A 57671-nucleotide genomic window follows, 5' to 3' on the forward strand; every position below is an offset into this window, starting at 1 on the left:
CATCAAGAGCCCGGATATAAGCACGCAATCACACTAATAATGCTAAAAGTGGCTTGTACAATTGGAGGAGTCCATATAAGGTGCTTTACCCGCCGATGGCTTGATTTCCTTTTGATGACAGTGAAGAACGTACATGTACATCAAAACCAGTTTCAGCAATGTGATGGTTTTTTGCTGTTTGGGATATAGAAAACCTCGCGAGGTAAACTCGCTCCTACCATATACACATTGCTAGGGTTTGAAAAAACTCCAGGCGATAAAACGGCTTGACTTATTACCTTGTTCCATCTCGATCACTTTCACTTGCTCGGCAGCGACCTGTTTAAGTTGTTGTTTTAGTGGTTTGACGTTGTCTTTATTCGATATAAGGGAAGTAAACCAGTAAACTTGCTCTTTGAAAGTGACACTCTCAGAGATCATATCCAGTATAAAGCGCTTTTCTCCACCTTCACACCATAACTCTTGAGCTTGGCCACCAAAGTTTAGCGAGGCTTGTGGTGCTCTGTTTAGGTTTGTCCACTTTCTTTGCGTACCCTTGTTTGCATCTGTTTCACTGGCATGGAAGGGCGGGTTACACATTGAAAAATGATAAAACTGGTTTGCTTTTATTATCGTTTTAAAAAAGTGATTAGGCTGCTTTTGTTGCATCACTTTTACCGGCAACTTATTTAGTTCTGCAATGGTTTTGGCACACTTCACAGCAAGAGGATTGATATCAGAGGCCACAAAGCGCCAGTTATACTCTCTTGATCCTAAGATGGGATAGATCAAATTGGCACCAGTACCAATATCTACGCCTTGCACCTTATCGGGCAAGTTACTTTCATCTAACAGATCTTTCAGCGCATGGATATAATCTGCTCTGCCTGGAACCGGGGGGCATAAAAATTGTGCGGGGATATCCCAAACTTGTATATCGTAGTCTGACTTAAGCAGTGCTTTATTCAACAGTTTTACGGCATCTGGATTGGTGAAGTCGATGCTTTTTATGCCATCAGCTCGGTTGTAAGTAAAATTCTTTAAAGCGGGTTCAATCGCTATAAGCTTGTCTAGATCATAGCCTGAATTATGCTTGTTTCTTGGGTGCACAGGATTCTTCGAATAAATAAAAAGGATTATAACACTTTTAATCGAACGCTTAAGTCTTGAATACTGGCTTTATCTTAAAAGCATATCAACCCTTTATTTGCCCAGTTTAAAAGTTTACTTATCAATCAGTCAACTGGTACGATGAGGCTAGTGTTCAAAGAATAAAAACAAAGAAATGATAGCGCAAAAATCACTATTAGTAGATATAGCAGATGGACATAAACTCCACCTCAGATATATAGCGAAACCGGATAGTAGCGGCCCCGTTGTGTTTTTTATGCATGGTGCGGTTGAAAATGGCAAAATTTTTTATACTGAAAGCAATAAAGGGCTAGCGCCTTTTTTAGCTGAGCACGGCTATCGCTGTTTTGTTGGCGATCTTCGTGGGCGAGGAGAGAGTATACCTAAAATCGACGCTGAAGCGGATTATGGTCAAACTGAATCAATCTTGCACGAAATCCCTGAAATGCTGAATTCTATCGAACGATATACCGGATCTAGAGCACAATATTGGATTGCGCATTCTTGGGGAGGTGTATTGATGAATAGTGTTTTTGCACGCTTTCCTGAAGAAATCCAGCATGTTAATGCATGTGTCTATTTTGGTTCTAAGCGTAGTTTACATAACAATCACCCGAGCAAATTACTTAAAGCAAACCTAATATGGTTTAACGTTGCGCACTATTATTCGAAAAAGCATGGATACTTACCTGCAAAAAGACTTGGTTGGGGGAGTGATGATGAGTCTTTAAAATCACATGCTCAAAGCGCTGACTGGGCACAGAAGCACCCATGGGTTGACTCCGATGACGGTTTTAATTATGCCGCAGTATTAAAAGACATGACGTTACCTCCAATCTTGCACATTGCGGGTATTAAAGATAAAGCACTAGCACAACCTGTCGATATTCAAGCATTTATTCGTGAATCGGGAAAGGGGATACAAGAACTCAGAATTTATGGAAAAAAGCACGGCCATCGGCACAATTATGGGCACATAGACATGTTAACCCATAAACATGCACGTGATGATCAGTTTAAAGATTTGCTGGCGTGGTTTGATCGCTTTGCGGTTGAGCAATCATCTTCTCAATAAACGCTTCATAGCGCTGCCACTTTTCAAGTGGCTGCGTGCTGATTGGTTTTCTGACCTGCGCCTTACTTAAGGTATGCACCGGCTTTTTAGATTTGTGAAACTCCAAGCATTCTGGTTCGTATTTCTGATATAAAAAGCTCAAGCATTGTTTGAGGGACTTTTCAGGCTCTGCGATAAGTTGTTCGTAACTGAGCGTAAAAATATCTCTTTTCATAAATTGGTTAAAATGTGACATCAAGTCGCTTTGCGCTTGCGCATACAAGGCAAATTCACTTAAAGAGCAAAAGTAGGGCTCGCTTTCGGCGAAATGATTACTATAGACCGACCAGGCTGTAGCATTGAGGTTACGAGTTAAATGAATAATTCGTGCCTCAGGAAAGAGCTTGTGGATTAAGCCCAGATTTTGAAAATTAGCTGGAAGTTTATTGATCACCACTTCTTCCGGCACTCGATGCCGCTTGATCTCGTCGACATAGAGTATGCGGCAATGATCTAACATAGAGTTACTTAGTTGGTCTAAACAAGCAGGGAACTCTGCATTATTGCGCTTACTGAGGTAAGGGACAATTTTATCGCTGATCACGGTATTCTCGCCTAGTGTACCAACATGTGAATGTTGCACTAGCATTTGTTCTAGGAGAGTCGAACCAGTTCTTGGCAAACCAACAATAAAAACAGGCGTAAATGTTGTCTTAACCCTATCACTAGGTTTATCAAAAAACGTTTTGTCGCAATGCTGTTTGATTGATTCAAAAAATGGCAGCATGTCTACAGTACGAAACTCGCTCATCAGCAGCTGTGTATCATTCGCTAAAGCATAGTTATCTTGAGCTGCATTAAAGTTACCTAATTGTTCATGACACTTAGCAAGAGCATAGTGGACCACGGTTTTTAGTCTCGGTGCTTCAAACTCATTTTCCAACTTTTCTAAAATCGTTAAGTATGCAGGTAATTCTTTGGCTGAGGACAGCTGTACCAGTTCGTACAGCATAAAGGCAGTTACTGTACTATGAGGACAATCTAACCCCGCTTTAAAGACATTTTTAGCTTGTTCAATAAAGCCATAGTCCAGATAAAATTGACCAAGTTGGTAATGGGCTTGGGCATTATGTTTTGCCACGCTTAAGGTGTATTCAAGTACGGTTTTTGCGTCAACCGGTGAACCAACGGCTAAAAACGCATCGGCCAATGCGAAAAGCGGCTCGAGCATTTTTGGTAAATGTTCGCAGGCTCTTTTTAAATAGTAGATTGCGTTATCATACTGCTCTAAACGCATGCAAATGCGGCCTAAACCAAATAGAGCAGGACCGTTGTTAGGTGACTGTTTAAGTACAGACTTGTACATAAACTCAGCTTCTCTAAGCTTATTTTCGGCCAATAATTCGTTGGCTCGCTTTAATAACAGCATTTTTTTATTCAGAGTTAACTACTTTGCTATATAGGATAAAAATAAAAAGGCGAAATAGCTAATGCTAGTTCGCCTTTGTTTCTGGGTTACAGTAAAAGTTAGAACGTATAGGTTGCTTTCACATAGTAGAAACCACCATTAATACCATATGGTGAAGTTTCATAGTATTTGCCACCCCAGTTGTTATTTGGGATGCCTGTAGCGTCAAAGAAGTCTAGTTCTTCAGCATCTTGGTCAAAGATATTATTTGCACCAACAGATAGACTGATTGAATCTGTTGCAAAGTAGGTAAGCTCTGCATCAAATGTGATTGTCGCGTCCGCTGTTTTTGCCGTTGCATCATAATCTACGTGAACGCCTTGGTATTCACCAAAGTAGTTCATACGAACAAAACCTGAGAAGTTATCCCACTGCTGAGCCCAAGTTAACGTTCCTCTGTGCTTCGGTAAGTCATTTTCTAAACGAGATACCTTGAAATCACCTGTAATAAGAGAGAAACGATCAACTTCTGTTTCATTCCAGTTGTATGCTGCACTGAATGTCGCATAACCTCCAAGCATATCCATAGAGTAGTTACCAACTAAGTCGATACCTTGAGTCGTGGTATCGAAGTCGTTAGTGAAGAAGCTCACCTGCGCCAAGTTATCAACGTTAGGAACACCCGCCGCTTTAAGGGCTTCTTTGTCATCTTGGTCCAACTCTATCTTTTCTGACTGACTTAAGCGATCTGTTACCTCAATATTGTAGTAATCAAGGGTGATGAACAAATCACCAGAGCGATAAACTGCGCCTAATGTGTAACTTTCGGATTCCTCTGGCTGAAGCTCAGAGCCACCTAGTTGTAATGAAATTGGGTTTGTTGGTGGGAGTAGCGCAGAGTCTACCAATACACCACTACTTAGGTTTGTTTGTACGTTAGATACGTTAGCTTGACCTACCGTTGGCGCGCGGAAACCGGTACTGATTGAACCACGTACCGAGAAGTCTTCAGTTACATGATATTGACCGGTGATCTTAAAGTTTGTAGTCGAGCCAAAAGTATCGTAATCTTCGAAACGAAGGGCCCAGCCCATCATAAAGTCTTCAGTAAACGGCGTTTCAATATCAACATAGGCAGCATAGTTACGTCGAGTGTATTCTCCTGCTGCAGAGGGTTTAAATCCAGGGAAACCGTTTGAACCAATACCGAAGTCCTGTTCTGTAAGTGGGCCTGCAATGAATGATGCCTCGTCACCAGCAAGAACTTCGAATGTTTCTTCATGCCACTCAAGACCTGCAGCAACATTTACATCATACGCTAAATCAAAATCATAGCCCTTTGATACATCAAAGTTAAAGTTCTTTTCTAGCTGAATATATTTACCTGGACTGAAGTCCATTGGAGTATCTGGGCCTAACGATGCATTCACGGTATTAGTAATAAAATATCTAGATTCGTTGCGACCAACAGAGCCACTCAAATCCCAATAGGCTCCCTCTAATAAGCCATCTTTAAATTCACCTCTCACACCCATGGTTAACGACGTATCCGTTATATTACCACCGAAGTTTGGTGTAAACCCTGCTGGGAGTATTTGGTTGAAGGCAAAGCAGTTGGCTGCATCTAACTGACCCAATGCTGCTTCATCTGGCAATCCATTCGCTTGAAGTTCAACTACAGGACAGTCTAATTGTGCATCGCGGCCACCATCCAACGCACCTACCAACACCGTTGGAGTTGCTGCATCCCACAATTTTTGCTGTGCCTCGTCTGTTGGACTTCTTCTCATCGGCACGCCATTAACGAGCCTGATTGTACCGCCATAAACACCTGGGCGAGTGGTTGGGTTACGATAATAAAACCCACCTTTTACATCTCGTTCTGAGTAGTTACCAAACATGTAAAAGTGGGCATTATCTGTAACGTCTACACCAACATTACCAAAAATACTGATATCGTCTTTGATTTCGGGTGCACCCCAAATTTGTGCTGGATCTGCAACACCTTCTAAGCCAGCCCCTGCAAATGCTGCTGCGTCAGGACGTTGAACACTGCGGCTGGTCGCATCCGCTTCTTTGTACTGAAAGCTTAGGTTAGCAAATCCATCGTCCGTAAATGGCAGACCTACGTTACCTTCGATCACCGTCGTATCACCGTCACCTTCGTAATATTCACCTTGACGAATAGAGAAAGATCCCCCTTCGCTTGCGTCTTTGAGCACAAAGTTCATTACACCAGCGATTGCATCTGAACCGTACTGTGCTGCTGCACCATCACGAAGTACTTCAACTTGTTTCAGTGCGATACTAGGGATCACTGAAATATCAGGACCTTGAGCACCATCGTTAATACCACCACCTAAAAAGGCAATAACCGATGAACGATGGCGACGCTTACCATTTAACAAAATCAGCGTACTGTCAGCAGGTAATCCGCGTAAGTTAGCTGGCCTTACTAAAGTCGCTGCATCGCTGATAGGGTTTGCGTGTACGTTCAAAGACGGTACTGATCCTTTCAGTAACTCGAGCATGTCAGAACCTGCCGCCTTTGACATATCTTCTGCACCGATGATGTCGATAGGTACCGGTGACTCGCCCACAGAGCGAGGCGCCGCCCGAGAACCTACAACGGCGATTTTTTCGACTTTCTCATCTGCTTTAGCTTTTGTTTGACTGGCTTCTTCAGCCATTACGGTAGTGGTAAGAAGTGAAGTAGTTGCTGCTGAAGCGAGCGCGAAGCGAATTGCACGGCGCAGCGTGTTACTTTTTAGTTTCATCCTGTTTCCCCAGTTGATTGTTGTTGTCATACCAATAAAAAAGGTCATTTATAATATTTTTACCTTTAATACACATATAATTTAATTTGCTATGTGTTGGCAAGCGCTTTTTTAAAATTAGCAGTGATTTCTGAAACTGCAACTTTCTTAATAACTTTTTGTTTAGGCTAAGAAGAATTACAAAATCCGCATGGTAAGTTATTGTTGAAAATGAACTTTTGAGTACTTTAGCTGCTTTTCTAGATAAACACCCAGCAGCTTAAAATTTGTTGTTACAAAATTTGACGAGTTTACTGAAATTTCATTATTCAGTTTTTGTAGATTAATTGAACAGTGCTGAACGCTAGTCTTTGTGTGAGTGATTATTGTACAGTTTTGTGTGGTAATTGAGGTTGATTTTGTTCTAGTTCGTTGTTTTGCACACTTTACGTATAACTTTACTCGCTAGAATAGGTAATTTGTACCAATGGCTAATAGCTAAAGTGCTAAAAATTTTGATAGACTCTGGACAACACTATCTTTGAGTTTATTAATGAAACTGATCAAAGTTGTCCATAAAGCACCGATGCGCGTTGCTCGGATCAGTAAACGCAGACAGCAAATAAGATTGCGCAGAGCAATGATTGCGCTCAAATGCGCACTAGAACAAGAGAAACAAGAAACGAAAGAAATGCTTGAGATATACAAGCGATATACTTTGGGGCGAGCGCATAAGGCTGAACTAAAAACAGCAAACGCCCAACTTGTAGATATTCTCAAAGGGTTAGGACTGGGTGTGTTTGCTGTTTTACCTTTTGCCCCCATTACCATTCCGATAATCGTAAAGGTTGGTCAATTAGTGGGCGTGGATGTTTTGCCTAGTTCATTCAATTTGAAAAAAAAGCCAACAAAAACCAAGGAACAGTGAATTTTCTTTTTAGCCTTGGTAATCTAAGTACGAACATAATAAATTTGAGGCCTACATGAACAACCTACTCGTTCACTCTGCTATGGGTACACCCATTTCTATCTTCTCCGCTGCAGAATTAGCGTCATGGCAAGCGCAGCAGTCAAGTACGACACAGCTTTTCGTAAAAACCGCACAACTTCAGTTGCAAAAAACCATTCTTATTCCGAATGCTGATTCTGGAGAAGTGGAGCGAGTTATTGTTATTGCTGAAGACAATGATTTTTGGCTATTGGGCGATCTTGCAAAGCAGTTACCAAAAGGCACTTACTTTATTGATATCGCTTCTGAGCAAGTTGAGAGTCATGCTATTGCGTTTTTACTGGGGGCGTATCAATTTTCTGCTTATAAAGAATTGCCTGCGATTGTCGCAAAGCTTGCTATCGAAGATGCCAATATACATGCCAAAGTAAAAGCGGCTGTCGAGTCTATTTATCTTGCAAGAGATCTTGTAAACACACCAGCGGCCGACATGATGCCTCAGCACATGGCTGAAGTAATGGAAGAACTCGCCGAGCAATATGGTGCATCATTTGAACAAATCATTGGTGATGAGTTGTTAGAGCAAAACTACCCAACGATCCACATGGTGGGCCGTGCGAGTGATAATGCTCCGCGTTTGCTTGATTTACGTTGGGGTGATGAAGACCATGCAAAACTTACTTTAGTTGGTAAAGGCGTATGTTTTGACTCCGGTGGTCTGGACTTAAAACCAGCGTCTGGAATGCGTAATATGAAAAAAGACATGGGCGGAGCGGCTCATGTTATCGCGTTGGCCAATATGATTATGGCGGCAAAACTGCCTGTTAGATTACGCGTACTTATCCCTGCGGTAGAAAATGCAGTGTCTCGCAACGCCTTTAGGCCAGGTGATGTGATCAAAACACGTAAAGGTATTACGGTTGAAATTGATAATACCGATGCCGAAGGACGCTTGGTTTTATGTGACGCATTGGCTGAAGCGCAAACAGAAGCGCCAGCGCTATTGATAGATTTTGCCACCTTGACTGGTGCGTGTCGCATCGCTCTTGGCACTGAACTGCCTGGTTTTTATTCTACAGATCAAGCGATTGCTTCTGAGCTAATGGAAATTGGTCTGGGTAATGCGGATCCTATCTGGCAACTGCCTTTGTTTGATCAATATAAGGCGCTGTTCAAGAGTGATATTGCAGACATTGCTAACTGTGGTTCGACACCGTTTGGTGGTTCAATTACAGCTGCACTGTATCTAAAAGAATTTGTTGAGCCAGCCACGACACCTTGGCTACATTTTGATGTGATGGCATGGAACGTAAGAGCGTTGCCGGGTAGACCTGTTGGTGGTGAAGCATTGGGTCTTAGAACTATGTTTAGTTATCTTGAGAAAAAGTTTAGCTAATAGTAGAGATTTGAAATCTACAAAAAGCCCAGCTATGTCAGCTGGGCTTTTTGTTTAATTAAAACAACATGATTTCAGGGTAATCATACCAATTTACTTAGGGCCTGTTGATCTTTCAAGTTTGTTTTTGCAGCAGTTTGATTGGTATTTATACAAGGCAGAGCCAGCGTAGCATAGTCATTCTATGTAAGTCTGGCGATAACACAGTAGAAATGCTAATCAAGCGCTGCCCTTTGGGTTCATCTGAGTGCGCTTTGTTCATTGTTGCTCAACTTTTGCCTAGATTACTAGGCGGCAAGTCGAGCGTCGCGACCAAAACACACTCAGAAGAACAAAAATCAAACAGCAAAGGTCAACAGGCCCTAGTTAAGTGGTTTATTTTGAGGCAAGAAAATCTTGTCGATAGCCCGGCAAAAATTTTGCTATTTAGTTGTTCTAAATGATAAATTTTTAACACAGCTAGCGTCAGATTTACTCCCTCAAATTGAGCAAGTATTAAGTCAAATTGGTATTAGTTTTGGATTAATTTTACTGTTTTTCAGGAATGTTTTCTAAAATCCCTTTCATTTGCTGCCAATATAGACCAACGCTTGAAATTTCTACCTTTTCCTCAGGAGAGTGTGGAAATTTGATGGTTGGACCAAAAGAAATCATATCCATGTTCGGGTAAGGCTCTTTGAACAAACCACATTCAAGACCAGCATGAATAACCATTATATGTGGCTTTTCACCGTAGATTGATTCATACATATCACGGAAAATAGCTAATACTTCTGAGCTTGGATCAGGTTTCCAGCCTGGGTAAGCACCACTAAATTCAATATCAGCTTGTGTCAGCTCAGCCAGTGAACGCAACATACCCTCGACATCACTGCGACCAGAATCAATTAATGAACGGATCAAACATAGGACTTCTAGACTGTTATCTGTAGTAGAAATTACGCCCATATTAAGTGAGGTTTCAACAACACCTGGAATATCGTCGCTCATGCGTATAACACCATTAGGGCAAGCATTGAGAAGCGCTAGTACTTTGCTTTTAGAAGCTTCGCTCATTGGCAATGAGTTACTCGTTGAAGTGCTGAGCGCAAATGTGATCCCGGTTTCTATGGCACATAATTCTTGCTTAATGATGGTTTCATAAGCTTCAATCAGCGCTTGGAACTCGCTTATTTTCGCTTCATCAAAACTAATGACAGCGTATGCTTCGCGCGGAATTGCATTGCGTAGGGAGCCACCTCTGACTTCGATAAGTCTTAGGTCAAAGTCTGCGATATGATGCTTTAAGAATCTTGCAAGCAATTTATTGGCGTTGGCACGGCCGGTGTGAATGTCGACACCAGAGTGTCCGCCGCGTAAGCCTTTTAGAGACAGCTCAAAGATTTGATGGTGTTTAGGTAACGCTTCTCGCGCGAGTTGTAGAGTTAAGGATGCATCTACACCACCTGCGCAACCCATGTAGATTTCACCTTCCTGCTCTGAATCGGTGTTAAGTAGGATTTCACCTTCTAACCAGCCAGATTGCAAACCAAACGCGCCGCTCATGCCAGCTTCTTCATCAACGGTTAGTAAGACTTCAAGTGGGCCATGTTTGATATCGTCAGCGTCTAATACGGCTAAACATGAGGCCATACCGATACCATTGTCTGCACCTAGCGTCGTGCCAGTTGCAGTTACCCAGCCATTATCAACATATGGCTTGATTGGATCGGTAACGAAGTCGTGTGCTGTATCGTCATTTTTTTGTGGCACCATATCAATGTGCGCTTGCAATACAACAGGCTTACGATTTTCCATGCCACTTGTCGCAGGCTTTTTGATGAATACATTACCAGTTTCATCACGACGTACGTCTAAATTTTTGCTTTGAGCCCAGTCAACAATAAAGCTTGCTAGTGCTTCTTCGTGTTTTGAAGGATGGGGAATGGCACAAATTTGGTCAAAAAACTTCCAAATTGCTTGTGGTTCTAATTGACTGATCTCGGTATGCGCTTTGAGCACAGTAAACTCCTTGGATGAGAGGTAATAATATTTCAATATTACCACCCACCCAAGGGCAAGATCGAGCAATTAACCCTAACTCGGGAGAATAGGTTAGTTATTGAGCTTGACTTGCGGCTACTGCTGGTGCGATCAATTCAAGGCCTGTTTTATCGCAATCAGGTAAACGTGCATCCGACAACGCAATTGGGGTCGTTCTTTCTCCCCATTTCAAATAGCTAGCAGCCCAGGTTAATCCTGCGCCAAATGCCGCAGACATAATATTAGCCTGTGGTTTAATAAGGCCATTTTCCACGGCTTCACACAGTGCAATTGCAATTGTTGCAGCTGAGGTATTACCATACTTGTCGATATTAACCATGACTTTATCATCTGCAATTTCCAAGCGATTTTGGATAGCTTGAATGATACGAAGGTTAGCTTGATGCGGGATAAGCACATCTATATCGTCTAATGAGAGTTGTGCTTGGTTGAGTACATCGTCACATGCTTCACTCATACCTTTTACAGCCCGCTTGAAGATTTCACGTCCCTCAAAAGAGAGATCAGAAGGTCCGGTGCCTGCACAGCGATCCATATCCGTACCATAGTTTGGAATGTGTAATATACTTCTATCTGTGCTATCACAGCCAGTCTTGGTGCCTAATAGCCCGGTTGGTTCGTCACTTGCTTCAAGCACGACAGCACCTGCACCGTCGCCAAATAATACTGCGCTGTCACGCTTTGCCCAGTTTACATACCAAGTCATACGCTCAGCTGCAACAACGACTGCTCTTTTAATCATACCGGCTTGGATCTGTGCGGTGGCATTTTGTAATGCATACAAAAAGCCCGAACAGGCAGCATTGGTATCACATGCTGCAGCACCAACAGCGCCAATATTTTTTTGTACTAAAGAAGCTGTATTTGCCACCATAGTTGACGGTGTGCAGGTAGCAAGTAGCACAAGATCGATATCTTTACCTTCAAGCCCTGCACATGCCAAAGCGTGTTGACTGGCCACCGTTGCAAGTTCAGCAGTGCTAACATGGCTAACGCGTCTGGATTTGATACCTGTTCTCGTACTTATCCATTCATCATTGGTGTCAACGATAGTGCTAATTTCATCATTACTGATGCTAGCTGGTGGAATACACTTTCCCCAGCCCGTGATTTTTGCATAAACCATAGTGTCTCTTAATCTAATCCGACCAGTTGGCCAATTTTTTATTTATACCAAATCCTTCACGGTATTGCCATAAAAGCGTCGCAGAGGTTCGTATTAGCGCGATATAACTGACCTCGATCACACCTATTTTTGTTAGATTAGGTATAATTCTTTTATCTTAGCTTAGCTTCTTACATTTTCATGAAAATTGCGTTTTCGCCCAACTCTGCATTGGGCCAACTGTTGCTGTTGCGGTCAGTGGCAATCGTTATCCAAATTGTGATGCTAGCGATAGCGGCTGTCGTTTTTGGTAAACAATTTGATTTTGTTTCTGTGGCTGCGGTGGTGGCTGCGGAGTCGGTATTTCAGCTATTAAGTATTTACGCCTACCGTAACACAAAAGAAGCAGCGCCCATTGGCATGACAATGCAATTGTTGGCGGATATCTTGTTTCTTACTATTTTGTTGGATCTGACCGGCGGAGCAACCAATGCATTCGTGTCCTTGTTGGTACTGCCAACGGTTATTGCAGCAGTAACGATCCCAACTATCAATATGTTGATGGTGTCGGCTGGGGCGATTGGTGCTTATCTCTATCTTTATATAAAAATGTCTCATGAACATGTCCACCATATGGATATGAGCACTCACTTGCTTGGGATGTTAGTTAACTTTACTTTCACTATCATAGTCGTTGTTACCGTGGTGAGCATATTGGTAAAGCAAAATCGAAAAAAAGAGCGGGCTATTGCTTTGTTACGGGAGCAGCAGCTACAGCAAGAGCAATTAATCGCATTAGGTAGTGCGGCCGCACAAGCGACCCATCAACTCGCCACGCCAATCGCACATTTGGCGCTATTACACGAAGAGCTGGAGGAGTCGTATCCAAAAGAGGCATGTGTTCAAGAAATGTCAGAACCTCTTGGGAAATGTAAGGAGCAGCTTAATGTCTTTAGAGAATTCACTGAGTATTTAAAGTCAGCGTCTAAACAAATGATAACTGTAGAGCATCTTGCTGAGCAGTTAAAAGAATTAACGAATTTACAATATCCACAGCAGCATTTTCGATTCGATATCACTAATGTTCAGGGGACACTGTGCGATGATCCTATGTTGATGCCTTCGATTTTAAATCTTATTAGTAACAGCGTGCGAGCAAATGAACAAGCAAAACAGACTGACATCGACGTGATATTTACCTCAGAGTCGACTGAACATGTGATCACCATACTTGATAGAGGTGAGGGAATTGCAGAAGAAAGGCTAGCGCAGTTAGGACACTATGTAGTGAATAGTGAATCAGGACTTGGCATGGCAGTACTACTTAGTCATGCGACAATTGAACGGCTTGGTGGACGTCTGCTGATTGAAAGCGACCTTACTTATGGCACAAAATGTACAGTTAAACTACCAAGGGTGAGTGATGAAGTTACTGCTTGTTGAAGATGATGTGCCTTATGCGCAGACATTAATACGGCGCTTGGAAAAACAAGGTTTTAGTGTTGAACATGTTACTTCCATTGAAGATATGCAGGTGGCTTGTAAACAAGAGGTTTTCGGCTACATATTATTGGATATGAAACTTGGTGAGGCCAACTCGATAAATTTCATAACACAAATAAAGCAGCTCAATGCAAATGCTCGCATTGTCTTACTAACGGGTTATGCCAGCATTGCGACAGCGGTTGAGGCGATAAAATTGGGCGCTGACGACTACTTAACTAAACCTGCAAGTACCAGCTTGATAGTACAAACGCTATTGGGAGAGAAAGGCCAAGAAATTGTGGAAGAAGTCATGTCTCCAGAACGACTAGAGTGGGAACATATTCAGCAAGTTTTAAAGGCAAATGAAGGTAATATCTCTGAAACTGCGCGGCAACTTAACATGCACAGAAGAACGCTGCAGAGGAAATTACAAAAGAAACCTGTTTATAAGTAGGTTTTCACTTATACTCATTATTAAATAAAATGAAATATGCTGAGTTAGTCGATGATACTCTCATTTGAAGCATTAAACCTTTGGGCAATTATTCTCGCCGCTTTGTCTTCCTTTATGTTAGGTGGTATTTGGTATTCGCCTATGCTGTTTCAAAAAGCTTGGATGGAGGGGTGTGGACTGACAGAGCTTGATTTACAAACGAGCGATCCCAAGATGACTTTTGGCGTCGCATTTTTGTTGTCTTTGTTATCTGCTGTGTTTATGGCAGTAATGCTTGATCTATCGCTCTCTTTGCTAGCGGCTACTGGAGTTGGGCTTGGTGTGGGAGTCTTTTTCGTCGCCTGTTCACTAGGAATAAGCTATATATTTGAGCAGCGCCCGATGAAACTGTTTTTAGTCAACGGTGGCTATCATGTGTTACAGTTTACGCTCATTGCATTTGTACTCAGGATTATGAGTTAATTCGGTATGGCAAAACCCAATAAAAAAGGCCCTGTTAGAACTGTCGATATTTATTGTGCTGGATGCCGTCAGCAGCTATTTAAGTATCGTAAGGGAGGCAAGGGCAGCCTAGTTAAATGTTTTAAAGAACGGATCACCCAAGATTTTACCGCCAACCAAATAAACTGCCCTCATTGTGAGCAAGAGTTTGCCCGCGATACATTAGTGAGAGGTGCGCCAGCACTGAAAATAATTGGTGGCAAGGTCACCTTCAAGTAGTCATTACTTCAATTTTCATTGCTCACTTTTTGTTGTTATCAGACAAATGTCCTGTCTTGAGTTTTCCAATTTGTTACTATCTCGCCGTTTGGCTTTGCTGTTTCAATGAATGAAAATGACCCTTCCCATGGAACTGGGCCAGCCTCTTGGGTCTTGCTAAATGGAAAAAACATGATCGATTTAATGTTCGATATCATCGGTATGACAGGCACTTTCTTGGTTGTTGGTGCATTCTTTATGCTACAGCTGGAAAAGGCATCTCCCGATAGTTTAACGTATAACTTAATGAATTTAAGTGGTGCGATCCTACTACTGATTAGTCTTTGTTATAACTTTAACCTTGCAAGCTTTGTGATTGAGCTATTTTGGATTGCAGCCTCTCTAATTGGTTTATTTAAATATTTCAAAGCGAGAAAGTTGGCATCTGCTTAGAGTCTAAAAGAAAAGGCTAATCAAAAACTTGCGTAGTGGCTAGGAGCAAGTATTATTAAGTTAATCATATGCTGCTACGTAGGTTAGAGTAATCTAACACTACGAGTGAAGTGTGGGAACATAGAGCTCGTATAATATGAAAAACTTAAGCGCTTTAATTAAAGTCACACCATTATTACTTCCTTTTGCGGTAGTCGCTGAACCAGAAGCTACGGACTCCGACCTTTATCAGCTTTCATTTGAAGAGCTGTTGAATGTAAATGTGTCTATCGCAACCAAAACCGACGAAACGAGAGCATCGGTTCCCTCTAGTATTACTGTTTTTAATTCAGAACAAATAAATAGCCTAGGTGTCGACAGTGTTTATGATTTGATGAACTTTGTACCTGGCTTTCAATCTACTCGAGGTGATTGGGTAGGGGCTGTGCCCAAAGAGCATACCCGCGGTGTGTACTTGGATACTGGACATGTGTTAGTGATGATTGACGGCCAAAGGCTCAATGAGTCCTCATTTGGTAAAGCATCAGTCTACACACCTTACATTCCGATTGAGATTATCAATAAAGTTGAATTTATCCGAGGTCCCGGTTCCGCCCTATATGGTAGTAACGCCTTTCTTGGCGTGATGAATATTATTACCAAAAAACGTAATAATCAGCTTTCTGTTGGTTATGGTGAACACGGCAGTGCGCAAGCAGCGTTGAATTTTTCGAGGCAAGTGTCGGATGAAACACGGCTCTATGCCAATTTAGCATTTAATAAACGCTCAGGGGATAGCTATTTTGGAGGTGCTGTAAAAGACCCGTTAGAATCACTTTTTGTTGTATTTGGAGGTAGCCATCAAGCGTTAACATGGCAAGTAAGGTTTAACCGTACTCAACTTGATGAGTTTTTCAATCTTTCCCGTTATTCCCCTGAAAACGAGCATAAAAGTGAGAACTATGCAGCAACATTTGAGTATCATTGGCAAGCTACTGAGCAACTTGAGTTAACGCATAAGCTGAGCTTTATTAAGCATAATATAGAAAGTGCAGGACTCATCGTTACAGCAGCAGAAATTGGTATCACGCAAGGAGGGGACTTCTTAGTTGGTCCAGCTTGGCAATCCAGAGACTTAACTTATAACCTAGATGGTGGTTATAAACAAAACGACCGGTTACAGTGGAATTTTGGCGTTGAGCTATCAAAAGAAGAACAAAGTAAAGCTGGCGTTAGAACCTCATATTACGATCAAAGTGCCGGTGATATCATCATCTATAACCACACTTATTTAGGTGGTATTCAAACCATATCTGATTACGCCCCTTTTTATCCGTTGCGACAAGACTTTGATTCATATGCTGGATACGTTCAAGCAAAGTATCGGTTTAGCGAGCAACTGAGTATGTTCGCGGGTGCACGATATGACGAAGTGAAAGACATAGATGATAAATTATCGCCTAGGCTCGCGTTCGTTTATGGTTACGATGAGGCAAACACTTTTAAGTTGCAATATGGTGAGTCTTTTCGTACCCCTGTGAGCAACGAACTTAATTCAAACGATGATGTTACATCAGGTAATTCGGAGTTAACTTCAGAATATGTAAAAACCACAGAGCTTGTTTGGCACTATCAAGATGAGTCTAAACAGTTTGATGTTGTGTTATTTGATAATGAGCTGGAGGATTTCATTAATCTAGTACCAATAGATGATGAACAAGCTGAGTTTACATTTGATAACGTCTTTGAGACGAGCATGCAGGGTATTGAAGTTAATGCTAATTTTAATCTGAGTGGCACAACTTGGATACAAGGTGCATACACCCAGTTATTTGACGAGCCATTAAATGGCAGTTTTAAAAAGTTTGCTGCACTTGCCTTTACTCATAAAAGAGAGGCGGTAGAAGTAACTTTAAATGCAATTTGGCGAGACACAACATTTATACCTGCTCCCCCTGAGTCAATTGTTGATGATTTCGAGCAGTCAAGTTACTACCTCATCGGCGGCACCGTTTCTTTCAATTTGGATAATAACGCTAAAATTCAACTGAAAGCTGAAAATCTTTTTGATAAAAAATACACCGTATTTGATCCAAGATTGATTGACGGTCATGTGCCACAACAGGGCAGAAATTTAGTGATTCAGTATATTAAGAATTTTAATTAGCTGATGGGGTAGGTGTTTCTAGAATGGATGTGCCACCTACACGGTGGCACATTTTTTATCACTTAAAAGAACGTATAATCAACACGTAGGCTGATTGTGCGGCCATTTAGGTAGTTAATATACTCTTGAGCTGCTGAATTATTGGCGTTTCTAGAGCGAGCACGCATATAGGTAGCAGTTTCTTTATCAAATAGGTTATTAACGAATACACTTAGTTTTAGACTATCACTTAGCTGAATACGTCCTGATAAATTAAAGACACTATATGCTGGTGTTTTGTCTTCATCACGAACATTAAAGTGTGTTTTATATTCATCATAGAAAGAGTATTCGCCTCGGATGTAAGCATCTTTACCGAACAATTGAATATTTTGATCAAGCGCTAGGTATGCATTCCATTCTGGTACCATAGTCATCTTATCACCAGCACTTGCGGAGATAGAATCATTGTCTTCTGTGATCTCTGAGCTTGTATACGACGTGTTGAATGACATCGTTAAGTCGTCAGTTAAACGAGCCGTTGACTCAAACTCAAAACCTTCAGACTTAGCTTCACCGCCGTTAGCTGTATATGAGAAACCACACGTGTCCATGTATACTGAAGTTTTAATATCAGTCCAATCGATGCGATAGATAGCGGCTGAGAAATCAACCTTTCTGTCAAGTACGCTTGCTTTCAAGCCTAACTCGTAGTTTTCGATAGCATCAGACGTGTAACGGTCTTTACGGTTTTTAGCAAGTGGATCGGCCTCACATGAAGCTGCTAATGGACCATTGTTACCACCTGGTCGATATCCTTCTGAATATAAACCATATACAGACATTTCTTCACTTGGACGGTAAGAAACACTGAACTTATAGCGGTTACCTGATTCTTCACCACTTAGATTATCTTCAGAGGTTGCCCAAATACCTTCTTGCGTGTAGTGAGAACCATCTTTAAGTTCAAAGCGGCGTACACCACCATTCACTTCAAGGCTACCGGAATCACCTAAATCAAATTCGTATGCAACATCCGCGAAGAAAGCGAGTTCTTCTGAGTAATCACGAATGTTGGTAAGGTTCCAGTTGTTTTGCGGGTTGCCAAATGTATCTTTACCAATTTGTGTCGCATCCGCACCCCACCAATTAAGTGCTAACGCAGATACTTTGTCACCTTTTTCATGATATTGGTTTTGGTAGTCTGGATCGTAGCCGTACTCAACTTCGTCATAGTAAGCGCCGATAGTCCAAGATAGAGGCGAGTTTACATCAATATTTTGGAAACGCAGTTGGTGAGTCACGCGCTCATATTTACGATGGTCAATGATCCAAGTACGGAACATATCTGACGCATCTAAGCGACTCCATGCAGTTTGAATGCTGTCTTCTTCATAAGTACGGTGAGAGCCTGCGTAAGTTAAAGACGCAATATCTAGGAAGTTATCATCCTGAATATTTAAAGTGAAAAGGTCATTAGTGGCATCAGACCATGGGTCCATTAAGTCCCACACTTGGTATTTTTGTGGTACGCCCTTGTTAGCGATTGGCGCGTTACCCGCGTTACATTGAGGTCGCTCTGCAGTTTCAGGGCAAGAAACTTTAAAGAAGTCGACATCATACCCGTAAGCCGCTTCCTCATTGGCAGTTAAGCTGTAGTCCCAATAATAACCTGGTGTAGAACGGTCACCTGTTGTTGTACCCGTGTCGCTGAATGTCGTATGTGCGTAGCCGAGAGTAACTGAAGTTTCTGGGTCCACTTGCCATAATAGTTGGCTGCGGATAAAGCCTCGATCTGCGTTACCCTGAACACCTGTGTTCATGTTAACCATTTGGTAACGTTCATGTTCTGTATTACCACTTACACGTAGTGCTAATGTATCATCAACAAGTGGAATGTTAACACCCATTGAAATATTACGATGTAGACCATCTACATCTTTTTCACTTCCAATCTGTGTAGATGCGAAAAATTCAAACTCATCAAGTACAGGCTTCTTAGTGATGATCCTCACCGTACCACCGATAGCATTGGAACCATAAAGTGTACCTTGTGGTCCTCGTAAAACCTCAACTCGCTCTACGTCGTTTAAGTTTTCAAAAGTGAAAGGAACATCATCGACAAAAACACTGGTTGTATCTGGAAATGCTGTGTTACCTCCACTCAGCCCACGCAAAATAAGTTGACCTCTGGGAGAAGCTGCCCCTGCAAGTGTTCTATAAAAGTCTTCTGCTGATACTAAGTTACGATCAGCAATGTCCATAGCTGAGATAGTAGAAACCTGCATTGGGATTTCTATGATGGTTTCTTCTTTACGACGAGAGGTAACGGTAATTTTTTCAATTTGTTCTTTAGCACCGTCTTCTGGTTGCTCTTCCGCGGTTGCGTAAAAGCTTGCTGATGCAGCCAGCATGCTAAGGCAGAGAGTACTCTTAGCAAATGGTATCTTCCCCAGTGGTTTCATTGTGATTTCCTTTATTGTTTTTGTGTGAAAAATGCAATAGTACCTATATTGGCACTATTGCTTATGTATCAATGAAGGGTAAAAATAATTTATTAATGTAAATTATTCAAGTTTAATGTAACTTTATTTTTGTTGTGGTGTTTTTGTTTTACTTAAGTCTATACTAATCATAAGGTTACTAATCTGAAAAATAATGCATAGAAATATGGAATTAGCCAAAAGTCTAATAAGGTTTGGAATATTTAATTCTAAGAAAACACTCGTTATCGGGGTTTCTGGCGTTCAGGGCTCTGGTAAATCAACACTAAGCTATTCTCTTTGTAAACAACTTAGGGAAGTTGGCATTACCTGTAAGTGTGTGTCTCTTGATGATTTTTATTTAGATCCAGAAGAGCGGGCAGTGCTTGCTTCAAAGTTTCATCCGCTGTTTCAACAAAGAGGCTTGCCTGGTACTCATGATCTGCAACTATTACAAGATGTTATAGACAGGTTTAAACGCGGCGAAGCATTAACTTTACCTGTATTTGATAAATCAATAGATAGGAAGTTGCCAAAATCAAAATGGCGAAAAGTTGATGCGGGTTTACAGGTACTTATTATCGAGGGATGGTGTATGGGAGTGGCGCCGCAGCCTAGCGATGCGTTAGCATCTCCCGTTAATCAATTTGAGCAAGAGTTTGATAAAGACGGTTCGTTTCGCTTACAAGTGAATCAAATTTTATGTGAAGAGTATCAAGCTATTTTTTCACAATTAGATAGTCTCATTTATTTAAATGGAATGAGCTTCGACAGAGTATATCAGTGGCGCCTGCAACAAGAGCATATGCTCAAAGCATCGACTGGAAAGGGGATGAGTGATGAGCAAGTTAGACAATTCATCCAGCCATTTCAACGCCTTTCGGTATGGGGGATGCAAAGCTTACCAAACATCGCAGATATTGAAGTGTGTTTGGGTGAGGATAGAGCAGTGCTGCAAATAAACACTCAACTTGGTGAATAAACAAGTTGAGTGTAATTTTTACTAAAGTTGATGAATTAGGCCGCTAGCTCTTCAACACCAACGATTAACCAAGGGGCATCCCCCGTCGTTTTACGCTCTAAGTGCCATATTTCGTGGATAGGTTCTTCTTGCATGTCGCCGAGGTCACGATATTTGCCAGTAAACTTAATGCTAACTTCCCAAACGTCAGGGCGTGTATCTGCACGGACTAACTCAGCATCAACAAACATCACTTCAGTGTTAACGTCGCCTTGCTGCTCTCGCTCACGTTTGAACTCTTCAACCAACTCTGGACTCAAGTATTCAGAAACCGTCGAAAAGTCGTTGTTATTCCAAGCGGTTTGAATGGTTTGATAATGCTGCCTTGCGCCTTGTAAAAAGCCGTTGATATCAAAATCTCTAGGCAGGTTCATAGGCACGCTACTTGCGCCAAAACCACCGCCAATTGGTCCTTGGTTTTGAAATTGTTGTGGTGGTGGCGTATTGTTGTAGCCACCCATATGCGGCGCACCGGCATAACTTGGCTGCTGTTTTTTTGCAAGCATGCCTTTAACCAATTTGAAGATTAAAAAGGCAGCAGCGGCAAGCAAAATCATTTCAAGGAATTGAAATCCTTCAAAATCATCGCCAAGCATTGCGGCAATTAGACCACCGGCTAGTAATCCGCCAAGTACACCGGCCATAATGCCTTTTTTACTCGACTTAGGTGTCGTAGTCGATTTTGCATTTAATGCTTGTGTATCAGTTTGCTGCTTTTGCTGGGTTGTTTGTGTTTGCTGGGTTTTTCCTGAGCTCTTACTACCAAACTTCTTTCTTGCTTCAGCATTAAAACTGGCTGTAAATAAAAAAGAAACAAGGGAAAGTAACACAATGAAATGTTTCATAAAGTTCCTATATACCAAAATAACTGCCGCCATTGTAAAGAACTAACATGGCTATTTAAATAGGTATGTACCTCAATTAAATTTGTATTTTGAGAGGTTTAGTAAGGATATTGAGACACCGCCCCAAAGAGTGGGGCGGTGGCGTTATAACCAGCGTAGTGAGCTTGTCACTTCTGATTGGAAGGTTTCAATCGGCGTACCTCGGTTTGCCACCAGTATGGTGTTGGCTTTACCATCATGAGCAATTAAGCCTTCAAAGCGGCTATCTCCAAAACTATCTTTGCCGTCAATCGTGCTTTGTTGACCAGCTGGCACGACAAAAACCGTGAGTGGACCAAACTCGGATTGCATAACCAAGTGAAGGCTTTTTTGGCCTTTAAAGTTACAAAATGTCGCGTAAACCACTTTACCCGGTAAGTTGTCGAACTTACCCCCAAACATCGCGAGCTTCTCGTTCACGGTTTGCAGTGACACTGTTTCTTGCTTTTGCAGTGCATTTTCTTCGTAATACACATGAGCAAGCGCATGTTCACCGGTATCGACAGGGTGTCCAAAACCGCCAAAGTAAAAGACCACGGCGGCAAAAAATACACTGGCGGCAATCGCAAATGGTGCAGTAGCGCGTCTAAACCAAGACATTTTCACTACTTTGTATTCTTCCGTTTCAAGCTCCTTTTGCTTTGCAATTATCTTATCAGCCAACCCCTCAGGCACATCAATATCGAGTGATTTTCCCAAGAAATCGTCGAAAGCTTGCATTTCTTCGACCAGTGCTTGCAACTCAGGTTGCTGTTCGGCCTGTTTCTTGACCTCTTCATCATGAGGATCAGCAACGAGGCGGCGTCGAAATTCGAGTTCATCCATCAGTTTGATGCCCCCTTTATTGGTTCATATTCAGTCGTTAAAGCGTCTTTTAGCTGGTTGCGAGCACGGTATAACCTTGTCATCACCGTGTTTTTATTCAGCTCAAGTATATCGGCGATTTCATCCCCAGAGCATCCCATCACCACTTGCAGTAGCAGTGGTTCACGATATTCTGGTGCTAAGTTGGCTATTTGTCGTTGCACAACGGTTTGCTCCATTGCATCATCCAAAGCCGAACTGGTATCGTCGACCAGCGTATCTTGTTCAACCTCCGCATAGTCAAATTGCTTGCGCTCAAAACGACGTGCATTCTCTCGTCTTAAAATAGTTAATAACCAAGGCTTTGCTGCATTTTCATCTTGTAATGAATCGAGTGCGCGCCAAGCCCGCAAAAAAGTTTCTTGTACTAAGTCTTCTGCTATTGTCGGATCGCCAGACAACCAATAAGCGAACTTATATAGCTCTTTGTGGTACATCCGAACCAGTGACTCGTAGTGATGTTGTTTACTGGCCATATCTATGAGACCTATCTTTTTGCAGGTTTATTTCAACAAAAACTTATTTTATTTTAGTTGATTTTGGGAGTGTATCTCACACCAAGCATAATGGATCTGTTAATTATTTACTAACAAATCTAGTTCGTCTTGCAATAAAAAAGCGCCCTGAGGCGCTTATTGATATAGATTGCCTAAATTCTGGCTTTTATTTGTGTGAACCGTGCTTTTTACACTGGTTTTAATTTCATCATATAGTTGAGACAAGTCTACTTTTGCGCTATTGCCTCCATACAGCGAGCTTTGTAGCGTTTGTACTTGTGCTCGCAATGAGCTGGGCTGAAGTGCTAGCCATTGTGTCATGGTGATATTTTGTTGTTTGGTGTAGCGCAGTAGCGCTTGATAAAAGCCCGCTGGGTTATCTTGCTTAACCGCTTTTTCAAACGAAATAAAAGGTGCTGGATTTTCATCAGTGACCGTATTGACTAGTGGGTTTGAGGCAGGTTTTGCTCTTAGGCGCCATATTAGTAATGTTATTAGCCATAATACGTATCCGAAAGCGGCGAGTCCCCACATCCATAGCGGGATAACTTGCTCTGTGATCACGTTGGTTTGCGTAGCCGTTGATGGATTTACGTTTGGACTTGAAAGCGGCTGCGGGATTGGAGCAGCCTGTGGTAAGGCAGGCTGATTTGGGTCATGAATCACGCTGACAGACTTACTTGGCAATGTCGCAAACTCTTCACGTTTAGTGATGGTGTTAAACCAAGGTAGTTTTACTTCGGGCAGAGTAAAATCACCGGCAAGTTGCGGTAGGTAAGCAAAAGAAATGGTTAACTGTGAGATGACTTTTCCATCTCGGGTAATTTGCTTACGCTCTGACGCGTCGGGATAAATTCTAAACCCATTAACGTCTTCGAGCTGAATGTCAGGAAGCTGCTCTTTAGTAACACCCACTGCAGTGAGTGTTAGTGTTCGCGTGATAGGCGTCCCAACCATAAACTCGGTATCTTTGGGCTGCCATTCTTCAGAAAAATTCAAATATTCACTGGGTAGCCAGTTATCAGCAGCGTTAGTTGGGATTGGAGATACCGAAAAGTCAATGGTATTGCCAACCGCAGAAGTCGCCATTCTACGATAGCCATCTCTGATCTGGCCGTTGAAGATCGGCGGCTCTATGCTGAAATCACCACTTTTTTGTGGTTGGATCATATATTCGCGAGTGAGCACCATGTAGCGTCGGCCGTCAATAACTTCGTATTCTTCATTGGCTTTGCCCAATTGTGTGAAATTAGCGCCATCTGAGATTGGGGCACTCAGTTGACCATCTAGTAGTTCTTTTCCTACATAGAGCTTAACGGTATAAAGCGCAGCCTGTTGAACATAGAGATTTTTTGTCTTGAGTTCGGTTTTTACGAATATATCTTCACTTTGCTGCTCATCATCACGAGCGACAACTTTTATTTCGATCGGCTGGGTCGTTTCACCATCTACTTCTAACGCAGGAATGGTGTAAGTACCCGGAGTGCGAGCAACGAGCTGCATTTGCCAGGTAGTGGAGCTTGAAACGCTACCATTAATGATACTGGTTCTTGAACTGGTATTCACCGGGCTGGTGATAAAGTCGTTACTAAGCACAGAAACATCAGGAATGGTGCCTTTGACTTTGCCCTCAGCGATAATCGACAACGTGAAATATTCACCTGCGAGCACTGGGTTTTTGTCTACGCTGGCTGTGAGATTTTCCAATGCCAACGTGGCGTGGCTTAATATCAACAAAGACAGACAAAATAGAATGCGTTTTACCATGATTTTTCAGCTCCTCTTGGTAGACGTCTTTGTTTACGTTGTTGTGCTTCTAGTTGCATTTTATTTCTCAATAATATGGCCGGATCATCAGGTACTTTTCTAAGCAGTTGATTAAGCTGTTGCGCTTTCTCAATTTCTTCAGGGGTAAGTGGCCGACTATCTTGCATCATTGCAGCCTGTGCCTTTTCTTCATCCTGCGGTGACTGCTTGGGATCGGGCGTAGGTGCGGCTTGTGCTTGCTGTTGTTTTTGCTCTTGAGTTTGTTCGTCAGCTGCTTGCTGGTCTTGGCGGGCAGCATCTAGCTCTGGCTCGTTGTTGTTTTGTTCTGACTCACTTCCTGCTTGTGAATTCTGTTGGTCTTGCTGACCTTGTTGGTCTTGCTGACTTTGTTGGTCTTGCTGACTTTGTTGGTCCTGCTGACCTTGTTGGTCCTGCTGACCTTGTTGGTTCTGCTGACCTTGTTGGTCTTGCTGACCTTGTTGGTCCTGCTGACCTTGTTGCTCTTGCTGACCTTGTTGGTCCTGCTGACCTTGTTGGTCTTGCTGACCTTGTTGGTCTTGCTGACCTTGTTGGTCTTGCTGACCTTGTTGGTCTTGCTGACCTTGTTGGTCCTGCTGATTTTGCTGCTCTTGCTGATCCTTTAACGCTTCGACTAACGCTTTATTATCCTTCGCTTGCGTAAAATCAGGATCTAGGGATAAGGCTTTTTCGTAGGCAGAAATTGCGTCGTCTAATTTACCAAGCCGTGCTAGCGTATTGCCCAAATTGTATTGGCCTTCTACTGAGCTTGTTTGTTCGAGTGTTTTTACCGCTCCTTCGTAATCTCCAGCTTTATATAGGGCTGCACCTTTTAGTACCGGATTATCGGCAAGAGCAGCTTCATCGAACGCTTCATTTTGGTAGGCCTGCAGCGCGTTTTGGTCGCTATTTTTAAACCACTGTGTCCATTCATTCGCCAGCGCTTTTTGCTGTGGCAACATCGCAAAAACAACCAAAGCACTTAGCATAACTGCGTGATTTCGAACCAATAGCAGTGCGAGTGGAATAAGTACAATCAGCAGATATATTCCCGCATCTACTCGCCACTTAGCACTTTCTTGGTCGCGTTTAAGCACCGATGTATTTGCACCCAAATTTGGCTTAAATGTCTCTATGTCACTGCTGTCAGCAGTATAGCTGGCAAATTTTCCACCCTTAACTCTAGCCAGTTTTTCAAGTCGAGTCGGGAATAACTTTGGTACGACTATCTGACCATATTGGTCTTTTAAAAAGCCGCCTTCAGGTAATTTGATTGGTGCGCCTTGCGCCGTACCTAAGGCATAGATACTTAACTTAAATGGGCTGTCAGAAAGAAGCTTTTGTACATCTTCTGCGTCTTCTTGTTCAAGTCCATCGGTTACCAAAATAATGTCACCATAGGTTGCACTTGCACCTGTTAACAAGCTAACGGCTTCTTCGATACCTGCATATACGTTAGAGCCTTTTGAGGGCATGATCTCTGGACGAAGGCTCGGGATCAAGTTCTCAAGAGTAGTGACATCAGTTGTGAGTGGCGATACAGTAAAAGCATCGCCTGCATAGGCAACTAAACCTGTTTCGCCTTCTTTAAATTGCTTTAGCATGTCTAAAGTTTTAAATCTCGCTTGCGTTAAGCGGTTTGGCGTGAGATCGGTTGAGTACATAGAATAAGACATATCCAGCACTAACACTCTAGGTGCCTGAGTTTTAAAAACCGGTACTTCTTGTTTTTCGATACTTGGCCCTGCAACCGCAATAATGGCCAACAAAAAGAACACAATTCCAAGCCAAGAGTTACTTTGTTTTTGGTGTTTTTGACCATCGGCTCCCATCACCACCTTCATCAGGTGCGGTGCGATAAGTTGCGCTGATTTTTGATTGGACTTTTTAGACCATTGCAATGCACTGTATACCACCCAAGGAATAAGCAACCAAAGCAGGTGTGGGCGAATAAATTCAAATTCCATAATATATTTACCCTCTTAATTTTGTTCTTAGTACGAGACTTAGCTGAGCCACAAAAAGCAAGCCGAGTATCGCGAGGAGAGGAATATAAAACAGTGAAATCTTAGGACGGAAAGTCTGTGTTTCATCACTTATCGGTTCTAGCTCATCGAGCATTGCGTAGATCTGTTGTAGGCCCTCCACGTCTTTTGCGCGAAAATATTGCCCACCAGTTTCTTTGGCGATATGTTGCAACGTTTTCTCGTCGATACTACTACCGGCCATAGAATTAAAACCAAATAAACCAAAACCGCGTCGACCATCAGAGCCAACACCAACGGTATAAATTTTTATGCCTTCTTCTCGGGCTAAGATCAGTGCTTCTTCTGGTTTAAGGTTGCCCGAGGTGTTTTGACCATCGGTCAGCAAAATCAAGATTTTGTTACTTTGTTCACGTTCACCAAAACGCTTTACCGACAAACCAATAGCATCGCCAATCGCTGTGGCGCGTCCAACTAAACCAATTTGTGCCTCACTAAGCATTTGGCTAACCGTCGCTAAATCTCGGGTGAGTGGCGTTTGCAAAAACGCGGTGTCACCAAAAAGAATAAGTCCCAGACGATCTCCTTGGCGCGCTTCGATAAAGTCGCTAACAACGGCTTTGACGACAGACAATCTGTCCACTAAGCGACCTTGGTATTCCATATCTTGCTCTGTCATTGAAGCCGACAAGTCAACGGCAAGCATAATATCGCGTCCCTCATTTGGCACAACGATTGGGTCGTCAAGCCAAGTCGGGTTTGCCGCTGCGGTTACCAGTAATAGCCAGATGAGAGTTTCCACTAGGCTTACTTTTGCGCGCTTATTGAGTTGATTTGTGCTCGCGAGTTGTAACTTTGCGGCACTTGGCATACGAATATTGATGTTGGTCTGCGCGATACTCGGTTTAAACTTCGCAATTAGCCAAGGCAGAGGTAACAATAAAAAGGCAAGGGGCCAACTAAACTCAAACATCGAGACGCTCCTTCACTTTGAAGGTATTAATCGCACGACATAGTTTATCGCAGAGTGCGGGGTCTTGAGTCGGCGCATATAACGAGTCGAGCTCTTGCTGAGTGAGTTCAACGCGTGTGAGTCTTGCTTGCAGCGTTAACCATTCTTGGCCCGATCTACTCGCAGCGGTATCACCGTAATAATGTTTTACTAAACGTTTGAGTATGGTGTGTAATGCTTGGGCATTAGCATGCAAATGACTCAGTTTTACGGCTTCCTTTTTTGCCTTTAAAAATTGCTGGCGACGATATAATAGCCAACACATAACCCCAAATATTGTGAGTAGAATACAAATAGCTCCCCACATTGGATAAGAGAGTGGCCACCAGCTCACGCTTTGAGGGATGACCACATCATTAAGCTGGTCGAGTGGATTGACTTGCATTTAACCCCTCATGATTTGTAATTCGATTGGTAATGACGCGTCGTACTTTTGTAACGACATACCAGAGCGCTTAAGTAGCGCTAATCTTCGATTGAAAAAGTCAGACGCATTTTGCGAGAATTTGTCTCTAAATTGCTTGTCCATCAAGGGCAATGTCCAGTTTTGTTCACCAGCTGAGACCTCAATCGCTTGACTGTATTCAGGCAGATGATGCTCAAAAGGATCACTCACCATACAACCAATGACTTCGTTATGGCGAGTGGCACGCTCTAGTAATTTAAAGCTTTCATCATTCAACTCCGTAAAGTCCGAAATGAGATAAATCAGGCTGCCGGGCTTAGCCAGATGCACAAGTCGTTTTAAATTCTCATTGAAACGATCCCCCGAGGGGTGAGTCTCTTTTTGAATTAATGCTTGTTCGTGTAGGGCACAAAACTGATGAGCTAGCGCAAGCACTCCACGGTCGCGAGCAATCGGTTTTAGCTCGTGGTGATTGCTGTCATTAAATACCACACCACCAACACGGTCGCCGCGTTGGCATGCAGCCCAAGACACCAAAATGCCTAAGTGCGCCGCAAGCACCGACTTAAGTAACAGCTTTGAACCAAATAGCATGCTTGAGGAAAAGTCACAAAATACAAAAACGGGGCGTTCCTTCTCTTCTTGAAAGAGTTTCGTGTGTGCTTCACCGGTACGCGCGGTAACTCGCCAGTCAATCGCACGAATATCATCACCATATTGGTATTGTCTGACTTCAGCGAACTCCATACCCCGACCTTTATGCGGTGCAAGGTATTGCCCTGATTGAGCACTTTTCACTTTTCCTCTCGGTTTGAGCGAAAGTAAATGCGCTTTGGACTTATAAAAAAGTAGCTCTTTCAGGCCGAGTTCGACACCATTACTGTGGCTTTCATTAAACCAGCTGGCTGAATTAAACTGCTTGATGTCGTTCATAGTATTATGGAACAGCAACCAATTCTAAAATCTTACTGATCACCTGATCTTTGGTGATCCCATCCGCCTGTGCTTCATAACTCAGCACGATACGGTGGCGTAGCACGTTATGTACCACAGCTTGAATATCTTCTGGGGTGACAAAGTCTCTGCCTTGTAGCCACGCATGAGCACGAGAACATTTATCAAGCGCAATTGTAGCTCGAGGGCTCGCACCATAATCAATCCAACTTGCAAGCGTTGCATCAAAGCGTTGTGGCTGTCTGGTCGCAATAATTAATTGCACAAGATATTGCTCCAGAGGCTCAGCAAGATGCATGCTTAGTACGGTTTTACGGGCCTCAAATAGGGTTGCTTGACTAATAGGTGTGAAGGTCGCTTGGTACTCCTCCAACGCCTCGCCACGAGTGAGGCGCAAAATATCTACCTCGGTTTCTGCATCCGGATAATCGATATTCAGATGGAGTAAAAAGCGGTCAAGCTGCGCTTCCGGTAGCGGGTATGTACCTTCTTGTTCAAGCGGGTTTTGCGTTGCCATTACCATAAATAGCTCAGGTAACGGATACGTTGTTTTGCCAACGGTTATTTGGCGCTCGGCCATTGCTTCTAGTAGCGCTGATTGCACTTTGGCTGGCGCTCGGTTGATTTCGTCAGCCAAAATCAAATGATGAAAAAGCGGGCCTTTCTCAAATACAAATTCATTGGTTTGTTGGCGATAGATATCTGTACCAGTTACATCAGAAGGCAATAAGTCAGGGGTAAATTGGACGCGTTGAAAGCTCCCTTCAATGCCTTTAGCCAGCGCATTTACGGCACGGGTCTTAGCTAGACCAGGGGGGCCTTCAACCAATAAATGACCATCTGCTAAAAGCGCGATAAGCAAGGATTCGGTCAGTGCACTTTGCCCTAAAATTTGGGTATCTAAATATTCTTTTAGTTGAGAAAACTCGTTTACTGCCATGAGACTGCCTTTTAAGCCGACAAAAATAAAAATAGTTATATGGACGCGGAATGAATAATCAAGTTGATTAGACCCATAATTTTAGAAAAGTTCATAAATTTTAAATAACAATTTCAAATACTTTGAGATTGCTTGAAAAAGCATCTAAAGTTGGTTTTCACGGTTTAAAAAGCAGTCATTTCGTGCTTTGCTATTGGCAACTTCGATTTGGTTGTTTAGAATCGGAGGAAATTAACAGGTCAGACCTGTCAGCGGGAGAGCAAAATTCATGTCTGAACAAAACATACTAAAAACATCAAAAGGCGACCGAATCGCTATCGTGAGCGGCCTGCGTACGCCATTCGCAAAGCAAGCTACCGCTTTTCACCACGTTCCAGCCCTAGATTTAGGTAAAATCGTCGTCAACGAAATGCTTGAGCGTTTGAACTTCGATCGTAAAGAAATCGACCAACTGGTATTCGGCCAAGTTGTACAAATGCCGGAAGCACCAAACATTGCGCGTGAAATCGTGCTTGGCACTGGCATGCCAGTTTCTGTTGACGCTTACTCTGTATCACGTGCATGCGCAACCAGTTTCCAAGCGATTGCTAACGTTGCAGAGAGCATTATTTCAGGTCAAGTGAGTGTCGGTGTTGCTGGTGGTGCGGATTCTTCATCAGTGCTACCGATCGGCGTGAGCAAAAAGCTTGCAGGTAGCCTTGTTGACTTGAACAAAGCACGTACGCTTAAGCAGCGTTTACAGATTTTCTCAAAGCTAAGACTCAAAGACTTACTGCCAGTGCCACCGGCAGTTGCAGAATATTCAACTGGCTTATCAATGGGGCAAACGGCTGAACAAATGGCTAAGACTCACGGGATCAGCCGTGCAGATCAAGATGCGATGGCGCACCGCTCACATACCTTAGCTGCAAAAGCGTGGTCGGAAGGCTTATTAAACAATGAAGTAATGGCTGCCCATGTTGAGCCATACAAAAGCTTTATTGACAAAGATAATAACATCCGTGAAAACTCCTCATTGGAAAGCTACGCCAAGTTAAAGCCTGTATTTGACAGACAGCACGGCTCAGTAACTGCAGCAAATGCAACGCCACTGACCGATGGTGCGGCGGCAGTATTAATGATGAGCGAAAGCAAAGCCAAAGCGCTTGGTTATGACATCTTAGGTTATGTGCGTAGTTTCGCCTTCTCTGCAATCGGCGTACACGAAGATATGTTGATGGGTCCTGCACATTCAACGCCTGTAGCTCTTGACCGTGCGGGTATTACCCTTGCTGATCTTGACCTGATAGAAATGCATGAAGCTTTCGCAGCGCAAGCGCTGTCCAATATGAAAATGTTTGGCTCAGACAAATTCGCGCAAGAAAAACTTGGTCGCAGTAAAGCAATTGGCGAAATCGACATGGATAAGTTTAATGTGCTTGGTGGTTCACTTGCATATGGTCACCCATTCGCAGCAACCGGCGCACGCTTGATCACGCAAAGCCTACATGAGCTTAAGCGCCGCGGCGGTGGTCTAGCATTGACAACTGCCTGTGCTGCAGGTGGTCTTGGAGCAGCATTCGTATTGGAGAGCGCATAATGTCAGTATTTTCTTATGAATTAAACGACCATAAAGTCGCCATCGTCACCATCGACGTGCCGGGCGAAAAAATGAACACCCTACGTGATACATTTGCTGATGAATTATTAGAGATCATCGCAAAGAGTAAGCAAGACGACGTAACGGGTATGGTTTTTATCAGTGGTAAAGACGATAATTTTATCGCGGGTGCAGACATTAAAATGCTAGACAGCGCGAAAACCCGTGAAGATGCGTTAGCGATTTCGGAAATGTGTCATAAAACCTTCTTTAAATTGGCTGATTTACCATTCCCGACCGTTGCTGCGATCCACGGTGTAGCACTGGGTGGCGGCTTGGAGTTTGCGCTGGCTTGTGATTACCGTGTATGTACTGAAGACAGCAAGACTAAACTGGGTCTTCCAGAAGTACAGCTTGGTCTATTGCCAGGTGGTGGCGGTACACAGCGTCTACCGAAATTAGTTGGTATTCAAAAAGCACTTGAATGGATGCTAACTGGTAAACAAGTTCGACCTAAGCAAGCGAAAAAAGCGGGCCTAGTTGACGATTCCGTGCCGCACAGTATTTTACTCGACGTAGCGGTGAAGCTTGCCAGAAAAGGTAAGCCTAAGCTTCGCAAACCGAATTTAGACAAAATTAGTCAGTTGCTAGAATCTAACCCGTTCGGACGCAATATCATTTTCAAAAAAGCACAAGAAAATGTTGAGAAGAAAACGGGCGGTCACTATCCTGCGCCGCTCGCTATCATCAAAGCGGTACGTGCATCTGTAGAGCTGGACAAGCTTAAAGGTTATAAAACCGAAGCCGAGGGTTTTGCTGATTTAGTGATGTCTGAAGTATCGCGCTCGCTACGTGGGATTTTCTTTGCGACAACGGAAATGAAAAAGGATTTCCAAGGTGAAGATCTTGCTCCTGTGAAACGTGTTGCAGTGCTAGGTGGTGGCTTAATGGGCGCAGGTATTACCCATGTTAGTGCGGTTAAAGCAGGCACTCCGGTACGTATTAAAGATGTTGCGCATCAGGGCATTAGCAACGCATTAAATTACAGCTATAAGATCCTAACGCAACGCCAAAAGCGTCGTATTATTTCAAAGGCAGAGATGCAGTCAACTTTGAATATGATCACGGGGACAACAGATTACTCTGGTTTTAAACACACAGACATGGTGATTGAAGCCGTATTTGAAGACTTAGACCTTAAACAGTCGATGGTGGCGGATATTGAACGCGAATGTAGTGAGAGCACGATATTTGCAAGTAATACGTCATCATTACCAATCGGCCAAATCGCGGCAAAAGCGACGCGTCCTGAAAACGTAATTGGTTTGCATTATTTCTCACCTGTAGAAAAAATGCCGCTGGTGGAGATCATTCCGCACGAGACCACCAGTGATGAGGTTATTGCGCGCACTGTGGCTTTTGCTCGTAAGCAAGGGAAAACACCAATCGTCGTAAAAGACAAAGCTGGTTTTTACGTAAACCGTATTCTGGCGCCTTATGTCAACGAAGCGGCAAATCTTTTGCTTGCCGGTGAGCCGATAGAGAAAATCGATCAAGCCTTGGTTGAGTTTGGTTTCCCAGTTGGTCCTCTTGCGCTTCTTGATGAAGTAGGTGTAGACATTGGTTCTAAGATAGCGCCAATCCTAGAAAAAGAATTAGGTGCTCGCTTTAAGGCGCCGGATGCTTTTGCACGTATGATAGATAGCAAACGTCTAGGTCGCAAATCTGGTCGTGGTTTCTATACCTATGAAGGTAAAAAAGGCAAGCAAGTGGACGAGTCAGTTTATGAGTTACTCGGTGTCACGCCTTCTCCTAAGTTGAATAAACAAGAAATTGCGAACCGCTGCGTTGCACAGATGCTCAATGAGGCTGCGCGCTGTCTTGATGAAGGTATTATTCGTAATGCAAGAGATGGTGATATTGGTGCTATTTTTGGCATTGGTTTCCCTCCATTCTTGGGCGGCCCATTTAGTTATATGGACAAAAAAGGCGCCAATAAGGTGTGTTCAGAGCTATCAACATACGCTGCTGATAACCCTGTATTTACACCTGCGGAGCCGCTACTCGCAATGGCCGAAGAAGGCAAAGCTTATTACGAGTAACGATACCAATTTATCTAGGGCCTGTTGACCTTCGCTGTTTGATTTTTGTTCTTCTGAGTGTGTTTTGGTAGCGACGCTCGACTTGCCGCCTAGTAATCTAGGCAAAAGTTGAGCAACAATGAACAAAGCGCACTCAGGTGAACCCAAAGGGCAGCGCTTGACTGGCATTTTCTCTGTGTTGCCCCACAAGGATGTGGGGTAAGGTGACTTTGCAGGAGCACTAAGTCTTTATCGCCAGGCTTACATAGAATGACTATGCTACGCAGGCTTTGCCTTGTATAAATACCAGTCAAACTGCTGCAAAAACAAACTTGAAAGATCAACAGGCCCTAATACTCGCTTAAAAATATCCTATCTGTAAGCCGCTGTAATGCGGCTTTTTTCGTTCTCTGGTCTAGACTTAGTAGCTGTAATGGTATGTAACTTTTGTACCATCGACATGGATTCTACAGCACCTAGACGGCCTCTAATTTCTTCTTTTGCTTACTGCGTTCTAGGATTTGCTGAATTTGGACAGCAGAGTATATGAATAAACGTATCTTTTTGCAGATCAGCGGGTTAGTTATTTTTACTATTTTGGTGAGTGGTGGTCTATTTTATTGGTCCACTTTGTTAAACCACGCCATTTCTTCATTTCATCAGTCATGGCAATCAGAAACGGAAGTTGCAATTAAACGTGCTGAGCTGCTAGCTGAGCTGGAGCGTAGCTTTGGTTATAACGGCTTTATTCATCACTTCAAAAATTATGTACTACGCCAAGACGAGGTTTATTACGAACAGGCTTTGGCTGATGTTGAAGCGACCAAAGCGACAATCCTAAAATTGCAAAGTACGGCGCTAAGCAGCCAAGAGACAAAGGCATTAGCCGTTATTCAACACACCTTTGATGAATATACACAAATGCTTGCGCTTGCTAAGTCAAAATTCACATCGAGAAGGCTGAGCTCTGAGGCTGTGGATCGTTTAGTAAAAGTAGATGACACGGACGCAGAAGCTGCATTTAATTATTTGCGTAAGTCGATTGGAAAGAAATTTGAGTTTGCAAAGCAAAACCAATCGATAAAGCTTGCTCAAACCCAAGAGTTGAGTAACACCGGTGTATTGTTGCTGCTACCAATAGTCTTGTTGTTTGCTTGCTTAAACATTTTTACGCTTATTTTTGTGGTTAAACTTATCAACGAAAAGCGAAAGTTATTCAACTCTACTCCTGATGCCATTTTATATTGTGATAAAGACGGTAGGCTTACAGAGGTCAATAAGGCCTGTACAGATTTATTTGGATATCAGCCTCAAGAGCTATTAGGTATGCAGGTTGAAGACCTCATTCCAGAGCGGTATACCGGTAAACATGTCGTGGACAGAGAGAAGTTCCAGGGCACTTCTACCATGCGTAGGGTGACGCATGATGGTCTAAAAATTGTAGGGCGGCACCAATCAGGTGTAGAGATCCCAGTAGATATCGCGTTATCCACGGTGTCCGTCTCTAAAAATGATGTTTTTATTGCGGTGATCCGAGATTTACGTCAAGAACAAGAATTGAAGAACCGAGCTGAACTGGATTTCTTAACTCAGGTTATGAATCGCAGAAAGATTGAAGCGCTGCTGAAAGAAGAAGTGCAGCGGGCCATACGTTATCATCGAGCGCTATCGCTACTGGTAATCGACGTTGATCATTTTAAACAGCTTAATGACACCGCAGGACATCAAGATGGTGATAATGCATTGAAGGAAGTTGGGCAGTTTCTAAGGGAGCAAGCACGCCCAAGCGATCATATTGGACGATGGGGCGGTGATGAATTTGTGATTATATGCCCTGAAACTCGGCCTGATGCTGCGCTTAATTTTGCACAACGACTGGTGCATGAATTTACTCGCTTCACCAGTTTTGGACTGACATTCAGCATTGGCGTGGCAGGATATGAGCTTATTGGTGAAAGCTTTAATCACAAACGATGTTTTGAAGAAGCTGACTTAGCCCTCTATGAGTCGAAAAAGTCAGGTCGAGATCGTGCTTCGCTTTATATCGCGCCACGCAGCTCTTTGGACAAAAAGGCATAGTCTAAAACGAGATCTTTTACTTTAGCCGCTAAAAACCTTACAATTTGCGCCCAGTTTAGACTTGTGGCGGATGTTGATGCATAAAATAGAAGACCTCATTGCTGTTTTTAATGGGTTATTCCTGCACACGCTCAACACTGAGCTGGTAGTGGGCGACGACGAACCTATCTATTTACCTGCAAATGAATCACACCCTCATCACCGCATTATTTTTGCTCATGGCTTTTATGCTAGTGCTTTGCATGAAGTTGCGCACTGGCTTGTTGCGGGCGAAGAACGTCGGCAACTCGAAGATTACGGCTACTGGTATTGTCCCGATGGACGAGATAAAGCGCAGCAGCTCGAATTTGAAAAAGTGGAAGTGAAACCACAAGCGATTGAGTGGGCGTTAAGCGTTGCAGCTGGTTTTTCATTTAATGTTTCCGTTGATAACCTCAACGGTGAACAAACTTGCCGTTTCAGCTTTCAACAACGGGTGCATCAGCAAGTGCTAGTTTTATTAGAAAGCGGATTTAATACCAGAACGACTCAACTACTCAACGCATTAAGCAATTTTTATAATACACCTTGGCCTTTACGCCAGCAGCAATTTAACTGGGATATCCCGACAGAGCTAAGCATGGAGTTTGACGATGCAATTTAAGCTTGGACTTATCATCAATCCTTTAGCTGGGCTTGGTGGGAGCGTTGCACTAAAAGGTAGCGATGGTGCAGAAACAGCTCAACAAGCATTGGCGTTAGGTGCAGAGCCTCGCGCTAATCAGCGAGCAAAAACGGCTTTAACACAATTACTTCCACATCAACAAAACATCGAAATATTTACTGTTAACGGTGAGATGGGGGAGCGTACGGCAAAAGAGCTAGGTTTTAACACCCAAGTGATTTATCAAACTCAAAGCACGGTAACTCGTCCTGAAGATACCGAGACCGCAGCGCAAATGATGCAACAGCTCGGTGTCGATTTGATTTTGTTTGCTGGTGGCGATGGCACTGCTCGCAACATTTGCCACGCGGTGGGTGATTCATGTCCTGTACTTGGGATCCCAGCTGGGTGCAAAATTCATAGCGGCGTATACGCGATAACGCCAAAAGCAGCTGGTAGAGTTGTTGAACTTTTGGTTACCGGAGAGCTTGTCTCTATTGGCGAAGCCGATGTGATGGACATTGATGAAGCTGCATTTCGTGAAGGGACTGTGCGTGCTAAACGATTTGGTGAAATGCAAGTGCCGACCGAGTTGAGATATGTGCAAGCGGTGAAAAACGGTGGCAAAGAAAGCGATGAATTAGTGTTAGCAGATATCGCCGCCTATGTGGTTGCCGAAATGGAAGAAGACGAAACCTATATCATGGGATCTGGTTCTACCGTTGCAGCAGTGATGGAAGAGATGGGACTTGATAATACACTTCTTGGTGTTGATGTTGTAAAGGACCAAGCGCTGATCGCGCAAGACCAAACCGCGCAGCAATTGTTGTCGCTTGCTGATGACAAAACAAAGCTAGTGATCACATTAATTGGTGGGCAAGGACACATTTTTGGCCGCGGTAATCAGCAGCTAAGCCCTAACCTCATCAAAAAAATCGGTAAAGATAATATTATCCTTATCGCTACAAAATCGAAATTAAAGGCCTTAAATGGTCGTCCTTTAATTGCTGATACCGGTGATGAACAACTTGATGAGTCCTTAGCTGGATTTATTAAAGTGATCACTGGATTCAATGACCATGTAATGTACGCCATAGGCCATCAAGAATAATTTAGGAATAAATATGTCTTTAGTAGAATATGTAGAGAAAGCGCAGCAGTTTTTTGATGAGCTTGTTGATAGAGCGAGTGATGATGAGCTATTTGCTGGTGGCTATTTACGCGGTCACTTTGACTTAGCGGTAGGCTATGCACAAGTAGAGGAAGCAGATCTTTCGATTGATGAGTTAAATGCCAAAGTTGAGAGCAGCTTAGTAAAAGCATATCGAAATGGAGAGCTAAATGACGATGACAAAGCGCACGTAGTTTCTATTTGGGAGCAGGTGCAAAATCTAAAATAAATGCACCTCACCTGAGAGTAGCAGGTGCTAGGGCCTGTTGACCTTTGCTGTTTGATTTTTGTTCGCCTGAGTGTGCTTTGATCGCGACGCTCGACTTGCCGCCTAGTAATCTAGGCAAAAGTTGGGCAACAATGAACAGAGCGCACTCAGGTGAACCCAAAGGGCAGCGCTTGATTGGCATTTCTACTGTGTTATCGCCAGACTTACATAGAGCAACTATGCTACGCAGGCTCTGCCTTGTATAAACACCAATCAAGCTGCTGCAAAAACAAACTTGAAAGATAAACAGGCCCTAGAAGTGTAATTTGCATCTGCTACTCAGCCTCGCTTTACATCAAAAATCGCCAATAGATGAATAACAGTGCAAAGCCCACTAAATAAGTCAGCCCCAGTCCCGTTAGAACCTTGGTATAAATTGGTTGACGGCGATAGATCTCACCTTTCACTAATCCTAAATTCATCCAAGCAAAGATAGGAGTAGTGACAAACGCTGAGCTCATGGCAAACATTAGCATGCTCTTTAAGTCGGCTTTAAAAAACAGCACTACGGCCATACCAAGCGCTGCTTGTAGCAATAGAATGAGCGTGTAACTCTTTTTCGTTGTGTTAGGTCGTAACAACTGAAGCGATTCACTAAGCACTCGGGAGTAGCCATCTAACACCGTGATGGTTGTTCCAAACATACATAAAAATGCGACGCCAGCAATTAGCCATCTGGCCCATTCGCCAATCGTATTAGCATACATATCAATGAGCTGCTGTGAGAACGCAACACCAGCGAGTTCCACAGGCTTATCTTGACCGTATTGCATTAGCATACCGAGTAAACAAAAAACGACCGCCAGACCCAGCGTTACAAAATATCCCACCTTGAAATCCAGTAGGATCTGGCTACTTGTTAGCGGTTGTTTAGCCATCTTCGTTTTTAGCCAAGACGAATTAATCGCTGAAATCTCGATTGGTGCGGGCATCCAACCCATCAAGGCAACTAAAAAGCCCAGTAGTGCGATGTCGTAGGGGGAAACCGGATCAATAGGGGCCGGATGGGCCGGACCATTATTAGCCGCAATGGCAAGGGCCATAACCGTGGAAATGGTCAAAATTATCATTACCCATTTGCTAGTCACATCGAGTATTTTGTAATGCCCAACCAATAAGATTGCCAAGCAGCTAGCCAAAAGTATAAAGCTTAACAATTCAATATTTATTGGAAATGGCAGCGAGTAGCTCAAGAGACTTGCGGTAAGTAATAGCACGCCTGCGGTATTTACAATGGCTGCGAAAATATTGAGTAGCACAAAAACCTTAAATCCGAAGCGGTAATGTGCGTGATAACCTTCGACGACACTATGCTTAGAGTGGCTTGTGTACTCTACTGCATATTTAAAAAAGGGATATTTGAGCAAGTTAACGGCAACAATTAGCCAGATCAATTGACTACCAAATAGTGCCCCAGCCTGAGTTGACGAAACGAGATGTGAACCACCGATAGCAGCAGTTGCCATTAATATTCCAGGCCCAAAGATGGCAAATTTGCCTTTAAGAGATAGCAGCGCTGGCAATGTAAATTCCTTAAGTCTTTGTTATTTTAATTTTGCTGCCAGTCTACGAAGTTTTAAGAATTGCCGCAACACTGTCGTTGAGTCGCATTTCACAGACGGTGTTGAATGTGAGATAACTAGTCGCTTACTCATCCTGCTCTAAAAAGTATTCATCTAGGTCTTCTTTGATGTCCTGATAATCATCTTCATCTAAATTTAAAACTTTCAATACATCTGCTTTCATTAAGTGCCAATCAGGTGCGGCAACAAAACGTTTATTGATATGTACAAAATTTTCAGCCATTTTTAGAGCAGCGAAAGCTAATTTCTGCTCTTCGTCTTTACAGTTTCCCAAAAACTCAGGGTCATGGTGGCATAAAATCATCTGACAAATACTTTGTGGCAAATTCCAGGAAGCCGCGAGGAAGTAGCCTATAATAGCATGATTGGTCTCGTACTTTTCTTCTTCGTGCTCGACTAACAGCTTGTCATAATCTTTGTTCGCGGCAATGAGCGTTTCCATATAATCGGGGTAATTTACCGCCATAGCGGCAATCCCTGCGTCATGAAATAAGCCTAGTAAGTGCAAGTTTTCGATAGGAACACGCGATTTAAGTTTATTACCAATCACCATAATGCTATCTGCGATGTCTGAAGCGTTATCCCAAAATCGCTCCAAACTGATACAACATTTACGTTGGTCAAAGGTTTGTTTGAGCAAAAAGCCGGTCACAAGCTTACTAATAGAGTCTAGACCTAGAAAGACGACAGCCTGTTTTACATCCGTTACCGTTCTTGCCAAACCGTACAGTGGGGAATTGATGATTTTTAGCACCGCGGCTGAGGTGCTGACATCATGAGCGATGATAGAAGCGATGTCGTTCAGGTCTGGATCCGGTGCAGCAAGTGCTGCTTGCAACTCGCTTATCAGCGCGGGCTTCGGTGGTAAATTAAAACCATGTTTGACGTCAGCTAACACTTTGTCGTCTAGATCTATCATCTAAAAATCCTTAATTTCAGACATATAAAAAGCATAGCGTAAATTCTTTATTGAACACTGACTTGAGACAAAAAAATACCAAGTCGACTACTAATTCGGCAAAGTGTCTCGTCAATAGGCACGTTTTCTTGCTTAGCATGTAAATATTAAGTTATGGTTAAGCAATTTTTTCTTAGGGCAATGGTATGCACGAAACACAACAAGCGAACTCGCAAAATTCTGCGATCACCCGTTTTCTAAACGGGATAGAGCGGGTGGGGAATAAACTTCCTGATCCTGCAATCATTTTCTTATCAGCAATGTTGCTGATTTGGCTACTTTCTTGGCTATTTTCAGGCGTAGAATTTAGCGCTATTGATCCAAGAACCAATCAGGCGATTGTCGTTCACAATTTATTAGACCCAAATGCGCTTGCCGGATTTATGGCAACGATGGTAAAAACCTTCACGGGATTTGCGCCATTAGGCGTGGTGCTAGTTGCTATGCTAGGTGTGGGCGTTGCTGAACATTCTGGCTATATTAATACTGGCCTTAAAATCATGCTCAAACGCACGCCTCAGGCACTACTAACTCCTTCTATTATTCTTATTGCAATTGTAAGCCACACGGCGACAGATGCCGGATACGTGTTAGTTATTCCGCTTGCCGGTGTTATTTTCTATGCGATGGGAAGACATCCTCTTGCGGGTATTGCTGCGGCATTTGCTGGCGTAAGCGGCGGATTTAGCGCGAACTTTATTCCTTCAGGTATCGATCCGTTGCTACAAAGCTTTACCCAAAGTGCAGCGCAGATCATCGATCCAGAAATCGCGATTAACCCACTAAACAACTGGTTTTTCACCTCAGCATCGAGCTTATTCATTATCTTATTAGGTTGGTATATCACTGATAAAATCATAGAGCCAAGGCTAAAAGCGACAGAAATTGACGGCGATACAGAGAGCTTGCCTTCGTTTGATGAGATCACAAGCAAAGAAAAAAAGGGCTTTGTGGTGGCGTCTATGGTGATGTTAGCAGGTATTGCATTATTGGTTTATGCATCAAGCGGTGAAGATTCAGCACTACGCAGCCCGTCGGGCGCTTTAACTGATTTTAGTGCGCCGTTAATGCAATCAATTGTACCACTTATCTTCCTACTGTTTTGGATCCCTGGTGCGGTTTACGGTTTCGTTGTCGGTACGTTTAAAACCTCAAAAGACATGATTGATGCCATGACTAAAGCCATGAATAGCATGTCTTACTATATTGTTATGGCGTTTTTCTGTGCACTTTTCATTAGTGCCTTCAGCCATTCAAATTTGGGTGCTCTGCTTGCCATTGAAGGGGCTCAAGTATTAAAAGCATTGGCGCTGCCAAGCTATGTTACTGTAGTTGGTATTATCTTCTTGACCGCATTTGTAAACTTATTTGTAGGGTCAAGCTCTGCGAAGTGGGCGTTGCTGGGGCCGATTTTTGTTCCGATGTTAATGCAATTGGGCATTTCACCTGATTTAACACAAGCAGCTTATCGTGTTGGTGATTCTGGCTCAAATATAATCACTCCACTTATGCCTTACTTCCCGCTGGTTGTGGTTTATTGCCAGAAATACGTTAAGTCGACAGGAATAGGTACATTGATAGCGATGATGTTGCCTTACTCAATTGCCTTTTTGATTGGTTGGAGCATCTTCTTATTGATCTACTGGATGCTTGGTATTCCACTAGGTCTACAAGCAAGTTATGCATATCCAGCTGGAATGTAATTTGGGGAATGTAACTTCAGGGGATCCTTAAAACAATGCACTCCTGATCTAAATCTTAGATTAAGTAACAAAAAGCGCTGTTCATTGACATGACAGCGCTTTTTATATTCTGTTATTTTGCACTGCATCTTACGCGGATTTATTGATACCCAGCCAAGAAAATGAGCGGTTTAAAAATGCTCCAGCGCCTGTTTCAATGCATTCACCATGGGCAATCACGATATATTGAGGTTGCCAAGCAGCCATCTTTGAAAAACAGGCTCGGGCCTGCTGCTTCCCAAACACAAACGAAGTTCGCCAGTCTATGGGCGTTTTACCGTTAGGGCTAATGATCCCAGTGATTTTCGCTAATACTTTTTTAAAACCGGAGAAGTGGTTAGGGTGAAAGTTCTCGATAAGATCTGTCAAAATTAATGTACTGCTCTCTTTGTGGAAGAATACGACTTCTTCCATCACCGCGCTGCCTTTAAAAATGAGTTGCTCAATATCTCCTTGCCACTCGGGTTCTGCCATGTCGCCCAGTTGGCGGTGAAAAGTAAGATCAGACCGTTTTTTGTCGACACCTGGAGAAGCAAACATAATCGCATGTGGGAACTTTTCCTGCCAATCTCCCATAAATAGGTGATGAAGTTTATTTGGAGAAATTAGATAGTGGACTTGCCCAAGTTGCGTCAATTCACTCAGTAATCCTTCCGTTAATTTTCCAGGAGAGTGCACCCATAATGCGCCAGAGGAAAGCTTTACTATGGTGCTTCTGGTAGTGTATGGCATGCCAAAGAATGGTACTGCGGGGCCGTTGTGGATCCAAATGTTTTTACCAATTGCAATTAATTCGCTCATCTGATTTCCTTACTCTTGTTAGCGTGGATGACTATATCAAGGAACTTTTTTGTTTGAAATATAGTCTTATGCAAGTTGGTATGAAATTTATTTAAATCCTTGTATTAGCATACCTTATCATTAATCTTGGGCGCGTTGTTCAGTCCCATATCTCGCCATAAAAAGCGCAACGCTTTGCTCTACAATAAAGTCCGTTTCCTCCGTATTTGTGAGATCAAATCCATAAAGCCGTGGGTAAAAGATAAAAGACTTGAGTTGATATAAGAACTGTTGTGCTGCGAATGCCTGATGTTCGATATACAGTGCATTGTTAGCGACAGCATCAGCTAAAAACGTTTCTAAATAACGCATACAACCTACTTTACTGTTATTGAAATGCGCAGCCAATGTAGAGTCTTGCAATAACTCGATAAATGCCACGCGAGCCACTTTGATAAATGATTCAGAAGTGAGCAGATTGACTTCTCGTAAAGCGATTTCTTGAAGTTGTTTTGCAATCGAGACATCGGGTCGATATTGATAAATATCACCTTGGTCAACTTGAAGCATCATGTGTTCAAGTACGTTATACAGTAGTAGCTCTTTAGTCTCAAAGTGATTATAAATCGTTCGTTTAGACACTTCAGCGTGCTTTGCGATGAGATCCATACTGGTATTTTGAGCACCGTGCTGAGCAAATAACTGTTGGGCAGCCTCTAGAATTTGCAGTCGCTTTCTTTCTGATTGTTTCATTTTATCTATTACAGGCAAGGGAATATCAACAAATGGATACTCCGCATTTTAGCAAAACTAAAATAAATTACACTGCTTAGTTTACTTTCTATTCTTGATGTGTAAACTACACTGTGTAGTTTACTTTTGGTGGTTATATGAAAAAGCGAACATGGTTTGGCTTGATGGTGGTCTTGCTGATAGGAGTAGGAGGAGTTATGGCTTCTAATTTAAATGCTGCGGTAAATCAAAGTGGGTATTCATCAACTCAATATGGTGATGGTAAATTTCATAATACTCATGAAACGAATAAAACGAGCCTAGGTAAGACGCTGGAAATTTTCTGGCGCTTTTTTACCGAGCAAAAAGTCAATGCGGTGCCGAAGGTTGATATGCCAGTAAAAGTGCTCACCGAGGCGAATTTAAAGGCACTTTCTGATACGCAAACTCACGTTATCAAACTGGGTCATTCATCAGTACTTATTAAAGCGCAAGGGCAATATCTTCTGATTGACCCCGTTTTTGCTGAACGAGCATCACCATTTTCATTTATTGGTCCAAAGCGTTTTCATCAACCACCTATTACTATTGAATCATTGCCTCAAATTGATAAGGTGTTGATTTCACATAACCATTACGACCACCTAGACAAGGAAAGCGTAAAGCGATTAGCAGACAGAGTGGGGGCATTTTATGTACCTTTGGGCGTAGAAGGTGATTTGCAAAAGTGGGGAGTTCCCGCCGAGAAAATAAAGCAGTTTGACTGGTGGCAGTTTGAAGAAACCGCTGAGTTAACACTCACCTTTACACCTACTCAGCATTTTTCTGGACGTGGACTTGGAGATGCAAATAAAACCCTTTGGGGAGCGTGGGCTATTCGCACAGCAGACAAAAATATCTTTTTTAGTGGAGACTCTGGTTATTTTGCTGGATTTAAGGAAGTAGGTGAAAGGCTTGGCCCGTTTGACCTAACCTTAGTAGAGACTGGCGCGTATGATAAAGATTGGTCTGATATTCACATGACGCCAGAGCAAAGCGTACAAGCTCATATAGATCTGCGAGGAACGCATATGATCCCCATTCATAATGGTACTTTTGACTTGGCTTTTCACTCTTGGTTTGATCCGCTCGCAAGAGTGAAAATCGCAGCAGAGCAAAATCAAGTGGCACTGGTAACACCTGTTGTAGGTGAAGTGTTGACGCTATCAGAAACGCTATCAAGTAGCAGCTGGTGGGAAGCGTTGATGCCCTGAAATCTTTAGCAAAACAGGAGTTAACGTTGTGAGACGATAGCTCCAAGTCTTGTTCCGCATCTTCAGGGAGCAAGTTGTTACAAACTCTTTGTTTTTCTGTACAGTTGAATATAGTGCGAACTAAACGTTGGCTGTTTCGAGTGATGGCTTAAACAAAGAGAACTAATCACACCTTTTCTTATATCAGCCAAAACCTGTCTACAGATATTGTAAATAATGTTAATATCCTGCTTGATTTTTGTACCTAAAAAATATATATTCCCTACCTTTTTTAATAATACAACGATTGGATTACTTTAATCGCAAAATGGACGAGTTTGTTTATGGTTTCAATTTATCAAACCACAATGTATTTCTACCAATATAGCTGTATTACAAGGGCAGGGAGTTACTAATGTTAAAGAAGTTAGTATTTTTTACTTCACTGTTTTTCAGCATTAGTGCTCTGGCAATCAGTACACCTTCTTACGTGTCGGTTTCAATGAATGGCACTACAGTAACGCTTGACTGGGGGACGGTTTCTGGGGCCAGTTACTACCAGTTACAGTATCGAGACGGTTATGGTAGTTGGGGAACTTCTGGGGGCTCTTATTATGGTGGAACTCACAATTGGACCGGATTTACCGGTACTTTACAAAATAGAAATTATCGAATGCGAGCATGTGATAGTAACAACGTATGCTCGTCTTGGTCTAGTGCGTCAAATTGGATAAGTACGCCTTTACCTATTCCAGATACACCGTCTTATGTCTCAGTTTCCATGAATAACGATGGCAGCAGTGCTTATCTTTCATGGGGCACTGTTTCTGGTGCTAGCTACTATGAGCTGCAATATCGAGATGGCTATGGTAGTTGGGGGACATCTGGAGGAAGTTATTACAATGGTTCTCATACGTGGAATAACGTAACAGAAACACTTTCCAATCGTAACTACAGAATGCGCGCGTGTAACAGTGAACACGGCTGTTCATCTTGGTCCAGTGCCTCAAACTGGATAAGTACGCCCTTACCAGTGCCAGCCTCCCCATCTTATGTGTCAGTGTCCATAAATCCAACAAAAGTTTCTCTTTCTTGGCAGGAGGTATCTGGAGCAAGTTATTATCAGCTACAGTATCGAGATGGAAGCGGCAGCTGGGGAACATCGAACTTGAGCTACTATGATGGTTTGCACGTTTGGCATAATCCAACAGAGATACTCAATGAACGTAATTACAGAATGCGTTCATGCAATAGTGAAAATAGTTGTTCTTCATGGTCCAGTGCATCTAATAGAATTAGTACACCAACGCCAAACACACCCAACAAACCAGTCGCGGTTGTTAATGGAAAAGATATTGCGGTTGAATGGAATGAAGTGGAATGGGCTACAAAGTATAAGATTCAAGTGCAATGGTCTCACGCTGAGTTCGCCGGTATAGAAGATTATGAAAGTATAACTAACTCTATATCATGGCAAGATACGTACCCAGGTTCACGGATATATAAAATACAAGCTTGTAACGCGGTGGGATGTTCTAGTTTGTCGGCACCATCAGAACAGGTCCATTTAGCCAGTGTGCCAGCTCGCCCAGCAAAGCCTCAAGCGTCAGCGACGGGTAATAAGATTCAAGTAAGTTGGAATGCGGTATACGGTGCTACTTATTATGATTTAAGCATCAAGTATGGCTTAAACGACTGGACTGTTCCTGGCCGTTATGAATATCAAGGCACAAGTATTAGCTGGCCTGATCTGGAAGTTGGTACAAGACTTTACAGAGTAAAAGCGTGTAACAGTGCAGGTTGTTCTGATTATTCTGATACTTCATTACCACTCAAAAACTTTGTAGATACCCCTCGTGCAAACAGGGTTGGTGAGCATGGAATTGAACTACTTTGGGATACTTCTCTGAAAGGAAAGTTTGATATTCAAATTAAGTTTAACCATAACGAATGGACTGAACCAGGTAGGTTTACCAGTAACGAAAAAGGCATCAACTGGGATAACGTACCATCGGGTGAACGCAGTTATCGGATCCGCTCATGTGACGACAGTCTAACGAATTGTAGTGAATGGTCTGCGGAGTCGAATAAAGTTTCGATACCGCTTTGGATACATGATGTGCAGGTTGATGGGAGTTCAACAAGGTTAGAGTGGGGGCCAATAATAGGCGCTAACTACTACGATATCTCAATTAAGTACAATAATAATGATTGGACAGTACCTGGTCGGTTTACTTCGAGTGCTCACTATATCGCTTGGGATAATGTCGAAGCTGGTGTTCGCTCGTATAAAATTCGCTCTTGTACAGGAGTGATCGGTAATGCTGTTTGTTCTGGTTGGTCCGAACCTACGAAAGACTATACCACGGTTGGCTTGCCAAGTAGCACCCCGGCTCTCAAAGTCACTGCAATTGAAAGAACTTTTATTAATGAATCTGAACGCATAACTTGGCAATTTGCCAGCCCACCAAGTACTTCTCTAACTACGACTCTATTTGTGATAAAACCGGGAAGTTCGGACATGATAGAACTAGCTAGCGTTAGTAACAGTGGCGTAGGAGTTCATGATTTTGTCTTTGATCAATCAGGTAGATATCGCTTCTTTGCACAAGCTTGTGGAACATTTAATAGCACACAAGTAATGTGCAGCGAAAGGTGGAGTACTGAAAAACAAGTTGAGGTATTGAGCAGTGAATTTACGCCAGAGCAAACTAAAACAGAGCTTACATGGCAACAAATAGCTGGTGCAAAAAACTATATTATTGAGACTGCAAGCTGCGCTAACCACTGCGATATGTCAGCACTAGATTGGTCAACACTGAAAACACTAAATAGCAGTCAATTACAGTTTGCAATCCCAGGTGAAGACGGCAGGTACTATCGTATAAAAGTATGTTTTAGCGACGGGGTCTGTACATCAGGGAGTTATGTAGCAAAGGGAAAACCTAAAAAGCAGATTATCTATATTCATACAGATCTGTTGGGAAGCCCTGTAGCCGAGAGTCAAAATCAGTAGTGAGTTCGGCTTATATATGGCGAGTTCAGAGTTCGGTTATTTTTCCAGTTCATTTGGCTCTCCTTTACAGGCGGTAGCATGTTCCGCCTTTTTCTTTAAATAAGTGTGATTTTATCAAATTAGGCTACTTATGAATTTAAATAAAAAATACTTACTAACTTTAGCGTTGTCGCTTTTTTCTGGTAGCAGCTTGGCTGACGACCCTGGTCCTCTACCGGTTCCCGGTGGTGAAATTTTCGACTTCCACGAATCGTTGGTTAACTCTGATTTTCCAGGAGAGAAGGAATTAGCCTATGGGTTTAGAATAAAGCATACAAACACAGATTTTTATATAGCAGGACCAAGCAATTTAGATATTGCAATTCGTCGCGAAACCAATGGTAATGGCAGTATATTTAATGAAGTCTCTTTGGAAGTGGCAAAAGCAAGCAGTTTAACAGAAGGGAGTTCAATCGCTTGTTTAGGATTGGTTAAGTCGGTTAGTTTTAATAATGGGTTTGATGAGAAAAATAAAAATATCGGCTTTGATAACTCAATCGATGTACCTGATGGTACAGTTTTAGCCTTTTCTGATAATTCGTTGCTAGCTTGTGATGGTAATAGTCCTGTTGTATATAAAAGTAATGGGAATAAATATACTTTTACCAAATATTTAGTTCTCGGTAAGTACCAATATAAAGTTAATAAGATAATTAATAGATTTGGTGACTACATACAGTATCACTACGAGGATTTTGAAGAAAACTATACAAATGATTCTTATAGGATAGATAAGATAACCAGAAGTGATGGTGTTGTGGTTAACTACACATATAGCCGACCAACCGCAGATAAAGAAGGAAAAAACCCTCACTTAGCCGATGTTTTATCTGAAATCTCTTTTGGAGATAGAAAAGTTTCATATGCTTATAATTATGCAGGTCGATATTTAACGACTTTCACTGATGAGGAAGGTAAAACAACTACTTATAAGTATGCACAATATACGGGTTTGCATGCACTTGAACGGGTAACTTTATATGAAGGTGCATATATAGAATATAAGTATGAACCTATATCTGAAGCTTTAGTGGTACGTTTACCTAATAAGGTTACAGGACAAAAGACTTCATTCGGCTTGAGTGATTATGGTTATAGTGGAGGCGGACTGCTAACAAAAAAAATACATGTTCCAGGTAAGACTGACAGAACTTTTTTGTATAAAAGTGCAGGGGGAGAGATAGGCACAACTGTTGGCTATAAAATGGAGCTCAATGTCATCGGAGAAGCAGACCTAACGTATAAATATGTCTTTAAAAAGTTAGATTTAGACCTTTTGAGTAAAACTACATACGTTGGTGAACTTCCAGAACATCCATTTTCTCTTGGTAGGGATGATGTCTCAAATCATGAAAAACTTGTTACTGAAAATTTTAATTGGCAACAAGTTGCTCTCGGTACTCGTTTTTGTATTCCGCAATTAACTACTCGCGACCGCTATGACAATTTTCATGCTTCACCTCGTGATTGTAAGATAGCCAAACTGGTCAAACATACAAAAGTATTCGACTACGAGGACGGATCAGATACCTTTAAAACAGAATATTTAGCCTATGACAGTTTTCAGAAACCAATCAAGGTAAAGCAGTCTTACAACAACAATATTAAATATAGTCACCTTGAGTACTTTAACCAGGCAACACCTTGGGTTTTAGGAAGCTTTAAGAAGTTCTCAATATCTGAAAACGGTAGTGATGTTACTGAAGTTTCAAGACAGGAGTATAATAATTTTTCACTGACTGGTGTGGGGGTAATGAGTTTACCATCGAAACAATATAGATACGGTGAACTAATTTCTGAAATAAAATCTTACAATAGTGACGGTCACGTTAATACTTTGGAATACAACTCGCCTCTCTTAGGTGATAAGTCTAAGAAACGGTATAAAAGAACAGAAAACTTTAAAAGTGGAATTGCACAAAACATTTATTATCCTGGCCGATATAACGCAGTACAGAAAATAGAGAAAGCGTTTAAAGTTGATAGCAACGGTTGGATAGTTAAAGAAACTGATGAAAATAGTAATGTAGTGAACTTGTATTACGATGATCTTGGAAGGCTAAAGGGACGAGATATAACAAGTGATGAGCATTACGAATGGAAAGACGAATCTATAGGTTACTCGAGAACTCAAAATAACATTGCAAGTTGTGTGATCGATGAAAGAGCTGTGTGTATTGGTAATTCATTGAATACCATAAAGATAGAAAAATTAGATGGATTAGGAAGAGTTGTACAGAGGATTGTATACGATCATACTGACAATGCTGAGTCAGGTGCAAACACTAGATATAAAAATCTTGCATATGACCAAAGAGGTAATCTAGTTTTTGAGTCGAGATGGAGCGTAAATGAATTTGAAGATAAAGGTGCAACCAAATCGTATGATGGGTTAGGGAGACTGACTTCAGTTAGCGTCACTGGGCAGGGAAGTATCAAATATAAATACTTGTCAGGCAACAAGATAGAAGTTACTGATGCTGAGGGCAATGTTACAGTAACATCATACCGTTCATATGGTCGTCCAGAATATAAGATTGCTACGAACATTGCATCCCCAGAAAATGTAACAACAAGCATTGAAATTGACGTATTTGGCCTAGTGAAAAGTGTAACCCAATCCGGTGGGGGAAAGATATTTAAAGAAATCCGTAAATATGACAGCAGTAAACAACTGTGCTTAATCAAGCGTGCAGATGTTGGAAGTACAGTTTTAAAGTATAACATCTTAGGTGAATTAATATGGCAAAAGAAAGGGGTGGAAAATAACGAATGTGTTGCTTCACCACCTGCCGGTAGTACAAAGTTTGAATACGATAATATGGGTAGTATATATAAAATAGACTACCCAGATGATGATTTGGATGTTGTTTATTTTCATGACAATAAAGGCAATATACTTAATTTAACCGCTGGTGATATTACGCACCTTTATAATTACAATAATCTTGATTTACTTGAAGACGAAACGCTGACTATCGGTAGTGAAGGCACGTTGCAACTTGATTACGAATACGACAGTTTAGGCAACTACAAGGCAATCACTTATCCTGATGGTACATACATTGAATATGCTCCGAATGGTTTTGGGGAGCCGACAAAGGTTTTCTCTAAAGAGCATTCCTTCGCTAGCAACGCCACTTATTATGCCAGTGGCATGTTACATACCTTTACATATGGTAATGGAGTTAAGCATATAACGACACTTGATTTGAACACATTGCGGCCAATTCAAATTCAAGATGTAAGGGGGTCGAGTAACATTGTAAAATTAGGATATAGCTATGATAATAATAATAATGTTAAGTCAATCACTGATTATCTGAATGGCGGTGAATTTAGTCTCACTAATTTAGAATATGATGGGTTAGATCGTTTGACAGGTGTCACTGGCAGAGGAAGTATTGGTAATAGTAGTATTAGCTACGACAGCTTAGGTAATATTGAAAGTTATAGCAGTAAGAATAGAAATCTTACATATAGTTACAATGTTGAAAATAACCGTTTAACAAGTGTAACGGGAGAAGGCACCGATGGTAAATACAGTCGTATTCAATACGATACTCGAGGCAACATCACACATAATGGAAAGTACGGCTTAACATTTAATGTTGCTAATCAGCTACAAACAGCTAAAGGTAATACTTACTTTTATGATGGTCATAATCGCCGCGTCAAACAGATTGATGGTAATGGTGTTAGCTACACTATGTACAGTCAGAGTGGAGTGCTACTTTATCGTGAAAAAGGCGGTTTGACTGGTGACGGAGTTAATTATATTTATCTCGGTAAGAAACTGATTGCTAAACACGGAGCATTAGAAGCTCAAAATTCCGAAGTAAGTCGCCAACATTACCGTCCGTACGGAGAAACAATCGAAACTCCCAAGGACGATGTCGGTTTTACTGGCCACAAGTTTGACACCGACTTAGGCCTAAGCTATATGCAGGCACGATACTATGATCCAGTTATCGGGCGTTTCTACTCAAATGATCCGTTAGGGTTCCGCGATGTACATAGTTTTAATCGGTATGCATATGCGAATAATAATCCGTATAAATATGTTGATCCCGATGGAATGGCTGCTGAGAGTTACCTCAATCGACCTATGGGGGTTTCTATAAAGCAACACCAGCAAGCAATGGCTAAAGCTGGGCGAATGGCTATCACCAGAAGTCCGGCAGGTATGGTCATCGGTGCCAGTATTGGTGTCATTACAATGCTTAATGAATCGACAAATTTAGCGGATGATGCTGCTACTGATCATATATTGGATGGTGATAAAAACGGTGGTGGGCATGGACCAGGAAGGGGTAAGCCTGGCAAATCTGAATTCCCTTCAAGTTGGACGGACGATGAGGTTATGGATGCTATATCTGATGTAGCAACAGATCCTGAATCTACCGTAACGCCAGCGAGAGAGGGAAGATCGAAAGTTAGAGGAAAAAGAAGAGGGATAAAAATTGAGGTTATCACTGGAAATGAGCAAGAAAATGGTAAGATTATTACAGGTTATCCAAATGATAAAAAAATACCTAGAAACCCTCCAGAGCAACAAGACTAAACAATTTACTTGGAATGTATAATGAAAGAAGAATTAACATTACTGCTTAATAGCTTCCAATCTACTTTTACTGAGGAAGAGTTAGACGAAGTTTGGGATTTTATTCAAGTGAATGAATACAAGTTAGCATTAGAAACTATATGTGCAATTTTCTTTGAAGAGAGTAAGCCTATTACTCGGAAACAATTAGATTCTATTAAAACAGTAGCCCAAAATATGACAATAGATCCCGAAAAGTGGGAGCGTTTGGAAGCACAGGTTAGCTAGGTTAACTTAAAGGCGAACATTTGAATCAAAAGCCTCGCACTAGCGAGGCTTCAGATTGATGATAAACCCCGCTTTTTTAAGCTTTTCCCAGTTGTTGGAGCAGTTTTCTCTGCCGTCAGTTTCAGCGTTGGTTTTTTTGTGTTGGCTAGGCTAATTAACCTGAGCTGCGCATAAGAAAATGAACTAAAAGCCCTTGTGGTGATCAGATCTTTCGACCAAGAAACATAAGATTACCAAGGACAAGGGCATGAATAACTTAGACGCAATTTTCGTAGATGTCGATAACGATTTAAACCTGACATATATGGACGCTCTGCTGCTGTCAAGTAATACTCATCCAACAAGGTTGTTTTAACAGCCTTGTTGCTTCTTTTATTTATCTCTCATTTACTATTTGTATGTATTGATAAACAGTCACTTTGAGTCATCCTAAATAAGGTGCTGCTCTGACATATATTCGGGCTTAACTGACTTTCAGCGCCCCTAATGAGTTTCGAACCTAGTCACCCAAAAAGTAGAATACACCCACGCGGCATTGAATGCCTTGCCTATAACGGGTTTAACTAGGTAGGTTTGACCTTTTGTTCATCGTTATATTTACAGCAATGAGAATATGGCTATCAAGGGCACTTAAATCGCTGACACCCACCACTAATTTGCACCTTCCTAAGATTCCGCCTAAGCTTTAATTCTGCACTCAAAGGATTGAGAAAACTAAACTATGGCTACTGCCCGTAAAAGACAAATCAGTTTAACCGACACCAAATATTATCACTGTATCTCCCGTTGCGTAAGGCGTGCCTTTCTGTGCGGTGAAGATAAATTTACCGGAAAATCATACGAACATCGCCGAGATTGGGTTGAAGAAAAGCTCCTGATGTTGGGCTCCGTGTTTTGTATTGATATCTGTGCTTATGCCGTGATGAGTAATCACACCCACATTGTTTTATATGTTGATGATAAAAAAGCTAAGCGTCTGTCGGATAAAGCGGTTGTGATACGGTGGCACAAGTTGTTTAAGGGCAATTGGATAAGCCAAAAGTATATTGAAGATGAGCCACTCAATGAGTCGGAGCAATTGATGCTAGATGAGCTGGTTGATAAGTACAGAGAAAGACTCGCTGATATTAGCTGGTTTATGCGGGTGCTTAATGAAGACATCGCCCGCCGAGCAAATAAAGAAGATAATTGTACAGGCAGATTTTGGGAAGGACGATTCAAATCTCAAGCACTATTGGATGAAGCTGCACTGGCCGCTTGTCTCGCTTACGTAGACCTAAACCCCATTAGAGCCAAAATCGCAGCAACGCCTGAAACTTCAGACCACACAAGCATCAAAAAACGCATTGACCATGCGAAATTAGGTAAACAACCAAAAAGTCTGTTACGTTTTGCGGGCAGCCCACGAAAACATATGCCAAAAGGTCTGCCTTTTGAGCTCAAATCCTATATTGAATTGGTTGAACTCACAGGCCAATGTATTCGAGCCGATAAACGCGGTTATATCTTTGAGTCTCAGCCTATACTTACTCGACTCAATATAGAGCCTGAGAACTGGATAAAACTCACTACGCAATTTTCTCGGGTATTCCACGGTGCAGTGGGCCGAGAGCGAACAATAACCGCTTACTGTGAAACACTGCAAAAACGACGACGGACAAACCTAACAAACTGCGAGCGCTTGTTGGCTTGATAAAGCAAACTTTTCAACTCTAGAATTGCTTACTGTTGTATTTGCAGTGCATTATCGTGCGCGATAACCCTGTTTTAGTGTAGAGATATGCTTAGGCGCTAAAAATTGGCCTATCGAAAAACGTTTTTGACCAAAGTGGTTGAAGTATTTTTATACTTCACTTCTTCAGCTTTGATGTGTAAGCGTCGCCTGAACCCCCACCTAGCTACTGAACATACCTAAACACAAGATTGCAGAGCAATGGCTGCAACTTATCGAACAACAGGAGCTCAGTGGTTTGTCTGTCAGTGACTTCTGCACGCAGCACAATCTCAGTACCAAGTATTTTTATAATCACCAAAGTAAGCTTCGCAATAAAAAACCACCTGAGTCATCTTTTATTGCCGCTAAACTAGACAATGCCGTTGCAGAAAACTTCTTCGGCATACTGAAGACGGAAATCTATCACGTTTATGAATACAAAAGTGTTATCGAGCTGATAAATGCAATTAAAGAATATCTAGAATATTACAATCACAAACGAATTAAGCGGCTACCAAGGCCTGAGTCCGATAGCGTATCGAAATCAGGCCTTGGTAGCCGCTTAGAAATGAGTCCAACTTTATGGGGTCACTTCATAACCTAAGCTAGCGAGGCTTTAATATTACAATTTTACGAACTAAGCCTGTCTCAGCAGGCGATATTTTTAACTATTGGTTACTTTCAGCAACCGGACTACCGAGTAGATCAGTATGAATAAAAACAGTTTTCTTCAATTGAAGAGGTTTGTCTTCTACTTTTACCTGATTTGAGTGACTCCAACCGGAGCAGCCATCGTTATTACAGGCCTTAACTCGGTAACTATATAATTGTGGCTTAAGCGCACTCTCTGTTATCGTATTAACCGTATACACTTCTCGGTTAAGCCACTTTCCATTATCTACTTTTACTTCAAAAACATAGTTTAGTGCTCGACGTACTACCGACCAAGTAATCTCAATATCATAGTTGTTCTTGAGCGTTGCTGTCACCACCTCTGGACCTTGTGGTAAATTGATGATAGTAATGGCCTCTGAATAACTCCAAGGTGAGCAATCTCGACGAGTATCCCCGCAAGCCTGAACGCGATATTGATACGTATTTGGATAAAGATCCTTGAATATGTCTGAAGTGCCAGAATATACTTTAGAGTTGAACCAAGAGCCATTGTTAACTTTCACTTCTCGAACGTAGTGTTCAGCTCCGGCTACACTAGACCATGACAGATTAATATCATCACCAGCTTGGATTGCAGCAGACACTTTTGTTGGAGCATTTAAGGTCTTAATAGTGACGGAATTTGAGTATGTCCATTCAGAACAATCTTGGGAGTTACAAGCTTTAACCCTGTAGCGATATTGATTTGGCGTAAGATTGTCAAAAGATACTGAGGTACTTGTATATTCTTTTGGGTGGATCCAAGAGCCAGTGCCAATGCGTGCTTCTCGAACATAGTAACTTGCACCACTAACAGTCGACCATGAAATTGTAACATCGTTGTTGTTTTGAATTACAGCAGTTACTTGACTTGGAGCGTCGGGAGCCCCTGTTACATTAATTGTATTAGAATAAGTCCAAGTAGAACAGCCACGGTAGTTGCACGCTTTTACCCGGTATTGATATTGATTCGGTGCAATATCATTAAAAGAGGCGATATTACCTGAATATTTTACTGGATTGATCCATGCTCCAGAACCAATACGAGCTTCGCGAATATAATAGTCCGCGCCAAGAGCACTTGACCAATTTATTTCTACATCATCTAAGTTTTTAATTACCGCCGACACATTTGAGGGAGCAGGTGGGGTATCATAAATGGTTATTGTGTTTGAATACTTCCAGCCTGAACAGCCACTAGCATCACAAGCTTTAACTCTGTATCGATATTGATTAGGCGCGACATTAGTAAATGAAACCGAAGTACTCAAATATTCTTTTGAATGCATCCATGAACCCGAGCCGATTCTAGCCTCTCGGATATACTTAGTTGCTCCACTAACACTACCCCAACTAATTGTAATATTGCTGTTACTGGTTACATTCGCACTCACATTATTTGGCATTGTAGGTGCTGCGCTAGTAGATATAGAGAATAAGGCGGTGAAAAGCGCTATTCCCCATGTTAATACACTTTTTTTCATTTAATTATATCCTTTGGGATATTTTTGCCTTTCAGTCCGAACTTTTGTAACTGAAGCATCTTTATTTAAGGCTTTTTGTATCTTTTGAGTACGGGTGTAATAAAGATACATAAAAAATCTAGCCCAAGAGGTGCTTTACAATATAAATATCTTTTGGGCTATACAATGAAGAGATAACTCGTATGTACTTTAATCCTGATATTAACCGTTTTTAATTTGGTTTAGGATAAGTCGCGATAATATTCGAGTAGGTCCAAGTAGAGCACCCAGTTTTATTACATGCTCGCACACGATATTGGTATTGGTTTGGCCCGACGTTATAAAAAGCGATTGCATTCCCTGTATACTCGACAGGGTGTATCCATGGTCCTGATCCCACTTTAGCTTCTCTTACATAGTAATCTGCGCCAGTCACAGACGACCATGAGATATATACACTATTACCATTTTTAACATTGGCTATTACTTTTAATGGTGCTACTGGCTCAAGTGATATAGAAACCGAGTTAGAAACTGTCCAAGCAGAGCATCCTACTAGGTTGCAAGCTTTGACTCTGTATTGATAACGATTTTCCGACAAACTACTGAAAGAGACAGAAGTACTTTCATAAACTTTAGGGTTAAACCAATTACCATCACCAATTTTGACTTCGCGAATATATCTCTCTGCGTTACTCACTTCAGACCATGAAATATTGAGGTTATTTTGACCTTGAACATTAGCGGATACATACAAGGGGGCCGTAGGCAAACCAACAGCAGTTACTTTATTCGAGTAGCTCCAATCTGAACAAGTTGCTGAATTACAAGATTTAACGCGATATTGGTATTGATTTGGTGCGACATTTTCAAATGAAACCGACGTGCTTATATATTCTTTAGGGTGGATCCAGTCTCCTGCACCTATGCGCGCTTCACGAACATAAAAAGAAGCTTCTGATACACTTGACCATTGAATGTCAATACTATTACCACCTCGAACTGAAGCAGTTACGCTATTAGGTTTAGACAAATAAGCACTTGCTGAATTAGAAAAGAAAGAAACACTAAAAAGCATTACTGCAAAGATTTTTTGCATTTTAAATCCTCGGACTGTTAAAAGGCTAATAAGCCAAGAATGTTCTCCCTCGGGGAGGTTACGCTGAATCTGATAAGTATACATAATAGGTATAAATGTAACAATAATTAGCATTGATATTGGAAGCCCTAAGGTGGAA

The 57671-nt window shown here is 42.1% G+C and carries 45 protein-coding genes and 1 pseudogene; 24 read left to right on the plus strand and 22 right to left on the minus strand.

What is annotated here, in order from left to right:
• Positions 1 to 231: 231 nt before the first annotated feature.
• The gene (rlmF, locus tag EXT48_RS18675; protein WP_130165348.1) at positions 232 to 1089 is read right to left on the minus strand and encodes a 23S rRNA (adenine(1618)-N(6))-methyltransferase RlmF; all 858 of its coding nucleotides are present in this window, start codon (positions 1087 to 1089) and stop codon (positions 232 to 234) included.
• A gap of 175 nt (positions 1090 to 1264) precedes the next feature.
• Between rlmF and EXT48_RS18680 the strand changes: the two genes are divergently transcribed.
• On the plus strand, positions 1265 to 2185 hold the full coding sequence (locus EXT48_RS18680) for an alpha/beta fold hydrolase (RefSeq protein WP_130165349.1): 921 nt from the start codon (positions 1265 to 1267) through the stop codon (positions 2183 to 2185).
• On the opposite strand, the gene EXT48_RS18685 is transcribed toward EXT48_RS18680, so the two are convergent.
• Positions 2127 to 3593: a sulfotransferase gene (locus EXT48_RS18685; RefSeq protein ID WP_130165350.1), complete on the minus strand. Its 1467-nt coding sequence runs from the start codon at positions 3591 to 3593 to the stop codon at positions 2127 to 2129. The two genes, EXT48_RS18680 and EXT48_RS18685, sit on opposite strands and share 59 nt — an antisense overlap.
• 98 nt (positions 3594 to 3691) lie before the next feature.
• The gene (locus EXT48_RS18690; RefSeq protein ID WP_130165351.1) at positions 3692 to 6349 is read right to left on the minus strand and encodes a TonB-dependent siderophore receptor; all 2658 of its coding nucleotides are present in this window, start codon (positions 6347 to 6349) and stop codon (positions 3692 to 3694) included.
• Positions 6350 to 6881: 532 nt separating this feature from the next.
• On the opposite strand from EXT48_RS18690, the gene EXT48_RS18700 reads away from it, so the two are divergent.
• The 3 genes from EXT48_RS18700 (at position 6882) to EXT48_RS24045 (ending at position 9116) form a co-directional block, all read left to right on the plus strand.
• The gene (locus EXT48_RS18700) at positions 6882 to 7256 is read left to right on the plus strand and encodes a hypothetical protein (protein ID WP_010379229.1); all 375 of its coding nucleotides are present in this window, start codon (positions 6882 to 6884) and stop codon (positions 7254 to 7256) included.
• 55 nt (positions 7257 to 7311) lie between these two features.
• Positions 7312 to 8673, plus strand: coding sequence for a M17 family metallopeptidase (locus EXT48_RS18705; RefSeq protein ID WP_130165352.1), 1362 nt, complete (start codon positions 7312 to 7314; stop codon positions 8671 to 8673).
• Positions 8674 to 8885: 212 nt separating this feature from the next.
• On the plus strand, positions 8886 to 9116 hold the full coding sequence (locus tag EXT48_RS24045) for a hypothetical protein (RefSeq protein ID WP_343224331.1): 231 nt from the start codon (positions 8886 to 8888) through the stop codon (positions 9114 to 9116).
• 85 nt (positions 9117 to 9201) lie between these two features.
• On the opposite strand, the gene EXT48_RS18720 is transcribed toward EXT48_RS24045, so the two are convergent.
• Together EXT48_RS18720 and EXT48_RS18725 are read right to left on the minus strand one after the other, a co-directional pair.
• The gene (locus tag EXT48_RS18720; protein WP_130165354.1) at positions 9202 to 10674 is read right to left on the minus strand and encodes an aminoacyl-histidine dipeptidase; all 1473 of its coding nucleotides are present in this window, start codon (positions 10672 to 10674) and stop codon (positions 9202 to 9204) included.
• 97 nt (positions 10675 to 10771) lie between these two features.
• Entirely contained in the window at positions 10772 to 11842 is a 1071-nt protein-coding gene (locus EXT48_RS18725) for a ketoacyl-ACP synthase III (protein ID WP_130165355.1), read from the minus strand.
• A 237-nt stretch (positions 11843 to 12079) separates the two neighbouring features.
• Here EXT48_RS18725 and EXT48_RS18730 point away from each other — a divergent pair, with 237 nt between their 5' ends.
• The 6 genes from EXT48_RS18730 (at position 12080) to EXT48_RS18755 (ending at position 17058) form a co-directional block, all read left to right on the plus strand.
• Positions 12080 to 13264, plus strand: coding sequence for an ATP-binding protein (locus EXT48_RS18730; protein WP_239358935.1), 1185 nt, complete (start codon positions 12080 to 12082; stop codon positions 13262 to 13264).
• Positions 13245 to 13760 carry a response regulator transcription factor gene (locus EXT48_RS18735; protein ID WP_130165357.1) on the plus strand — a complete coding sequence of 172 codons (516 nt, stop codon included), beginning with the start codon at positions 13245 to 13247 and terminating at the stop codon, positions 13758 to 13760. The genes EXT48_RS18730 and EXT48_RS18735 overlap by 20 nt, the downstream gene beginning before the upstream one ends.
• Before the next feature lie 51 nt (positions 13761 to 13811).
• Complete coding sequence (locus tag EXT48_RS18740; protein WP_045987898.1) at positions 13812 to 14222, plus strand: DUF1761 domain-containing protein; 411 nt, start codon at positions 13812 to 13814, stop codon at positions 14220 to 14222.
• Between the two features lie 6 nt (positions 14223 to 14228).
• A complete protein-coding gene (locus EXT48_RS18745; protein WP_130165358.1) occupies positions 14229 to 14480 on the plus strand; it encodes a hypothetical protein in 252 nt (83 codons plus the stop codon).
• 171 nt (positions 14481 to 14651) lie between these two features.
• Positions 14652 to 14912 carry a hypothetical protein gene (locus tag EXT48_RS18750; RefSeq protein ID WP_010379248.1) on the plus strand — a complete coding sequence of 87 codons (261 nt, stop codon included), beginning with the start codon at positions 14652 to 14654 and terminating at the stop codon, positions 14910 to 14912.
• Between the two features lie 136 nt (positions 14913 to 15048).
• Positions 15049 to 17058, plus strand: coding sequence for a TonB-dependent siderophore receptor (locus tag EXT48_RS18755; RefSeq protein WP_130165359.1), 2010 nt, complete (start codon positions 15049 to 15051; stop codon positions 17056 to 17058).
• 62 nt (positions 17059 to 17120) lie between these two features.
• On the opposite strand, the gene EXT48_RS18760 is transcribed toward EXT48_RS18755, so the two are convergent.
• Positions 17121 to 19502, minus strand: coding sequence for a TonB-dependent receptor (locus EXT48_RS18760; protein ID WP_010379253.1), 2382 nt, complete (start codon positions 19500 to 19502; stop codon positions 17121 to 17123).
• 205 nt (positions 19503 to 19707) lie between these two features.
• On the opposite strand from EXT48_RS18760, the gene EXT48_RS18765 reads away from it, so the two are divergent.
• Positions 19708 to 20502, plus strand: coding sequence for a kinase (locus EXT48_RS18765; RefSeq protein WP_130165360.1), 795 nt, complete (start codon positions 19708 to 19710; stop codon positions 20500 to 20502).
• 35 nt (positions 20503 to 20537) lie between these two features.
• On the opposite strand, the gene EXT48_RS18770 is transcribed toward EXT48_RS18765, so the two are convergent.
• From EXT48_RS18770 to EXT48_RS18810, 9 genes are all read right to left on the minus strand, one after another.
• Positions 20538 to 21386 (minus strand): Tim44 domain-containing protein, encoded by an 849-nt coding sequence (locus EXT48_RS18770; RefSeq protein ID WP_045987894.1) that lies wholly within the window; start codon positions 21384 to 21386, stop codon positions 20538 to 20540.
• 144 nt (positions 21387 to 21530) lie between these two features.
• Complete coding sequence (locus EXT48_RS18775) at positions 21531 to 22250, minus strand: DUF3379 family protein (RefSeq protein ID WP_130165361.1); 720 nt, start codon at positions 22248 to 22250, stop codon at positions 21531 to 21533.
• A complete protein-coding gene (locus tag EXT48_RS18780; RefSeq protein ID WP_010605216.1) occupies positions 22250 to 22765 on the minus strand; it encodes a sigma-70 family RNA polymerase sigma factor in 516 nt (171 codons plus the stop codon). The genes EXT48_RS18775 and EXT48_RS18780 overlap by 1 nt, the downstream gene beginning before the upstream one ends.
• Before the next feature lie 156 nt (positions 22766 to 22921).
• On the minus strand, positions 22922 to 24553 hold the full coding sequence (locus EXT48_RS18785; protein WP_130165362.1) for a BatD family protein: 1632 nt from the start codon (positions 24551 to 24553) through the stop codon (positions 22922 to 22924).
• Entirely contained in the window at positions 24547 to 26538 is a 1992-nt protein-coding gene (locus EXT48_RS18790) for a VWA domain-containing protein (RefSeq protein WP_130165363.1), read from the minus strand. Before EXT48_RS18790 ends, EXT48_RS18785 begins: the two co-directional genes overlap by 7 nt.
• Positions 26539 to 26545: 7 nt before the next feature.
• Positions 26546 to 27529: a VWA domain-containing protein gene (locus EXT48_RS18795; RefSeq protein WP_130165364.1), complete on the minus strand. Its 984-nt coding sequence runs from the start codon at positions 27527 to 27529 to the stop codon at positions 26546 to 26548.
• Complete coding sequence (locus EXT48_RS18800) at positions 27522 to 27953, minus strand: DUF4381 domain-containing protein (protein WP_130165365.1); 432 nt, start codon at positions 27951 to 27953, stop codon at positions 27522 to 27524. The genes EXT48_RS18795 and EXT48_RS18800 overlap by 8 nt, the downstream gene beginning before the upstream one ends.
• Positions 27954 to 28907, minus strand: coding sequence for a DUF58 domain-containing protein (locus EXT48_RS18805; RefSeq protein WP_130165366.1), 954 nt, complete (start codon positions 28905 to 28907; stop codon positions 27954 to 27956).
• Positions 28908 to 28911: 4 nt separating this feature from the next.
• On the minus strand, positions 28912 to 29868 hold the full coding sequence (locus EXT48_RS18810) for a MoxR family ATPase (RefSeq protein WP_010377722.1): 957 nt from the start codon (positions 29866 to 29868) through the stop codon (positions 28912 to 28914).
• A gap of 268 nt (positions 29869 to 30136) precedes the next feature.
• Here EXT48_RS18810 and fadI point away from each other — a divergent pair, with 268 nt between their 5' ends.
• Both fadI and fadJ read left to right on the plus strand, forming a co-directional pair.
• A complete protein-coding gene (fadI, locus tag EXT48_RS18815; RefSeq protein WP_010605222.1) occupies positions 30137 to 31447 on the plus strand; it encodes an acetyl-CoA C-acyltransferase FadI in 1311 nt (436 codons plus the stop codon).
• Positions 31447 to 33549, plus strand: a complete 2103-nt coding sequence (gene fadJ, locus EXT48_RS18820) for a fatty acid oxidation complex subunit alpha FadJ (RefSeq protein ID WP_130165367.1) — start codon at positions 31447 to 31449, stop codon at positions 33547 to 33549. The genes fadI and fadJ overlap by 1 nt, the downstream gene beginning before the upstream one ends.
• On the opposite strand, the gene EXT48_RS24050 is transcribed toward fadJ, so the two are convergent.
• Entirely contained in the window at positions 33508 to 33717 is a 210-nt protein-coding gene (locus EXT48_RS24050) for a hypothetical protein (protein ID WP_130165368.1), read from the minus strand. The genes fadJ and EXT48_RS24050 overlap by 42 nt on opposite strands.
• A gap of 357 nt (positions 33718 to 34074) precedes the next feature.
• Here EXT48_RS24050 and EXT48_RS18835 point away from each other — a divergent pair, with 357 nt between their 5' ends.
• The 4 genes from EXT48_RS18835 (at position 34075) to EXT48_RS18850 (ending at position 37650) form a co-directional block, all read left to right on the plus strand.
• Positions 34075 to 35607 carry a sensor domain-containing diguanylate cyclase gene (locus tag EXT48_RS18835; RefSeq protein ID WP_130165369.1) on the plus strand — a complete coding sequence of 511 codons (1533 nt, stop codon included), beginning with the start codon at positions 34075 to 34077 and terminating at the stop codon, positions 35605 to 35607.
• Between the two features lie 76 nt (positions 35608 to 35683).
• Positions 35684 to 36250: an elongation factor P hydroxylase gene (locus EXT48_RS18840; RefSeq protein ID WP_130165370.1), complete on the plus strand. Its 567-nt coding sequence runs from the start codon at positions 35684 to 35686 to the stop codon at positions 36248 to 36250.
• Entirely contained in the window at positions 36240 to 37361 is a 1122-nt protein-coding gene (locus tag EXT48_RS18845; RefSeq protein WP_130165371.1) for an ATP-NAD kinase family protein, read from the plus strand. The genes EXT48_RS18840 and EXT48_RS18845 overlap by 11 nt, the downstream gene beginning before the upstream one ends.
• Positions 37362 to 37374: 13 nt before the next feature.
• Positions 37375 to 37650 carry a YfcL family protein gene (locus EXT48_RS18850; RefSeq protein ID WP_010377735.1) on the plus strand — a complete coding sequence of 92 codons (276 nt, stop codon included), beginning with the start codon at positions 37375 to 37377 and terminating at the stop codon, positions 37648 to 37650.
• A 329-nt stretch (positions 37651 to 37979) separates the two neighbouring features.
• Here EXT48_RS18850 and EXT48_RS18860 read toward each other — a convergent pair whose 3' ends face one another.
• Positions 37980 to 39212 carry an NRAMP family divalent metal transporter gene (locus EXT48_RS18860; protein ID WP_130165372.1) on the minus strand — a complete coding sequence of 411 codons (1233 nt, stop codon included), beginning with the start codon at positions 39210 to 39212 and terminating at the stop codon, positions 37980 to 37982.
• Between the two features lie 124 nt (positions 39213 to 39336).
• Complete coding sequence (locus EXT48_RS18865) at positions 39337 to 40191, minus strand: HDOD domain-containing protein (RefSeq protein ID WP_039494886.1); 855 nt, start codon at positions 40189 to 40191, stop codon at positions 39337 to 39339.
• 185 nt (positions 40192 to 40376) lie between these two features.
• Between EXT48_RS18865 and EXT48_RS18870 the strand changes: the two genes are divergently transcribed.
• Positions 40377 to 41933, plus strand: coding sequence for an AbgT family transporter (locus EXT48_RS18870; RefSeq protein ID WP_017216614.1), 1557 nt, complete (start codon positions 40377 to 40379; stop codon positions 41931 to 41933).
• Positions 41934 to 42062: 129 nt separating this feature from the next.
• Here the strand turns inward: EXT48_RS18870 and EXT48_RS18875 are convergent, their stop codons facing one another.
• Together EXT48_RS18875 and EXT48_RS18880 are read right to left on the minus strand one after the other, a co-directional pair.
• Positions 42063 to 42773 carry a DUF4336 domain-containing protein gene (locus EXT48_RS18875; protein WP_130165373.1) on the minus strand — a complete coding sequence of 237 codons (711 nt, stop codon included), beginning with the start codon at positions 42771 to 42773 and terminating at the stop codon, positions 42063 to 42065.
• 120 nt (positions 42774 to 42893) lie between these two features.
• Positions 42894 to 43505: a TetR/AcrR family transcriptional regulator gene (locus EXT48_RS18880; RefSeq protein ID WP_010377743.1), complete on the minus strand. Its 612-nt coding sequence runs from the start codon at positions 43503 to 43505 to the stop codon at positions 42894 to 42896.
• 197 nt (positions 43506 to 43702) lie between these two features.
• Here EXT48_RS18880 and EXT48_RS18885 point away from each other — a divergent pair, with 197 nt between their 5' ends.
• The 6 genes and pseudogenes from EXT48_RS18885 to EXT48_RS23905 all read left to right on the plus strand — a co-directional run.
• Positions 43703 to 44737, plus strand: a complete 1035-nt coding sequence (locus tag EXT48_RS18885; RefSeq protein WP_130165374.1) for an MBL fold metallo-hydrolase — start codon at positions 43703 to 43705, stop codon at positions 44735 to 44737.
• A gap of 394 nt (positions 44738 to 45131) precedes the next feature.
• Positions 45132 to 47732, plus strand: coding sequence for a hypothetical protein (locus tag EXT48_RS18890; RefSeq protein WP_130165375.1), 2601 nt, complete (start codon positions 45132 to 45134; stop codon positions 47730 to 47732).
• Positions 47733 to 47862: 130 nt separating this feature from the next.
• A complete protein-coding gene (locus EXT48_RS18895) occupies positions 47863 to 52335 on the plus strand; it encodes an RHS repeat-associated core domain-containing protein (protein ID WP_130165376.1) in 4473 nt (1490 codons plus the stop codon).
• Positions 52336 to 52356: 21 nt separating this feature from the next.
• Positions 52357 to 52602: a MafI family immunity protein gene (locus EXT48_RS18900; RefSeq protein WP_130165377.1), complete on the plus strand. Its 246-nt coding sequence runs from the start codon at positions 52357 to 52359 to the stop codon at positions 52600 to 52602.
• 721 nt (positions 52603 to 53323) lie between these two features.
• Complete coding sequence (locus tag EXT48_RS18905; RefSeq protein WP_130165378.1) at positions 53324 to 54295, plus strand: transposase; 972 nt, start codon at positions 53324 to 53326, stop codon at positions 54293 to 54295.
• A gap of 391 nt (positions 54296 to 54686) precedes the next feature.
• A pseudogene (locus tag EXT48_RS23905) lies at positions 54687 to 54882 on the plus strand (IS3 family transposase); the annotation flags it as partial.
• 102 nt (positions 54883 to 54984) lie between these two features.
• On the opposite strand, the gene EXT48_RS18915 reads toward EXT48_RS23905, so the two are convergent.
• Positions 54985 to 56454, minus strand: a complete 1470-nt coding sequence (locus EXT48_RS18915) for a fibronectin type III domain-containing protein (protein WP_130165380.1) — start codon at positions 56452 to 56454, stop codon at positions 54985 to 54987.
• A 211-nt stretch (positions 56455 to 56665) separates the two neighbouring features.
• On the minus strand, positions 56666 to 57532 hold the full coding sequence (locus EXT48_RS18920; RefSeq protein ID WP_130165381.1) for a fibronectin type III domain-containing protein: 867 nt from the start codon (positions 57530 to 57532) through the stop codon (positions 56666 to 56668).
• Positions 57533 to 57671 lie beyond the last annotated feature (139 nt).

It is taken from the genome of Pseudoalteromonas sp. CO348, assembly GCF_004208845.1.
GTDB lineage: Bacteria > Pseudomonadota > Gammaproteobacteria > Enterobacterales > Alteromonadaceae > Pseudoalteromonas > Pseudoalteromonas maricaloris.

Coding starts and splice junctions, on each gene's coding strand:
- EXT48_RS18725 (WP_130165355.1), bottom strand. CDS start 11,842: ATGGTTTATGCAAAAATCACGGGCTGGGGAAAGTGTATTCCACCAGCT.
- EXT48_RS18680 (WP_130165349.1), top strand. CDS start 1,265: ATGATAGCGCAAAAATCACTATTAGTAGATATAGCAGATGGACATAAA.
- EXT48_RS18755 (WP_130165359.1), top strand. CDS start 15,049: ATGAAAAACTTAAGCGCTTTAATTAAAGTCACACCATTATTACTTCCT.
- EXT48_RS18900 (WP_130165377.1), top strand. CDS start 52,357: ATGAAAGAAGAATTAACATTACTGCTTAATAGCTTCCAATCTACTTTT.
- EXT48_RS18775 (WP_130165361.1), bottom strand. CDS start 22,250: ATGGATGAACTCGAATTTCGACGCCGCCTCGTTGCTGATCCTCATGAT.
- EXT48_RS18780 (WP_010605216.1), bottom strand. CDS start 22,765: ATGGCCAGTAAACAACATCACTACGAGTCACTGGTTCGGATGTACCAC.
- EXT48_RS24045 (WP_343224331.1), top strand. CDS start 8,886: ATGCTAATCAAGCGCTGCCCTTTGGGTTCATCTGAGTGCGCTTTGTTC.
- EXT48_RS18800 (WP_130165365.1), bottom strand. CDS start 27,953: ATGCAAGTCAATCCACTCGACCAGCTTAATGATGTGGTCATCCCTCAA.
- fadI (WP_010605222.1), top strand. CDS start 30,137: ATGTCTGAACAAAACATACTAAAAACATCAAAAGGCGACCGAATCGCT.
- EXT48_RS18885 (WP_130165374.1), top strand. CDS start 43,703: ATGGCTTCTAATTTAAATGCTGCGGTAAATCAAAGTGGGTATTCATCA.
- EXT48_RS18690 (WP_130165351.1), bottom strand. CDS start 6,349: ATGAAACTAAAAAGTAACACGCTGCGCCGTGCAATTCGCTTCGCGCTC.
- EXT48_RS18735 (WP_130165357.1), top strand. CDS start 13,245: ATGAAGTTACTGCTTGTTGAAGATGATGTGCCTTATGCGCAGACATTA.
- EXT48_RS18750 (WP_010379248.1), top strand. CDS start 14,652: ATGATCGATTTAATGTTCGATATCATCGGTATGACAGGCACTTTCTTG.
- EXT48_RS18700 (WP_010379229.1), top strand. CDS start 6,882: ATGAAACTGATCAAAGTTGTCCATAAAGCACCGATGCGCGTTGCTCGG.
- EXT48_RS18770 (WP_045987894.1), bottom strand. CDS start 21,386: ATGAAACATTTCATTGTGTTACTTTCCCTTGTTTCTTTTTTATTTACA.
- EXT48_RS18795 (WP_130165364.1), bottom strand. CDS start 27,529: ATGTTTGAGTTTAGTTGGCCCCTTGCCTTTTTATTGTTACCTCTGCCT.
- EXT48_RS18920 (WP_130165381.1), bottom strand. CDS start 57,532: ATGCAAAAAATCTTTGCAGTAATGCTTTTTAGTGTTTCTTTCTTTTCT.
- EXT48_RS18895 (WP_130165376.1), top strand. CDS start 47,863: ATGAATTTAAATAAAAAATACTTACTAACTTTAGCGTTGTCGCTTTTT.
- EXT48_RS18835 (WP_130165369.1), top strand. CDS start 34,075: ATGAATAAACGTATCTTTTTGCAGATCAGCGGGTTAGTTATTTTTACT.
- EXT48_RS18905 (WP_130165378.1), top strand. CDS start 53,324: ATGGCTACTGCCCGTAAAAGACAAATCAGTTTAACCGACACCAAATAT.
- EXT48_RS24050 (WP_130165368.1), bottom strand. CDS start 33,717: ATGCCAGTCAAGCGCTGCCCTTTGGGTTCACCTGAGTGCGCTTTGTTC.
- EXT48_RS18740 (WP_045987898.1), top strand. CDS start 13,812: ATGATACTCTCATTTGAAGCATTAAACCTTTGGGCAATTATTCTCGCC.
- EXT48_RS18785 (WP_130165362.1), bottom strand. CDS start 24,553: ATGGTAAAACGCATTCTATTTTGTCTGTCTTTGTTGATATTAAGCCAC.
- EXT48_RS18765 (WP_130165360.1), top strand. CDS start 19,708: ATGGAATTAGCCAAAAGTCTAATAAGGTTTGGAATATTTAATTCTAAG.
- EXT48_RS18760 (WP_010379253.1), bottom strand. CDS start 19,502: ATGAAACCACTGGGGAAGATACCATTTGCTAAGAGTACTCTCTGCCTT.
- EXT48_RS18890 (WP_130165375.1), top strand. CDS start 45,132: ATGTTAAAGAAGTTAGTATTTTTTACTTCACTGTTTTTCAGCATTAGT.
- EXT48_RS18790 (WP_130165363.1), bottom strand. CDS start 26,538: ATGGAATTTGAATTTATTCGCCCACACCTGCTTTGGTTGCTTATTCCT.
- EXT48_RS18875 (WP_130165373.1), bottom strand. CDS start 42,773: ATGAGCGAATTAATTGCAATTGGTAAAAACATTTGGATCCACAACGGC.
- EXT48_RS18850 (WP_010377735.1), top strand. CDS start 37,375: ATGTCTTTAGTAGAATATGTAGAGAAAGCGCAGCAGTTTTTTGATGAG.
- EXT48_RS18880 (WP_010377743.1), bottom strand. CDS start 43,505: ATGAAACAATCAGAAAGAAAGCGACTGCAAATTCTAGAGGCTGCCCAA.
- EXT48_RS18915 (WP_130165380.1), bottom strand. CDS start 56,454: ATGAAAAAAAGTGTATTAACATGGGGAATAGCGCTTTTCACCGCCTTA.
- EXT48_RS18805 (WP_130165366.1), bottom strand. CDS start 28,907: ATGAACGACATCAAGCAGTTTAATTCAGCCAGCTGGTTTAATGAAAGC.
- EXT48_RS18705 (WP_130165352.1), top strand. CDS start 7,312: ATGAACAACCTACTCGTTCACTCTGCTATGGGTACACCCATTTCTATC.
- EXT48_RS18810 (WP_010377722.1), bottom strand. CDS start 29,868: ATGGCAGTAAACGAGTTTTCTCAACTAAAAGAATATTTAGATACCCAA.
- EXT48_RS18870 (WP_017216614.1), top strand. CDS start 40,377: ATGCACGAAACACAACAAGCGAACTCGCAAAATTCTGCGATCACCCGT.
- EXT48_RS18845 (WP_130165371.1), top strand. CDS start 36,240: ATGCAATTTAAGCTTGGACTTATCATCAATCCTTTAGCTGGGCTTGGT.
- EXT48_RS18745 (WP_130165358.1), top strand. CDS start 14,229: ATGGCAAAACCCAATAAAAAAGGCCCTGTTAGAACTGTCGATATTTAT.
- EXT48_RS18865 (WP_039494886.1), bottom strand. CDS start 40,191: ATGATAGATCTAGACGACAAAGTGTTAGCTGACGTCAAACATGGTTTT.
- EXT48_RS18840 (WP_130165370.1), top strand. CDS start 35,684: ATGCATAAAATAGAAGACCTCATTGCTGTTTTTAATGGGTTATTCCTG.
- EXT48_RS18685 (WP_130165350.1), bottom strand. CDS start 3,593: ATGCTGTTATTAAAGCGAGCCAACGAATTATTGGCCGAAAATAAGCTT.
- fadJ (WP_130165367.1), top strand. CDS start 31,447: ATGTCAGTATTTTCTTATGAATTAAACGACCATAAAGTCGCCATCGTC.